Raw genomic sequence first — 57,671 nt, forward strand, 5'->3', positions numbered from 1 at the left:
ATACCATCAGCTATGCTAGAAAGTACCTGTTTGCGATAGTCTATTGAATAAGTCATCGTTTATTTCATTAAATGCAATTGTTAATAGGATTGTATCGGTTTTATTTGGATTAGACTATATATGACTGATGATTATATATTTACGCCTGAAAAGTCTCTATTTACTACTCATTAAGCCGTTATATGGTACACCTCACACGCCGATATATAGAAATTAATAAGCAGCGTTGTATAGACTGTGAGTAGTTCCATTTGCTTTTGTAATACTCACGATTTTTCATCGATTACGTGTATTCAGGCTCTAACTATTGGTGAGTGGAACCCATCTTATACCTACGCTAAAAAACCTCTTCTTTGATTCATATCATATCATTAGATTATTCCACACTATCAATAACTTATCATAAACCACCTAACTCATAATGAGTCGCATCATGAAAGCAATTCATGTTAAAATGAGCGCTTTTAAATGAGCCGTTGTTAATGAATAACAATAACGGCTATTTTTTAGTGCCACTTTTCTAATTAACAGGTCCGCTCATGTCTGCCGATACCATCGCCCGTACCGCCTTTAAACAAGGCACCAAACCACTTTACGACTACGACAAACATTGGGCGAGCTGCTATGAGCCTGCGCCTTATTTGCCAATGAGCCGCAAAGAGATGGACGATTTGGGCTGGGATGCCTGTGATGTCATCATCATCTCGGGCGATGCTTATGTCGACCATCCAAGTTTTGGCATGGCGATTATCGGCCGCTTATTAGAAGCGCAAGGCTTTCGTGTCGGCATCATTGCCCAGCCAGATTGGAAGAGCAAAGACGCCTTTATGGAGCTTGGTAAACCGGTTTACGCGTATGGTGTGACCGCCGGTAACATGGACAGCATGATTAACCGCTATACCGCTGACCGCAAAATCCGTAGTGATGATGCATATTCGCCGGGTAACGTGGCTGACAAACGTCCTGACCGCGCTGCTATCGTTTATAGCCAGCGTTGCCGTGAAGCTTATCCTGATGTGCCGATTATTTTAGGTGGTATCGAAGGCAGCTTACGCCGTATCGCCCATTATGACTATTGGTCAGATAAAGTCCGCCGCAGTATTTTGATCGACGCCCGTGCCGATGTCTTATTGTATGGTAACGCTGAGCGTGCCATCGTCGATGTGGTACATGGTCTCTCAAAAGGCTACACGTTTGAGCAAATGAGCAAACTGCGCGGTACGGCGTATTTATTGACCCCGACCCGTCGCCATTGGCAAGCAGGCATGACTGAAGTTGCCAGTAATGATGTCGATACCGTCGGTCGCGTCGATCCAATTATCAATCCATATGTGATGACCGAAGACGTTGATAGCTGCAAAATCGAACAAGAAAAGCCATCTGATTCACCCGTCGGACAAGCTATGACAGGCATATCCGCGCAGTATCAGGGCTTTGTTGCAGAACCTGTGACCAATAAAGTATTGAATGCTGAGCAAGTGGACGAAGAGACGCAAGTGGTACAAATGCGCGGCTTTAATAAACCGATGACGGCGCGTAAGCATAAAATTAAAATGCCGCCACGTGAGCAAACCGTTATTCGTCTGCCGGATTACGAGCACGTCAAATCTGACCCTGTTTTGTATGCGCATGCCAGCCGTATCTTACACCTTGAGACCAACCCCGGTAACGCGCGTGCGCTAGTGCAGCGTCATAGTAGCGGTGCCGGTAACTCACATACCTCAATTGACGTTTGGCTCAATCCGCCACCGATTCCGCTTTCAACCGAAGAGATGGATTACGTCTTTGATTTGCCGTATGCACGCCTACCGCATCCAAGCTATGGCGACGCGCGCATCCCTGCTTATGACATGATTAAATTTTCAGTCAATATCATGCGCGGCTGTTTTGGTGGTTGTACGTTCTGCTCAATTACCGAGCATGAAGGTCGTATTATTCAAAACCGCTCAGAAGAATCTATCTTGCGTGAAGTCGAAGCGATTCGTGATACTGCGCCGAACTTTACCGGTGTGATATCCGACCTTGGTGGTCCAACGGCCAATATGTATCGTCTCAACTGTAAAGATGAGACCATTGAGAAAAACTGCCGTAAGCCGTCTTGCGTCTATCCTGATGTTTGCGAAAACCTGATCACCGATCACAGTAATTTGACTCAGCTATACCGTAAAGCGCGTGATATCAAAGGCGTGAAAAAAATCCTTATCGCCTCAGGTTTGCGTTATGACTTGGCGATTAAAGACCCTGAATATGTCAAAGAATTGGTCAGTCATCATGTCGGTGGTTATCTAAAGATTGCCCCTGAGCACTCAGAAGAAAACGTTTTATCAAAAATGATGAAGCCGGGTATGGGCAATTATGATAAATTCAAAGCCATGTTTGAGCAGTACAGCCAAGAAGCAGGCAAAGAGCAGTATCTGATTCCTTACTTTATCGCCGCCCATCCCGGCACCAAAGATGAAGATATGATGAACCTTGCGCTGTGGCTAAAAAGTCACGGCTACCGCGCTGACCAAGTGCAGGCGTTTTATCCAAGCCCGATGGCGACCGCGACCACCATGTATCATACCCATAAAGACCCGCTGCATAAAATCAGCCGTGACGAAGGTGACATGGATATCGTCAAATCTGGCAAGCAACGTAAATTACATAAAGCTTTCTTACGCTATCATGATCCAAAAAACTGGGTACTATTGCGTAAAGCGCTGCAAGATATGGGACGCAGTGACTTGATTGGTAAAAACCGTGGCTGCTTAATCCCGCCATTTAATGCCAGTTTAGAAGGTCGCGATGCGGCGCAAGACAGCTATCAATCGGCGCGTAAAAAGAACAGCCGCTTGGGTAATGACTCAGTGAAACGCAGCAATAATAGTCCTAGCGCTGCAAAAAACACCTCAGGTAAAAACACTTCTGGTAAAAACAGCAAAAAAGTCAGCAAAGGGAACTTTCAAACGCAGCATACTGGTCTGCCACCGCGTAAGACCAAATAAATTAAATAGCTGTAAGTTAAATAGCTGTAAGTTAAATAGCTATTAGCGATTGCTGCTAAATAAGTTAGAAATTTTTAGTTAAGCTCAAACCAAAGCGCCTATCGGCTCAGCAGTCGATAGGCGCTTTTTTATATTCTTGATATTTTATATTTTTGATAAAAGTCGGCTGACTTCTTTGCCTATTTCCATAGCTATATATTTGCCGCTTCACTAATTTAAGCTTAGCTATTTTACAAAGGCTGTTAAGTGCAACGTTACATTAGTCAGTGTTTTAGTAACTTAGTGAACACGTAACAAACAATTTCTAACATTATGCGGAAAGCCTTTTCGATAACATATGCGCTATATGCTTAACGCATAGTGAAAAAATACATTGTTCAAAAAGCATAGTTTAAAAAAGTATAGGTAAAACGCCTAGTTAAAAATAAATATATTATAAATTATATAATTTTGGAGACAACCATGAACACCCTAACTAAATTCGCTGTTGCCCTACCTACTCTTGCTCTACTAAGCGCATGTGCGACTACCGCACCTACTACCCCAAATAAAACCCCTGCTTCAGAAAGCGTGACCGATGTCGCTTATGACCGTATGGCACCAGCACCTTATACCTGTACTGATGGCAGCAAAATCTTGGCAAAACAGTCAATCAATAAAAAACAAGTCATGCTAGACGCAACATTGCCTAAAGTGAACTGGGCAAATCAGCCAATCATCCTAAATGGTGGCGTCCAAGGTGATACCGCAAGCTATGTCAACGAATCAAACTCTGAAGTCGTCTATGCATGGCACATGAAAGGCGATAAAGGTATCTTTGCGATGAAATGGGCTGACGGTAAAGAATACCAAGTAAACTGCCAAATCTAAGCAGCTGATATAGATATTAAAACTAAAGCATAATAATTATTAAACAGTCATCAAACGGTGGCTGTTTTTTTATGGCTGTAAGCTTAAAAACATCCTTGCCAATACGTTATTTTTTATCCCAGTTGTCTTTCATTTGATAATAATAAGAAATAGCCTTTTGCTGCATTTAGCTAGAGAAGCACGCTGAAAGCTGTCAAAATAGCCCATCTATAAAAATAGCTTATGACTCATAAATAAAGAGGATAACTCAATGGTAAAGCGCTTATTAAGTATGATGATAATAGCTAGTGCAGGTATGTTGGCGCTAACGGGCTGCGATAATAGCGCTGACAACTCTAATGGTACTGATAGCGTTGATAGCTCTGATAAAACTTCTGTAACCGCAGCAACATCTGAGGCGGCGAAAGTTAATACTATCGATTGGTCATTGGTCGCAAGCGGCGAAAAAGCTGTTGACCCTGCCAATTATAAATATCCGTTTGCGCTCGATAGCCAAAATGTGCGCGATTATGCGGAGTATTTCGATGTGGATAATGCCACCGCGCAGCACAATCTGACGATAAGTATGGCAAGCAATGAAGCGCTGTCAAAGCTGCTTGATCAGCTTAGCGATAGCTATACCTCACATGAAATTATTGATAGTAAAGACATGAAACTTGTCATCCATACCACGCCTGATGTCGCTGCCAGTCGCTATGATTATGTACTGTCAGATGACTTTGCTAAAGGGTTGGTGTTACCTATTGAAATTAAGCCAGATGGTAAGAAAAGTGATGTGAAGGGGCATGGAGAGGTGCAAGAATAGTTTAATTTGTAGGGTGCGCCCAGCGCACCGATAAAATATCAAAATTCATACGGCAAATACAAATGTCACAATACATCCGCTCACACACGAAAGGCGCTACTTACTTTTTTACTTTGGTGTCATACAATCGAAGAAACATACTGTGCGAAGATGACTTCTTACAAGCATTTAAGAAAAGTATCAAACAGGTGCAACAACAATATCCTTTTGAAATTATTGCATGGGTGCAACTACCCGATCATCTACACTGTATTTGGAGAATGCCTACTAACGATGCTAATTACAGTATGCGTTGGTCGCAGATCAAACGCTTAACCACCCAAGCTTGTCCGCAATATCATTTACCAATAGATGATTTAAGCCGTTCAAAAGTTAAAAGAAACGAAAGAGGTATTTGGCAACGGCGATTTTATGAGCATCAGATAAAGGATGAAGTGGATTTTATAAGACATATGGATTATCTACATTTCAATCCTGTTAAACATGGATTGGTTGGTAAAGTGTCGGAGTGGCCATATTCAAGCTTTCATCGTTATGTGAAGCAAGGTGACTACTTAGTAGATTGGGGCAACAATGATCTTGAATTTTCATTCAGTTTTGTTGATAGGTTAGAGTGAGCTATATTTAATGGTGCGCTAGGCGCACCCTACACTAACTGCTGCGTGGGGCGAATTATAATCAGCTGTCTCGACTGTAGCCTTAATATTTTGGCTCTACCAATAATAAATCTTTCTCAGGATCGTCGAAACGTCCAAGAGTTAAAGTAGAAGATACCTTTTTCGCATATAAAAAATCTAGAATTTGTTCAGGCATTTGCATTGGTCTTTGACTTTCATATTTCCAACCCTCAGATATAAGTAAGCTCAAATCTTGTGTTATATCATGATTACTGTTTACAAGGTAATATCTGTCAGTAGATATTAAAGTGTCAATTAGATCACAATGACGCTGGAGATCAAATTTTAACCAAAAGAACCCATGTATTACATTTTTATCAAGAATATAATTCTCACCCTTATTTGGAATAGTATAATCACTGATAAGTAATTTTAATGCTTCTTCTTCCCATGTTTTATTCTTGAGTAGCCATACTTTGGATTTTCTATTTACTATTTCTGAACGTGAAAATAATAAGTAACTCTGTAATAAATCAGGAGATGCACTTAGGAAGTTTATAAGATATTGCCACAAATGCTTTCTACTATTTCTATGTAACTGATTCGCAAATAAAGTTCCTTTAAAACTTTTTTCTTCATTACAATCAAGGATGAAGTAGTGATTAGATAAACAAATATTGTTTATATGAATAGGCATATAGTCAGTCTTTTATAAATAAGATACAATTGTTTTAAAACAAGCGAAATGGTATAAGAATATATGACCTATTCAGCAGACTTCCGAGCTCAAGTGATCAAAAGTGTTAAAAGTAAAGACATGAGTATTCGTGAAGCGTGTACTTTCTACAATATTAGTAAAACCGCATTACAGCTCTGGCTGAAAAACCCAAGTATCAAACAAACTCGGAATAAACCACCCAGTAAAATACCTAATGACGTGCTATTAAAAGATGTTGAACAGTATCCAGACGATTATATGTATGAGAGAGCACAGCGTTTAAATTGTAGCAAATCAGGCATTGAGATTGCCTTAAAGCGCCTTGGTATCAGTCAAAAAAAAGACCTTAGAACATCCAAAAGCATGTCCAATCAAAAGAGCGGAATATCAGAGTAAGCTTGATCGTTTTATGAAGCAATGCTATCCCATCGTTTTCATGGATGAAAGCGGCTTTGAGGCTGAAACCATTCGCCCTTACGGCTATGCGCCCATTGGAACGCCTTGCATTGGTAGCTACAACTGGCAATCAAAAAAGCGTACTAATGTTATCGGGGCTTTGTATGAAAAGATGCTGTTTGCGCTTGATTACTTTGAGCAGAATATTAATGGTGACATATTCTACCACTGGTGCAAACACACACTCATTCCAAGCCTTAAAACCAAATGCGTAATTGTTATGGATAATGCTCAATTTCATAAAAACAAACGCATTCAAAAATTACTGAACAGACATGGCCATCGTATTCTATGGCTGCCACCCTACAGTCCTGATCTTAATCCCATAGAGAAAAAATGGGCACAGGCAAAATTTCTACGCCAAGGGTGGATGGAGAATGATCTACCTAAACTGTTTCGTGATATGGGATGTATCTCTTTTATTCTGGATTAACTATAACTTTCATTCCAGTATTAATACTATATTTCTTTTTTTGGGTTAGCTTTATCTGGTGCGCTGGATGCACCCTATTTTACTTACAACTGAATCGATGACATATCATTAAAGTTTCTTCATCAGGTTCATACTTATACGTGGTGACTATCACGTTAGGTTTGTTTAGCTTTATTTTGAAAGTATTAATATCGCTACTACCGGTAATTGATGCATTATGAACCACTATATCATTACTTTGAAATAATACTTCGACCGATGGTTGTATTTGATTTTCTAGCTGATTGCTAAGTGCTATATTTTGAATATGCTCTTCAACATAAAAGTCTACACTTGCATAAGACCATCTTATTAAATAGTGTTCATTTTCACATTCTTTAATGATCATTTGCATAGGTTCATCACCTAAAATCAATATTGGGCGATTATTGACTGATATTTTATCGATGTATTCAGTAATTTCAGAGGATTTATCATAATCTGAATCCGCTTCATCAAATTGTGACCCCTCCGTACCTAACCATTTGTTCAGATACTTTTGATCTTCAATAACAAAAATCTCTCCTATTGGTTGTAACCAAGTCATTTTTTCTCCTTACTTGATGTTTAAGTAGTTGTAGGGTGCGCCCAGCGCATCAATGCATGAATATGAAAAAGTGGATTAAATGCAATTATCTACGTAAATTATTTAACGTTCGATTACTCATCATACAATACTTTAAACTCGGAAATCCGTTTCTTAACGGTGCGCTGGGCGCACCCTACCCAAAAATGTGCAAAATGCTAATTCTTGCGCGAATGAGTAAAGCAACCGTAATTCTCTGCTAAAGCTTAAGACGAAAACTGTACGCGAGGGACGAGCGCCGAGTGAACCATTAAAGAAAGACGGCTCATGACCCGCATATTTGCCCACTATTAAAGCAAGCGATGCTGAGGCCATGCTTTTCCGTTTCTGTCTTTTTCCTCTTTTAATGGCAAGGACTTGCCCTACTCCCTAACCAACGCCAAAAACTCTTCTTCACCCACTACTTTCACACCCAATTTTTCAGCTTTAGCCATCTTCGAGCCAGCTTTATCACCTGCCAGCAGCGCAGTGGTTTTTGCTGAGATACTACCTGAGACTTTGGCACCGAGCGCTTGCAGTTTGGCTTTGGCTTCATCACGCGCCATGCTATCAAGCGCGCCCGTAATGACCCACGTTTGCCCATCGAGCGGCAATCCCTCTGACACCACTTGCTCAACCTTATCCCAGTGCACGCCCGCTTCACGTAATGCGGTGATGACTTCGATATTATGCGGCGCGCGGAAGAATTTATAAGCAAGCTCAGCGGTGATTGCGCCAACGTCAGGCGTTTGTAGGAGCTTGTCGATATCTGCTGCCATTAGGCTATCAAGGTCGCCAAATTGCTGCGCCAAATTCTGTGCTGTTGTCTCACCGACACCGCGAATACCGAGCGCATAGATAAAGCGTGCCAGCGTCGTCTGCTTACTCGCTTCAATGGCGCTGAGGATATTTTGTACCGATTTCTCCCCTAGTTTTTCAAGCGTAATCAGCTCGTCTTGATGCTTGTGCAACTGATAGATATCGGCGACGGTCTTGACCAAGCCGTGCTCAAAAAAGCTAATCAGCCAACTTGCGCCTAAGCCATCGATATCCATCGCTCGACGTGAAACAAAATGAATAAGCGCTTCTTGCTGCTGCGCAGGACAGAATAAACCACCAGTACAACGTGCCAACGCTTCACCTTCAGGCAATACCACAGGGGAGTCGCATACAGGGCAAGTCGATGGCAATTTAACAGGTTCTGAATCTTCTGGACGCTGATCTGTCCAAACGCGGGTGACTTTGGGGATGACATCGCCTGCACGGTGGACGCTGACCATATCGCCTGCGCGCACATCCAAGCGCTGAATTTCACCAAAGTTATGCAAGGTAACATTGCTGACGGTAACGCCGCCGACTTTGACTGGCTCTAACTTACCAACTGGGGTGATTTGTCCGGTGCGTCCGACTTGCCATTCGATATCGTTTAGACGCGTCATCACCGTTTCGGCAGGAAATTTATAAGCGGTTGCCCAGCGCGGCTCACGCGATAAAAAGCCAAGCTGTTGCTGCAATGCCAAGTTATTAACCTTGATGACCATGCCATCAATTTCAAACGGCAGCTTACTACGCGTTTCAATCATCGACTCATAATAGGCTTGTGCTTCGCGTGGGTTTTTTACCACTCTCACCGCGCTGACGCTAAAACCAATGTCACCAAGCCAAGCCAATGCCGCTGATTGGGTATCGATAGTCTCAGGTAGACCTTGATTGACTGAATAGCAGTAAAATGCCAGCGGACGGCTGGCAGCAATGGCGGGGTCAAGTTGACGTAAGCTACCAGCGGCGGCATTACGAGGATTGGCAAAGGTTTTATCGCCTTTTTCTTCCGCTAAGCGGTTCAGGCGCTCAAAGCCTGCTTTTGGCATCAGCACTTCACCGCGTACCTCCAGTAATGGAATATCGCTTGCAGCAGTAAGCCAAAGCGGCAGATTGCGAATGGTCTTGGCATTTTGGGTGATATCCTCGCCCGTTTGCCCATCACCGCGCGTCACTGCTTGGATAAATTTGCCATAAGCGTATTTGAGTGACACCGCCAAGCCATCAAGCTTTAGCTCCATCTCATACTCAGGATTTTTCTGCGCGTCATTAAGACGATCATTGACGCGGCGCATAAAGGTGTGCAGTTCGTCATAATCAAAGACGTTGCCCAGTGACAACATCGGAATATCATGGGTAACTTGGGTAAAGGCTGACAGTGGCATATCGCCCACCTGATTGATCGGACTGTCAGGCTGTACCAAATCTGGATATTGTTCTTCAAGCTCAAGCAAAGAGCGGCGTAATTGATCGTATTCGCTGTCTTCTAAAATCGGATTATCGAGCACATAATAAGCATAATTATGCGTCTTTAAATTATCAATAAGCGTGCGCATTTGGGTGACGATAGCAGCATCATTGCCTGCAGATTGTGCAGTGTTACTGTCTTTATTCATCTCTTTATTCATGTATTTAGAGGTAAGCGGTGCGATAGGATCAGTCATAGTCGGCGTCTTTTTTTTGCGATTCAAGATGCCGATATGATAACAAGTTTGCAGGATATGCGGATATGATTTTGTAGAAAACTAATTCTGTAGAAAACCGATTCTGTTGAAAACCAAGTTTATAGAAAATCAGGCGAATGAAACGCTCATAAACCGAAAACTAAAAAAGGCAAATAACGTCAAGCGCTATTTGCCTTTTATACTGCTACTGATATTATCAGACCGTATTAATTAGCTTATATTAATCAGTTAAAACTAGCCTTCATAATCGCGAACTTGGTTACGCAACTGCTGCTTGTATTCAGGGGTGATTGGTTCGTTCTCTTCATCGAGCATAACGGCATCCAAATCACTTGCCATCATATAGGCGATGCTCATCATACTATCGAAACTACGCAGCGCTTGTGGGTGCGGCAAGGATAAAAATACCACCACGCCATTGTAAGTATTGGTCGCCACGCTATGCGGGTCAAAAGGCGCGATACCACTATCAGTGATACCCATCATACTAAACCACAGCATGCCAGTGCCGTCTTTTTGCTCATAGCGATGGAACATATTCATCGCGCCATAGCGTAGACCGTATTTATCAATTAACGCTAATAAATCACGACCACGGATAATCGCAGCGGGGCGGTCACGGTATTGATGCGGCAAAATGGTAATATTAATGTTGTCTTTGGCGTTGATTAACGGACCGTTTTGCGCTTCATCAACCGGCTCTGAGAGATGCTGATCGAGTATCGGACTATTATTATCAAAGCTTGGCTCGTCTGCGGTATCAATTACTGGCATCAGGCTATCGGTTGCAGAGACCAAGCTTGAAAACGCATCTGGCTCTTGTTCGATATTCATCTGCTCAGCAGTAGACACAAACTCGCTATCATCGGCATGCTGCTGCTCATCTTGCCAGCGCGCATAGTCGGCGTCATCTACCACATCATTATTAGCGTCATTTATCTCGCCATGACCAGCGGTCAGCTGCGCATCGACATGGGTCTGCGTCTGGGTCAAAGGTTCTTCTTCAACGACTGCATCCAAATAACTGCGATCAGGGCCGATGCTGGTTTCACCTGCAACGGTGTCGTCTAAGTCTGGCTGATCAACGATATTGCGCTCGTGGCGCGGTATGATAGGAATGCCGTTTTTATCATAATTGACCGCGGCAGCCTCAGCAGTTTTGCGACGCTTAAAGCTGCGAATGACCATAAATAGCCCTGCAAGCACGATAAATGCGGCAATGGCGATTAATATAAACTGGATAGCGGTCATGAGAAATACATCCTAATATATGACAAAAGGGAAGATATAAGAGTGAATAAATGGCAATAGTCTAGCATGGCTGATTAATATCGTCACCATATAGTCATCGTTTATCATTAGCCCGAAATATTTGCGTGACTTTATATTCTAGCCCTAACTATACCACTAGCAATGGCTACCAGTTATCAATTATTTTATTACTGGGCTGCTCTTAATCAGAAAGGTAACGCGCGGCTTCATCGAGCGAGACGCTGACCAAGGTAGAAATACCTGCGCTTGGCATGGTAACACCTTTTAGCTCATCGGCAATCTGCATCGTCAGCTTATTATGACTGATAAAAATAAACTGCAAGTCGTCTGCCAACTCATGAATCAAGCTGGTAAAGCGAGCAACGTTGGCATCATCAAGCGGCGCATCGACTTCATCAAGCACACAAAACGGTGCTGGATGCTGCTTAAATATCGCAAAAATTAAGCTTAGCGCGGTCAAGGTTTTCTCACCACCGGAAAGTACGGCAAGGCGACTATTGCGTTTGCCCTTTGGTTGCGCCATTAAAGTCAGCCCTGCCCGCCACTGCTCTGACTTTGGCGCATTAGCAGGCATATCGTCAGTATTGAGGGTTAAGCTTGCTTGCCCGCCACCAAAGACTTTGGCAAATAAATTGGCAAGCTCGGTATTGACCGCCTCAAGCGTCTGCATAAATAGCGTCTTGGTGGTTTCATCAATCGAGGCAATCGCCTCCGTTAACGTCTCCATACTAGCAGCAATGTCCGCTGTCTGCTGCGCGAGTGGCTCTAAGCGCTCATTAACTTCCGCCAATTCTGCTACTGCAGCGAGATTGACCGCGCCAATTTTACTGAGCTGCTGCTCAAGCTTTGCGCGCTCAGAATTTAATTCTGCGATTTTATCTGGACGTACGCGGCGATCATGGGCAATAAAATCCGCCAATAAGTTTGAGACGCTCATCACTTGTTGCTGATGCTGGGGCTGGGGCTGCTGCGCTGTATCCGATTGCACTTTATAGTTATGACTGACTTTATAGTAAGCATCTAGCGCTTCTTGCGTATGAGCACTGGCATCGTCTAAACGCGCCGCACTTAAGGCCAGCTCAGTGGCGAGGCGGGCAAGCTCACTTTGCTGCGTTTGCAAGGCGTTTTGCAGTGTATCTAATTCAGTCTGCTGCTGACTATATTCCCCTTTAAGCGCCGTTAATGCTGTCTCGCGTGTCGTTAATACTACTTGCTGCTCATCACGTGCTTTCTGTGCTGTTTGCAATGCTGCTTGTAGTGCGGGCAGTTTACTTTGCTGCTGCTCATGACGCGCTTTTAGACTTTGCTCGCTTTGTAGCGATTTATCATGTTGCGCAGTTGCCCGTGCAAGACTACTCACACTATGTTCTAGACGCATCTCACTTTGTTGAATACGAAGTTGCAATGCTTGCCAAGCGTCATCATCCTTTTGACGCGCACGATTTAGCTCACTACGCTCGGATTGTAATTGCTGACTTAATGCACGAGCGTCGTCTATTTGCGGCGTCAGCGCTGCTATCTCGCTTTGGATCTGCTGCTGCTCATGATGAAGCGTTTTTTGCTCTTGCTCTAATTCTTGTTGCTCTTGCTCAAGGGCAACTTTATCAGCATTTAGACGCTGGCTGTCCGCTTGTAGACGTTCAACGTTGGCGCGCTCGGTGGTAAGCTGCTGCTGGTATTGATGCTTATCGCGGGTTAATTGTTCAGCTTGCGCACGCGTTTCTTCTAAGCTGACCGTTAACGCATCATAGTTGCGCTGGTTATTAGAAATCGCCTTTTGCTGATTTTGGATTTTGACCTCAAACTCATCAAGCAAACCTTCTAACGCTTGCAAACGGCTGCGCTGCTGTAAACGCTGGCTTAAGAATTGGCTATTGCTATCGTTTTGACCATTTTGCGCGCCAGCAAACTTGCTTAGATTAATCGTACCCTGACGACTGATAAGCCAACCGTCCGAGGTTAGTAAAATGGCTGATGGCGGCAATGCCTTTAAAATCTCAGCAAGCGTATCAAGAGTCTGCTGATTATTAATTTCAGATTGCGCGATATATAAATAACATTGCTGCCAAAGCGCTAAGTTAGGGGCAGTAATCAGCTCTGATAAAGGCAGTATTTTATCAATTAAAGTATCTGGCAGTTCGCTAATAAATAAATGGTCTTTAATCTCGCTTTGCTTAGCAGATAGCCACAAGCTATGACCAGTTTCTACTAGAGGCTTATCTTTCGTACTACTATGCGCATTTTGCGCAGTCTGATAAGTAAACAAATCCGTTAAGTCATGCTCAAGCGCTTGCCATAAGCTATTTGCTTTTTGAGAGTCATCATTAATCTTTTCACTGCTTGTTTGGTTAGAAACCAACACATGACTATCCAACCATAATGCCAATACGCTATCGAGTAACTCGGCATGCTGTTGCCCTTTTGCGCTTAGCTCAATCTGCTCACGCAAGGTGGTAATAGTTAAGTCTTTATAATTATTTACTGAATTACTTTCTAAATCAGTTTTTGCATCAGCAGTTTTTACGTTAGCAGACTGTTGCGATTTTGGGATGGGTTTAGGATGCAATATTTGATGCAGAGTATCGTATTCCCCTGCCAAGACCGCATGACGTTTTTCATCCTCGCTTAATTCGCGCTGCTGCTTGTTTAAGCTCCGCTGCAACTCATGGGCTTGCGGTTGTAACTCTGACAGACGTTCATCCACGCTATCTTGCTGGCGCTCAATCTGCTGCAACTGTTTATTGAGATCAGCAACTTGCGTCTCTAATGTGCGCTGTAAATTATTCGCATCAGCCTGCTCTTGCCCATCACTATCAGCCCTTTCAGTATTGGCAGCTGGTGATAGAGACTGTTGTAATTGCTGCCATAAATCCTGCCAATTTTGCTGGCGACGCTGCCATTTATCATGGTTTTGCTGCTGGCGTTTTTGCGCTTGGCTATTAATGGCTTGCTGCTGCTCAAGCGTACGCGCATTATCTTGCAGGCGTGACAGCTTATTTTGCGCATCATGGTAGGCGCGCTGCAACGGTTGCTCGTTGCGTTTATGCGAATCGCGTTTATTGGTTAGCTCACTAAGCTGTGGGCGCAAGCCTTCTAGCACATTATGCTGCTCAACCTGCTCGGTTTTTAAGCGCCCAATTTCATCGACTGCTTGCTGACGCTGCTGCTCCAAGCTGGTAAGTTGCTGTGCGATAACGTTTAATTGTGATTTGGCATCGCTAAGCTTATGCTCAGCTTGTTGATAGCTTAGCTGCTGCTGATAATGGCTGCTTTGCGCATCGTCTTTTAGCCACTGCTCTTGATTGATATGGGCAGCAAGCTTATCTTGCTTAGCTTTTAGAGTCTCATAGCTGGCTTGTAGTGTGGCAACCTCATTAGCGCTACATTCATGGGCGATTTTTTGCTGCTGCTGGTTATGCTTTGCTTGATATAACTGCTGAATGGCAAGTTGTTGTTTAATATCAGCAAGCGCTAACGCTAACTCTTCGTAACGCTCAGCACTGGCGGCTTGCTTAGATAAGCGCTTTTGTTGGCTCACCAGCTCGCTTTGCATATCGTGCAGACGTGCCAAATTGTCTTTAGTTTTTTCTAACTTCTTTTGCGTCTCTTCACGGCGCGCTTGATAGCGCGAAACCCCTGCCGCCTCTTCGATGAATTCACGTAGCTGCAGTGGGCTAGATTCCACAATACGCCCAATCATACCCTGCTCGATGACTGCATAACTGCGCGCGCCAAGCCCCGTGCCCAAGAATACGTCGACCACATCACGGCGACGACAGCGCGTACCATTGATGAAATAGTCCGAGCGCCCCTCCAAATTCACCTGACGACGGACGGACAGCTCTTGATAGAGATTAAACTCATGGCGAATACCAGTCTGCTCATCTTGCGTATGCTCAAAGGTCAGCTCAACGCTGGCGACACTTTTGGCCGCTTTATCCTGCGTACCAGCAAAGATAACGTCACTCATCGCCCCGCCGCGTAGCTGCTTGGCGGAAGTTTCGCCCAGCACCCAGCGAATGGCATCGATGACGTTGGATTTGCCGCAGCCATTTGGCCCGACGATGGCGGTGATGCCATGACGGAAGGTAAAAGTCGTTGGATTGGCAAAGGATTTAAAGCCTGCCAGCTTTAGAGATTTTAGACGCATGAAGGATCAATAAACTTAGCAAAAACAGGCGGCTATTCTACCTCAAATTGTGCTAAATTTTTAGGGTTTGTGACAGATGCTATAATATGGCTTAAAATCAATATCATTAATCTAAACACTAAAAATTAAGAGAATTAAAATGACTAACTATAATCCGCAAGAACTACAACAAAAATATGAAGAATGGTGTGAGCTACATCGTAAACAACTTGAGGCGCAGCAGCAGTTTTTGCAAGCTGAAACCTTGCTAAACGAGCTGAAAGATTACTATCTAAATCCGCAATGGATGGCGGATCGTGAAGCGGATCTGCCAATTGAGCACTCAGGTAAAGAGCACTCCATCTTTAGCGAAGATGCGCTATGGAATATGCTCACTGACCGTGACGAGCTGGCACGACAGTGGATGCGTTTAGGGCTAGATGCGATTGATAAGAAATAAGCAGCTATTTCATCTAAAGTCGTGGTGAGCTTTAGAATTAGAGTCATAAGTGCATAAACGATTTTGATTGAAGGCTTTGATTGAAACCCTTGAGTAGTTTTTGCTCGACTTGGCAAACCTCATTGTCATTCAAATAATGATTATTAAACTCAATCAGCGACTGCCAAGAGATACTAGTAACTTCTAAATTAGCCGCTAATTTCAATAACTCAGGCTGTAATAAGTGTTGGTATTTCTCTGGCTTGCTTTGACACATAGCTATTTCTTGATTAATCATACTTTGCTTATCTTCCTTTACCACACTGCCGCCGATAAACAGTAGTAAAAACTTTGCACCTTTATCAATAAAGCCTATTTCTAATAAATACTTATACATTAAGCAGTACTTTAATATTTGGTCACGGTTTTTCTTGCCATCAAGCTTCAATTCATTGGCAATCAATATATTCGCCTGATGATTGTAAGATAGGTTATCCATGGACATAGATTTTAATTCGGTACTAAATTCAAAAATACCACTATTGCCGTGTGTTGACCATGAGCCACATTGTTCAAATTTAATGAATTGCCCATAAAATGAGTTTAGATAAATATCACTACATAAACTTAGAAAAATATCGAACTCTTTATTTAGATAATCCTCAGAAAAGAACTTTACGCGGCGCACCGCTTCCCTAGCATTGCAAATACCTATCGTTTGCATTGAATAAGTTTCCAATTGCTCAGACTCACTCATTTTTTGATTCAACTTTTTACTCACAGCTTGCTTGATTTCTTGCAGACTCTTGTCTTTCATCTCTGGAACTGTTGCCCATTCAATAATTTGGTTAACATATTGCTTTTTGCTAATACCAAGAACACGCTGTGGTTGCCATACTAGAAACTCTACCATATTGGACAAACCAGTCGTCCATGGTATTTCATCTTTTAAATGGCTGATTGAGCCAAATACACGGCGATACTTTTCTGCAGCTTTCATTCAATAGTATTCCTAAATTAGTGTTCTAATTTTTATTTAAATTTGAGAGTATTAAATCACCCCAATTCCACTTAACAATAACTGCCCGCCAGCAAATAATAACAATATGCCAAAAGCACGCTTAAGCGTGAGCGCAGGTAATACATGAGCAAGCTTGGCACCAACTTTTGCCATCGCGAAACTAACGACGGAAATGCATAAAAATCCTGTGATATGGACAAAGCCTATCGTACCCTCAGGTAAATTGACCACGTCTTGACCGAACCATGCAAAGCCTGCCGCGCCAGCCAACGCAATCGGCAAACCACAAGCAGCTGAAGTGCCGACTGCTTGCTTCATCGGCAGTCCTGCCCAGTTTAAAAACGGTACGGTCAAACTGCCACCACCAATGCCAAAAATAGATGACGCCATACCAATGCCCGTGCCCGCGCCAAACTGCACACCAGCTGACGGTAACGGCTTACCTAACTGCTCTTTGTTAGAGAAGAACAGCATTTTTAACGCGACCAATAACGCCCCGACACCGATGATGGCTTGCAGCACTTTACCGTCAATCATATCGGCAATGCCTGCCCCAACTAGACTGCCGATAACCAAGCCGAGTGCCATTTTGCGCCATACTTCCCAGCGTACACCGCCGCGCTTATTATGCGCAGTCAATGAGCTAATCGAAGTCACAACGATGGTCGCCAAGGAAGTGCCAATCGCCAAATGAGTCACCACTTCAGGAGGGAAATGATACGCAGTAAAAATCCATACCAATGCTGGCACGATAATCATGCCGCCGCCGACGCCAAACAAACCTGCGCTGACGCCAGCAAACGCTCCTGCAATGACAAACCACACATACAACATCATAGTACTACCTTTTATAATGGTTATTTTTAGATGATAATAACCAGCGCCTTCTCGTCATTAGTATTCAAGTCGTGACAATTCTGCCGATGGCTGTCATTTTTAAAATTGCCTTAGTATATCAAATGATATCTTAAAGACTCGATTAAACCTTATATGAACTACAGCGACTAAATTTATGCCGTTATCTATATCTATGCCGTCACCAGCCAATTATTCCGTCCATTTACCCGAACTTACCCATCGTCATGTGACCAGCAGCGCCTCTACCAATAGTGAGCTGATAGACGCTGTGCAAGATGCTACGCTTGACGCTACTGAGTTGCATCTATTAACGGCTGAGACCCAAAGCGCAGGGCGTGGACAGCGTGGTCGTTCATGGCAATCACCGCGCGGCAATGTCTATCTGTCGTTATACCATCCAGTACACATGCCTATTAGCGGTTTATTATCGTTAATTATCGGCGTCGAGTTGGCAAAAACGCCTATTATTCAAATGGTAAATAAACAATTACGCGCGCAAGGTTTAACCCTTATCGGCGTGAAATGGGCCAATGATTTGGGCTTTTATCAAAATTCATCTGAAGCAGATAAAGCTGAACCAGACACGCAAATTATTCAATTTAATAAGCTTGCTGGTATTTTAATTGAACCCGTTTGGAAGGCAGGAAAATTGGTTGGTGTGGTCATGGGCGTTGGGTTGAATGTACAAGCCACGCCAAAGCTAACCGCACAAACTTGTGAAGGCATGAGCTATCAAGCGATTAGCTTACAAGATATTTATGGAATGCTGGAGTCAGATAATGCGAACAGTCTACCAACCTTACAAACGCTTTATCAGCAAATTAGTGAAGCGTTACTGGCGGCTATGACACGCTTTGAGCATTTTGATATAGAAAGACCCACTGGGCATACCTACTATCTGGATAGCTTTTTGCAAGAGTTTGCGACGATGGATGCACTGGCAGGTCTGCGATTACGTGTCAGCCAAGACCATGATGATAATTTGCATGTCATCACTGGTGACGCCTGCAGTATTGATACAAACGGCTGTTTGCAATTGCGTGAAGATGACGGTAAGATTTCTGCGCTTTTTACCGGTCGTATTGATGTGATTCGTGAGGCTTAAACCACATACTTAACGAGCACTATATAAAGGGATTTTTATGCTCTGGTTAGATCTTGGCAATACCCGTCTTAAATACTGGCTCACCGATGATATCGGGCAAATAGTCGCGCACGATGCTAAGCAGCATTTGCAAGCGCCGGCCGAATTACTCATGGGTCTGACCGATCGTTTTGAGCGTTATGCGCCCGACTTTATCGGTATATCGTCTGTACTGGGTGACGAGCTCAACGTAAAAGTATCAGAAACGTTAAGTCGCCTTAACATCCCGTTTGAGTTTGTCCATGTTGATGCTGAACACCCATTGATGCGTAGCGCCTACAATGACGAGCAGCTCGGCTGCGATCGTTGGCTACAGATGCTGGGCGCAGTTGATAAGAAAAAGCGTCAATGCGTGATTGGTTGCGGTACAGCGGTGACGATTGATTTGATTGATCACGCTGAGCACTTAGGGGGTTATATTTTCCCAAGCATCTATCTGCAACGTGAATCACTATTTTCAGGCACCAAGCAAATCACCATCTCTAACGGTACGTTTGATAGCGTCAGTCAGGGAGTTACCACGCAAGATGCGGTCCATCGCGGGATATTATTGTCCATCGTTGGTGCGATCAATGAGATCAGTAACCGTCATCCCAACTTTGAAGTCATTATGACGGGTGGTGATGCAGCCATCATCGCGCAACACGTCAACCGCCCAGTGCGCCTGCGTGATGATTTACTATTAAATGGTCTTGCGCGCTATTTTGATCATAGTAAACAGGCATGATGACTGAAAAATTTTTATAAGTTAGAAATTAAAAAAGCAGGACGCTTAAAACGTCCTACTTTTTTGTTATAACTAATACCTAAATACTTTTACCTAAACATTTGCTATTTCGTCTCGTTAAACAGTTCGCGACCAACCAACATCCGGCGAATTTCACTGGTACCTGCGCCGATTTCATAGAGCTTAGCATCACGCCAGTAACGACCAAGCGGATACTCATTGGTATAGCCATTACCGCCAAAAATCTGGATACCCTCGCCTGCCATCCAAGTGGCTTTTTCGGCACACCATAAAATCACACTGGCGCAATCTTTACGCACTTCTCGACTGTGACCAGCGCCGCGTTGATCGAGCATATCCAAATTCTTGCCAACGGTATATAAGAAGCTACGCCCCGCTTGCAGGATGGTATACATATCTGCAACTTTACCTTGGATGAGTTGGAACTCACCAATCGCTTGACCAAACTGCTTACGATCATGGATATAAGGAACGACGTTATCCATCACGGCTTGCATAATACCGATAGGACCAGCTGCTAATACCGCGCGCTCATAATCAAGACCGCTCATCAGTACCTTAACGCCTTCATTGAGACCGCCCAAGATATTTTCGCTTGGTACGGTCACATTGTTAAAGGTCATCTCGCCAGTATGGCTACCACGCATGCCAAGCTTATCGAGCTTTTGCGCCGTACCAAAACCTTCCATACCTTTTTCAACGATAAAGGCTGTCATGCCTTTGCCGCCTAGCTCTGGATTGGTCTTAGCATAAACCACCATCACATCCGCATCGGGACCATTGGTAATCCACATCTTGCTGCCATTCAGCACATAGCTGCCGTCTTTCTCTTCGGCTTTTAGCTTCATACTAACGACATCTGAGCCAGCACCGGTTTCACTCATTGCCAATGCACCGATGAACTCGCCGCTGACCAGCTTTGGTAAGTACTTTTGTTTTTGTGCTTCACTGCCATTACGTTTAATTTGGTTGATACACAGATTAGAGTGCGCACCATAGCTCAGCGCTACAGAGGCAGAAGCACGGCTAATCTCTTCCATCGCGACCATATGAGCAACGTAACCCATGTTAGAGCCGCCGTACTCTTCAGGAACAGTGATACCATGCAAACCTAAATCACCCATTTTTTGCCATAAATCCATTGGGAACTCATCGCTGCTGTCAATCTCAGCCGCACGCGGGGCAATTTCTTTCGCTGCAAACTGCTGTACCACATCACGTAATGCATCAATATCTTCGCCAAGCTGAAAATTCAATCCAGGTAAACTCATAACTATTCCTTGTATTTTGATGTTTTAAATATTAAATATTAAATGTTAATTTGTCTTTAAAGCCATTATATTTTCAGCGCATTTAGGGCGTGTTGAACATTCATAAATGAACACTGCTTATCGCTAAAATTGTTCCAGACACGGCGCAAGTCGAAGATTATGTTGATACCTTAGCTAGACTTGCAACACAGTATGGGGCAATTTTAGCATCAGCCTAAAAGGACAGGACTATTTTTTGCCGTTCCTTTGATAAAAAGAGACGCTTAGAATGACTAAACTTACTATTTTTATCTTTGAATCGCCTAAAAAATAGTCTCTGTCAGTGCCATGATCGAATGTTCAACACGCCCTAATTAGGACTGACGCTTATTAATAATGGCTCGCGCTACGCTTGACCCATTGCGGCGACCGAGAAAGTCACTAATACGCTCACCAGCCACAACCAACTTGTCTAAATCAATGCCAGTGCTGATACCCATACCATGCAGCATATAAACTACGTCTTCAGTTGCGACATTACCCGTTGCGCCTTTGGCATACGGGCAGCCGCCAAGTCCAGCCACTGAGGTATCAAATTCACTGACGCCCATTTGTAAAGCGGCTAAAGTATTACTGACAGCTTGACCATAAGTATCATGAAAATGACCTGATAGCATAGCGATGTCGGCATATTCTAATGCGGCTTGTAGCGCGCGCTGCACTTTCAGCGGCGTACCAACACCAATCGTATCGGCAATACCAATTTGCTCTGAGCCAATCTCAAGCAAGCGCTTAGTGACATACGCCACTTGGCTTGGGTCAATCTCGCCTTCATAAGGACAGCCGACGGTACAAGAGATAACGCCGCGGACTTTGATGCCCTGCGCTTTTGCCGCAGCGGCAACGGGTGCAAAACGCTCGATACTCTCGTCAATACTGCAATTGATGTTTTTTTGACTAAAGGTCTCACTGGCTGAGCCGAAGATAACGATTTCATCAGGACGATGCACAATAGCATTTTCAAAACCGCGCATATTGGGCACGAGTACCGAATAACAAACATCGGCATGGCGTGTGGGCTCTAAAGCTTCGAGCAGTGCGCTATTGTCGCCCATTTGTGGCACCCACTTTGGCGAGACAAAGCTGGTCGCTTCGAGTTTTTTGACGCCTGCTGCGATTAAATCGTTGATCAGCCTTTGTTTAACCGCAGTCGGTACCGTCATTGCTTCGTTTTGCAAGCCATCACGTGGACTGACATCAACGATGGTGACGTGCTCTGGATACGAATGGCTCATGGTTATTATCCTTTCATTGTTCTTAAACTTCAGTTCTTAAGCTTCGCTAGCTTCAGTATCGATACGCAGTAACTCATCACCATCAGCAACCGAGTCGCCCGCCGCAAATAATAACTCTGCTACCACACCATCAGTCGGCGCGGTAATGGTATGTTCAATTTTCATCGCTTCGATAACGGCGAGTGGCTCGCCTTTTTTCACGCTATCGCCGACAGCCACTTTGAAGGCAACGACCTGCCCTGGCATTGGTGACTTCAAACTACCGACCGCTGCAGACTCTTCGCCCACATGTGCCATAATATCAATTAGCGTAATCTCGTCCCGACCGCTATCTGTGAACACATAAACGGTCTCATTATGTACCCAACTTTGAGCACTAATACGTGCGCCTTCTAACCATAAAGTATGATTGTGTGCGTCACTGCTGGCGTAGCTGACTTCACTTTCATAAACACTCTCTGTCTGAGCGGCTACATTGACATTATCTTGAGTGTCGTTACTCGCGATCTCTTTTTCAATGACCAACGTAAAGCTGCTGGTATTTTCAGCACCCTTTTTACTATCAGAATAATGGGCATTGTGCCAATTGCTAATACGTGCTTGGTACGCTTGCTTATCATAAACCAAGCTAAACGATCTCGCATAAGCGTTATAAGCACGGAAACCAGTAGGCTTACTAAACGGATCTGCATCTGCGTCTGGTGCAATCCCTTCACTGGCAAGCTGCTGGGCGATAGCAGTCACAACAAGCGTCGATAACTCAAGCGGATGCTGGTTAAATAGCTTATCACTCTCACGTTCTATCAAAGCTGTATCTAGATTGGCTTGACTAAATGACTCGGTATTAAGAATGTAGCGCAAAAATGCCACGTTAGTTGGCAAGCCAACGATGCGCGTTTGTCCCAATGCGCGATCAAGTTTCGCCAATGCTTGCTCGCGAGTGGGCGCATGAACGATAAGCTTAGCAATCATAGAGTCGTAGAACGGGCTAATCACATCGCCCTCGCGTACCCCGTCATCGATACGTACATTAGTAATGTTAAAGGTACTATGTTCAGGTTTTTGATAAGTAAATAAAGTACCTGTCGCTGGCAAAAAGCCATTGTCAGGGTTTTCAGCACAAATACGCGCTTCAATCGCATGACCATTAATCGCCAGCTCATCTTGCTGCTTAGGTAATGGCTTGCCCGCTGCGACCAAGAGTTGCCACTCGACCAAATCGACACCCGTAATGGCTTCACTAACCGGATGCTCAACTTGCAGACGGGTATTCATCTCCATGAAATAAAAATTCATAGAGCCTTCGCGCTGCTCAACGATAAATTCAACCGTGCCTGCACCGAAATAATTAACCGCACGCGCCGCTTCGATTGCCGCTGTTCCCATCGCTTCACGCATGGCAGCGTCAACGCCGGGAGCTGGCGCTTCTTCTAACACCTTTTGATGGCGGCGTTGTACCGAGCAATCACGCTCAAACAGATGCACGTAGTTGCCATGCGTATCACCAAATACTTGGATTTCGATATGGCGTGGTTTTAGGGCGTACTTTTCAATCAATACTTGGTCATTGCCAAAACTGGTGATGGCTTCGCGGCGACATGAGTCCAACAGGTCAATAAAATCGCTGCTCTGCTCAACGATACGCATGCCTTTACCGCCGCCACCCGCACTGGCTTTAATCAGCACAGGATAGCCAATGCTATCCGCTTGCTGTTTTAAAAACTCGGCATCTTGATTGTCACCATGATAACCCGGTATCAGTGGCACGCCAGCGGCTTCCATCAAACGCTTGGATTCAGACTTGCCGCCCATCGCGCGAATCGCATTAGCTGATGGTCCGATAAAGACCAAACCTGCATCCTGACAGGCTTGCGCAAAATCCGCATTTTCACTTAAAAAGCCATAGCCTGGGTGGATTGCTTGTGCGCCAGTCTCTTTAGCAATCGCAATGATAGCATCGCCTTTAAGATAGCTGTCTTTGGGCGCGGAACCACCCAAATAAACCGCTTCATCACAGACGGCGACATGCTTAGCTTCACGGTCAGCATCAGAATAAACAGCGACGGTGTTTACACCCAGGCGCTTGGCAGTCGCTGCAACACGGCAGGCAATTTCACCACGGTTGGCGATTAGAATTTTAGAAAACATAACTATCCCTGTGTCTTGTCGTTTTTAACATTCGTTTGTGACATTAATAAATAATAAAATATAGGTTGATGTTGACGTGTGACTGTTTTAAAAAATGGCATCTGCTGTTAATTTATCGTCAATTGACTGAAAATCTTTTCTATTATTAATCTGTTGTCAGCCAATCAGGCTTGCGCTTCTGTAAAAAAGCTTGCACCCCTTCCTTACCTTGCTCTGATGAACGAATATCAGCAATGCCTTTGACGGTATCGGCAATCAACTCATCGGTAATAGGTGCGCCCGCGACTTCGTGCAATAAGCGTTTGCAGGTCTTAACCGCGTCGGGGCTGTTTTTAACCACTTTATCGCAAAACGCAGCAACGGCATCGTCAAGCGATTCTTCGCTGACGCGTTCATGGATAAAGCCCAACTGACGCGCCTTTTTAGCATCGAATACTTCCGCACTTAAAAAATAGCGCTGCGAAGCTCGTGCGCCCAATGCCTTTATCACATAAGGGCTAATCGTTGCAGGCGCTAATCCCAAACGCACTTCACTCAAGCAGAAATTGGCAATCTTAACGGCGATAGCTACATCACAAACGGCGACTAGACCCATACCGCCTGCATAAACGTCACCTTGGATAGCAGCAACCGTCGGCTTAGGACATTCATAAATGGTCTTAAGCATTTGTGCTAATTTGTCCGCGTCCGCTAGATTTTCCTCATAGCTATAATCCGCCATGGCGCGCATCCAGTTCAGATCCGCGCCAGCACAGAAGGCTTTACCAGCAGCCGCTAAAACGATAACGCGTACTTGCTCATCATTACCAAGCGTCTTGAAAGCATCGGTCAACTCAGCAATCATTTCGTCATTAAAAGCATTACGTATCTCAGGGCGATTTAAAGTTACCGTCGCGACGTGCTGCTCAATATTGACCAATAGGCTTTTATAATTATTCATATAGGATTTTCTCAATGTTTTGTGATAACTTTTGCATGTCTTTTTTTACAGATAGTTTTGCGTAATGTTCTTTTTTACTTCTAACACCGTCATTCTATCTTCGAAAAGAAATGGGTGACTGGTAGAAATTTTCGTAGCATCGAGCGGCATAGGCACAGCACGCAAGAAAATTTTTTACCAGTCACGTACTGACCTTAGTAACACAGCTTTCATTTTAAACTAAAGCATTCTCTCATCGAAAATATAATACTAATCTACATTCTAAAGACACCAAAACTTGTTTCTTCAATCGGTGCATTGTGAGCCACACTAAGTGCCAATGCCAACACGTTACGCGTATCGGCAGGATCAATAACCCCATCATCCCAGAGACGTGCCGTTGCATAATATGGATGACCTTGCTTTTCATACATATCGAGAATTGGGGCTTTAAATGCTGCTTCGTCCTCGCTACTCCATTCCTCGCCTTTACGGTCGAAATTATCACGCTTGACGGTCGCCAGTACTGAGGCTGCTTGCTCACCGCCCATGACAGAGATACGCGCATTTGGCCACATCCATAAGAAACGTGGGCTATAAGCACGGCCGCACATGCCGTAGTTACCGGCACCGAATGAGCCACCGACGATGACGGTAAATTTCGGCACTTTCGCGTTGGCTACTGCCATGACCATTTTAGCGCCATGACGGGCAATCCCTTCGTTTTCGTATTTTCGCCCAACCATAAAGCCGGTTATGTTTTGCAGGAATATCAATGGGATTTTACGTTTACAGCACAGCTCAATGAAATGCGTGCCTTTTTGCGCCGACTCACTAAACAAGATGCCGTTGTTAGCGATGATGCCAACTGGCATACCTTCAATATGCGCAAACCCACAAACCAGCGTCGTACCAAAGCGCGCTTTAAACTCATCGAAAGCACTGTCATCGACGATACGAGCGATGATTTCTTTGATATCAAATGGCTTACGCTTATCCGTTGGAATAACGCCGTATAACTCTTTGGCATCATAGCGTGGTGGACGTGGTTTGATTTGATTCGGAATTTTCTTAGCAGGACGATTGAGATGACTGACGATATTACGCGCAATCGATAATGCATGAGTATCGTTTTGCGCTAAGTGATCGACCACCCCTGACAGACGCGTATGCACATCGCCACCGCCCAAGTCTTCAGCGGTGACCTCTTCGCCCGTTGCTGCCTTTACCAATGGCGGACCACCCAAGAAGATGGTGCCTTGGTCTTTAACAATAATAGACTCGTCACTCATCGCTGGTACGTATGCACCGCCCGCAGTACAGCTACCCATAACCACAGCAATCTGTGGAATGCCTGCAGCACTCATGTTGGCTTGATTAAAAAAGATGCGCCCGAAGTGCTCTTTATCAGGAAACACGTCATCTTGGTTGGGTAAGTTAGCGCCGCCTGAATCCACCAAATATACACAAGGCAAGTTGTTTTCTTGCGCAATTTCTTGCGCACGTAGGTGTTTTTTGACCGTCATTGGGTAGTAAGTGCCGCCTTTTACCGTGGCATCATTACAGACAATCATACACTCAGTGCCGTTAATACGGCCGATACCCGCAATCACGCCAGCAGCAGGAATATCTTCGCCATACATATCGTGCGCCGCCATCGGAGCCACTTCTAAAAATGGCGTACCGACATCAAGCAAACGCTCGACACGCTCGCGAGGCAGTAGCTTGCCACGTGCTAGATGCTTAGCTCGCGCACGCTCTGAACCGCCTTGGACGACTTTACGCAAGTGCACATATAGGTCATCGACTACCGCTTGCATGGCGGCACTGTTTTGCTGAAATTCAGCAGCGTTTGGACTCAGTTTACTGGTTATGATAGCGCTCATGATATCCCTTTTCTTTTATACGTAAATGCGAGTAGCTTTTTATGTTATGCGAGTTATTTTAACTGTTGTTTATTTTAAGCGTTACTCACATGATTAATCCGTGATTTTCAGGTCTGGTTATTTCATACCTGACAAGCAAGCTTACTATAAGCCTAGCTCTTCTTTCATTTTTTCGATAATTTTATATTTTTGAATTTTGCCAGTGATGGTCATCGGGTATTCGGTCACGAAGCGATAATAGGTCGGCACTTTATAATGAGCGATATGCTCGCTACAGAACTGGCGCACTTCTTCTTCAGTCAGACAATCTGGCTCTTTAGGAATAATCCATGCAGCCAGTACTTCACCATAACGCTCATCTGGGATGCCAACGATTTGCACATCACGAATTTTTGGATGGCGATATAAATAGTTTTCAATCTCAACTGGATAAATATTTTCACCGCCACGAATGACCATGTCTTTACTACGACCAACGATTTTGACATAGCCATCTTCGTCCATAGTGGCCAAATCACCGGTATGCATCCAACCATCTTGAATGGCTTCGCGGGTTTTAAAGCGGCTGCCCCAATAGCCTTTCATCACTGAATAACCACGGGTCAGTAGCTCGCCAGTTTCCCCTAAGGGTACAATCTCGCCCGTTTCGGTATCGACGACTTTAACTTCAAGCGCAGGTTGTACCAAACCAACGGTCGATACTTGCTTCTCAAGTGGCGTATGCTCATTGGTCTGGCAGGAAACGGGACTGGTCTCGGTCATGCCATAAGCAATGGTGACCTCACTCATATGCATCTTATCAATGACACGGCGCATGACTTCAATCGGACAGCTAGAGCCGGCCATAATGCCAGTACGCAAAGTCGATAAATCAAAATTTTCAAATTCAGGATGGTCGAGCTCGGCAATAAACATCGTCGGTACGCCATGCAGACCAGTACATTTCTCTTCTTCGACTGCTTGCAGGACTGACAATGGCTCAAAACCATCATTCGGATAGACGATACAGCCGCCATGCGTCAGAATCGCTAAGTTGCCGAGCACCATACCGAAGCAATGGTATAGCGGTACTGGAATACACAGTCTGTCTTCCTCGGTGAGATTCATGGCCTCACCGATAAAGTAGCCGTTATTTAAGATATTGCGATGGCTTAAGGTTGCGCCTTTTGGCGTCCCTGTCGTGCCACTGGTAAATTGGACGTTAATAGCATCGGTGTTTTTAAGCTGCGCTTGACGCTCAGCAACCCGTGGATCGTTGGCATCGCCTTCCGCCATCCAAGCAGAGAACTTCTGCATAAAACCAAACTCTTCATCAGAGTCTGGCTCATCAATCCAAATGATGCGCTCAATGGTTGGAATCTCGACCAAATCAAGCTGAGTATAATCTTTATGATAAATTTCAGGACACAGCTCACGGATTAGACTGGCATAATCACTGCTTTTGAAATGGCGCATGAGCACGAGTGCTGAGCAGCCGAGTTTATTTAACGCATATTGCAGCTCAAAGGTACGATAGGCAGGATTGATATTGACGAGGATAACGCCAACTTTCGCGGTTGCTAGTTGCATTAAAAGCCATTCAGCATTGTTGTGCGACCAGATACCGATGCGATCACCAATCTCGAGTCCCATCTCAATCATGCTACTAGCCAACTGATTGACATGCTGTTGTAGCTCACGATATGTCCAGCGGATATTTTGATGGCGCACGACCAGTGCTTCGCGCTCAGGATATTTGGAGACGATAGCATCAAAAAAATCACCAATGGTCGCTTCAATCAGCGGCACATCAGGACCTTTATCATAGCTTTGGGTAAGTGGCGCATTTGCTGAGCGCGCGCCCATATTGATGCTGGGGATATTATTTAGAATGGTATCGAAGTCAGAAACTTGAGTCATAACGAGTCCTTTCGTTTTACTTTTTATGGTGCTAATGAGTCGCCTGTCACCCATTCATTGTTCCTTGAACAGGTCTTGACGAGCGTTAGCTACTATACCGCCTTAAATCGAAGGCTGTCAATAATAGTAATACAATATGTATCATTTAATTAGTTACTAAAAATAATTACTCAGTAAAAGATAGCATAAAAGCATGACAAATATTTGACCCAAAAAAGCCAGTTATGCATTTGCTGCATAACTGGTTTTTTGATGAGAGTTAATCTTTGAACCTATTATTAGAATTAGACAACAAATTCTAGATTTAGATAATATTTAGCCCGCTAACGATTAGGCTTTAACCATTGGCGGCGCTTTAATCGTCACCGTCGCGCTGACTGCATTATTCTCATCAAGCAATTCCATAATAAGCTCATCCTCAGTTTCAGTGATTACTTGCCAATTACCAACAGCTTGCGGTACGCCAGTTACCATCACCGATATCGCTTTGTTTTTTAAGCGAATCATCGGCGGCTTATGCTCATAGCCGCCGTGTTCGTGACCTAAGATATCATCAGCAATCGTTGCCGCCTGCGCGCGCAGTGGCGCGACATAACGGCAGGCAACGCCATTGATAGACATACAGTCACCAATCGCATAGATATTATCAGTATTGGTACGCAGCGTTGGCGCATCGACTACGATACCGGTGCGGCGATTGAACTCAACCCCAGCAGCGGTTGGCAATTTATCATCAACGGTCAAGCCCGTACTGGCAATCACATGGTCAACGATTAGTGGTTTAAGAGTCTGAGCTGTATCATTGTCGGTTGCTGCTGCGACCGGCTCATAGCTGACTTGCAATTTACCGTCATTACTACGCATGACATTAGATACTTGATAACCGCCTAAAAAATTAATGCCCTGCGACTGCACTGCTTTGGCAATACGAGCAGTCGCTTGTGGTGGCAGCATTTGCGATAGCGGCGCGTCATTTAAATCAATCAAGGTAACCTTATGACCGGCTTTTAATAAATCTTCGGCAATTTCCGTTCCAACCATACCAGCACCAACGATGGCAACATGCTGACTGCCAGCTGCGAGCTTCTCTTGTAGCTGACCAAAGCGCTCGATATGGTTGACATGCCAAACCAAATCCTCCGGTAAGCTCGATGGAAAGATAGGATGCGCACCCATCGCCAGTACCAATTTCTCATAGCTGATACTGGCGTAATTGGTATAAACAGGGTCTGAGCGCAGCGCCGAGATAAGCTGTATGGTTTGAGCAGTAGCGTCAATATCCGTCACTTGCGTATTGGCAAGTAAGGTAATATTCGCCGCCTCTGCAGCCTCGCTACCCGTTGCCCGCACCAAATCGGCGGCGCTTTTCTGTTGGCTGATTGCCATCGTTAGCATAGGTTTATGATAACGATCGCCATTATCAGAGGTGATTAAGGTAATTGGAATGTCTTTATCCTTTGCACGAATAGCATCAATCACGTGCCATCCTGCCAAGCCTGCACCAATAATCACAATACCTTTAGATGCGTTGCTTGCCGCTACTGTTGGATTTTCTACACTCATATTAGCTCCAATATTATGAATTATTTTAATTTTTAACATATTGACCGTTATTGTATCAGTAAACAGCCATTCACTCACCTATTCCAGTATGTAGCTAGGTAGCCGCTAATGTAGTCATTTGCATCAACATCATCATCGAATATATCAATATAAGATATGCTACAGGCATAAAAAAGCGCCTATAAATAGACGCTTTGGATGATATAAATCTGAATGATATTTTTAATAATACCTTTAATGATTGAGAATTTTAGATAAGAACATTTGCGCGCGGTCACTTTTTGCGCCTTCAAAAAACTCATCTTTACTACAGTTTTCAACAATATGCCCTTCATCCATAAAGATAATCCGATTGGCAACCTGACTGGCAAAGCCCATTTCATGGGTCACGCACATCATGGTCATACCATCACGGGTCAGCTCAACCATCACGTCAAGCACTTCTTGAATCATCTCTGGGTCAAGCGCGGAGGTTGGCTCGTCAAACAGCATGGCTACTGGATCCATCGCCAAAGCACGGGCAATCGCCACACGCTGCTGCTGACCACCGGACAGCTCAGCCGGATATTTTGCCGCTTGTACCGTCAGCCCCACGCGGTCGAGATACGCCATGGCTTTTTTCTTAGCTTCGTCTTCTTTACGACCCAATACCTTGATTTGTGCCACCATCAGGTTATCAATAATGGTCAGATGTGGAAACAATTCAAAATGCTGGAATACCATCCCGACACTGCTGCGCAGTTTGGGTAAATTGGTCTTTGATGCGCCAACCGAGATACCGTTGACCATGATATTGCCTTTTTGAAACGGCTCGAGTCCATTAACGGTTTTTATCAAGGTCGATTTACCACTACCCGATGGGCCACAGACCACCACCACATCACCTTTATGCACATGAGCGCTACAGTCAGTCAGCACCTGAAAGTCGCCATACCATTTACTGACATTAGACATCTCAATGACTATCTCATCACTCGCATGCCCATTATCGGTGACCAGTCCGCCAAATTTATTCATATACGTATCAGCATTATTTACCACTGGCTCATTCATCACTGGCTCCTAACCACATTACTTTCGATAATATTTATTAAATTAAAGTCTTAATCTTAATCTTAAAATACTGCGTTAAATTCACCTTAAAATCTGAGGCGTTTTTGCAGTTGCTGCACGCCGATAGAGGCACTTAAGCTAATGATAAAATAAATAGCCCCTGCACCCAAAATATAAGGCGTTAATAGCCCCATCAGCTCACCACGGACATAAGCGGCGCGGAAGAAATCGGTCAGACCAATGGCAAATACCAACGTCGTATCTTGGAATAAAATAATACATTGCTGCAAAATCAGCGGTAGCATTTTACGAAAGGCTTGCGGCAAGATAACCAAACGCATCGTTTGCCCATAAGTCATACCAAGGGCTTTTCCCGCATTAACCTGCCCGCTACCAATCGATTGAATACCAGCCCGCACCACCTCTGAGAAGTACGCTGCTTCAAACATCATAAAGGCGACGACACACGAGGTAAACGCGGTATCGAGTTGCAGATATTTACCCGCTATCCAAAAATAAATCATCGGTACGGCAAAATAAAACCATAGCAGCACCAATAGTAACGGTACTGAGCGAAAATAATTAACGTATAGTTTGGCAGGAATTTCTAGCGCTTTGATACCCGATAAGCGCATTAAGGCTAGAACCGTTCCTAAGCTGATGCCACCTAAGATAGCGAGAAACAATACCTTTAAAGTGGTCAGCATCCCGCCCATCAAACCGGGATAAGCGGTAGCAAGTTCGGTCATCATATTCATTTTTGACCTCCTGCAATCAGCCCGGGCACACGTAATTTACGTTCTATTAAGCCCATAATAGCAATCAAGGATAGATTAAAGACCAGATAAATAATGGTCGCATAAGTATAAATCTCGAGGCTGTTTTGGGTATATTCACTGATGGTTTTGGTTTGGCTAATCAGCTCCATTACCCCAACGAGGGATGCTACTGAGGCATTTTTAAAACAGTTGGTCAGCTCCGAGCTCAGCGGTGGCAGGATAATTCGAAACGCTTGCGGTAATAGCACTTCTTTATAAGCCTGCGGAATCGTAAAGCCAAGCGCATAAGCCGCATTGACTTGCCCTTCAGGAAGCGATTCGATGCCAGTACGCACTTGTTCGACGATACGCGCCGCGGTAAATAAACCTAGACCTATACTTGCTGACAGCATGGCTGAGGTATTGGGAGATAAGTCTTTATACCACCAGTCCTGTATCGCGGGCGTCAGCCAACCGGGGGCAATATAAAACCAAAAGAATAATTGTACGAGAAGTGGAATATTACGAAAAAACGTCACATAGGCGGTGCCGATGCTACGGGCAGCCTTATTCGGCAAGGTGCGCATGATGCCAAAAATAGTACCAACGACCATGGCTATGGCCCAAGCAATACTGCCAATCAATAACAGCCAGCCTAGACCTGTAATCATCCAATGGATATAAAGCTCGTTACCGATACCGGTCTGCTCAAAGAGCACACCCCAGTTCCAGCTATAATTCATGATTGTCTCTCCAAGCAGCGATTGAAAAGCCGACGCGCCCGATTGACATTGCTATCAATCTGAGCGCGTAAGCAAGCTATGTTGAGGGACAATAATTACTGTGCTGTCGCGACTTTTGGCTGAGCGCTATCATGTGGATTGGCAATCAAGGCTTTTAGATTATCTGACATCTCAAAGTTTAGATTGACATTTTTTGGTGGGATTGGGTTTAAGAACCATTTGTCATAAATGCTATTAATCTCGCCTGAGCTAAAGACATTGGCAAGCGCTTCATCGACCACCGCTTTAAATTCAGGGTCGTCTTTACGCATCATACAGCCATAAATCTCAAATGATTGCGGCGTACCAACGATAACCCAGTCATCAGGATTTTTGGCTTTGGCTTTTTCGCCCGCAAGCAACACATCATCCATCATAAAGGCATCAGCGCGACCATTCTCTAACATCAAGAAGCCTTCGCCATGGTCTTTTGCTGAGATGATATTGGTATTCATTTTCTTATCATCGTTGTACTGACGGATGTAACGCTCTGAAGTCGTACCGGCGGTAGTGACCAAGGTTTTACCTTTTAGGTCTTCAAAATCTTGGATACCTGAGTCTTTTTTGGTCAATAAACGCGTGCCAATTTCAAAGAAACCGTTTGAGAAGGCCACTTGTTTTTGGCGCTCTTCGTTATTGGTCGTTGAGCCACACTCAAAGTCGACCGTGCCGTTTTGTACCAAAGGAATACGAGTTTGCGAGGTGATCAGGTTATAACGAATTTTTAGATCAGGCATATTTAGCTTTTCTTTAACCGCTTCGACCACTTTCATCTCTAAATCATGGGCATAGCCAATCGGCTGATTTGGGTCATCAGCGATATAAGAGAACGGAATAGAAGAATCACGGTGACCGACCACGATAGTGCCTGAATCTTTGATTTTTTGTAGCGTGCCGTTGGCATTTGCTGCCGCTTCTGTCGTGGTCGCCCCATCTGCTGGCGGCGCTTCAGTATTGGTTTGATTGCTATTATTACAGCCCGCCAAACCAAGTGCCACAAAGGCAGCCAGAGTTAAAGGTTTAGAGATTAAGTAGGTCATGAGATACATCCTTTTATCACATTATCACAAAATTAAGAGGGGACTTTGGCGTTGTGTAAGCCATTGCTCGACTTTATGTTGGTCATTAAATAACTTTTCCGCCATGCATCCATGCTGTTGCTGTTATTTATCACTATGCAACTTAATGTTACTGTACAACAATTTGAGCGGTGGGGGTAAACTTTTTTTAATAAGGGCGACTTGCAAAATACTTAAGCTTATCTATCTTAATAGATAGCCAACAAAACCACCACAAGCGTAGAAAATACTACAGGCTATTTAAGCGCTGAATACGAGCCTTTATTTTTAATAAATAACTTAAAATCAGCAAGCAATCTAAGCGCTGTGATTGATAAATCATGATCAATCCCCATAAAGCTAACAACTTCTTAATACTACCTATGACCTATGACACAAGATACTCAAGCCCCAAATACTGAAAGCCAAGCGGTTGTTCAGCACCATGATAACGACGTACGCCAACGCTTTTTTATCGAAGATTCACCGGTGCGCGGCGATGTGGTGCGCCTATCACGCAGTTATGCGACGACGATTGCGCAAAAGCCTTACCCTGAAGCGATTAAGCGCTTATTGGGCGAAATGCTAACGGCAGCAAGTTTGCTAATCAGTACCGTTAAAATAAATGGTCGTTTATCGATTCAGTTGCAGTCATCAGACAGCGACAGCTTACTGAATTGGGCAATGGCTGAATGCGACCAAGACGGTATCATCCGTGCCCTTGCCAGCTGGAAGGGTGATACTGACGAGCAAGTGCAAGCATGGGAAAATATGCTGCATGCCAAAGAAGCGTTTGCGGAATTGGGTGCTGCTGGTCAAGGCGTATTGTTTATCAATATCCAACCTGATGGCGGCGAGCCGTATCAAGGTATCGTTGAGCGTAGCCATGATAATTTGGCGGACTGCTTGGCGCATTACCAAAAGCAATCGGCACAGATTCCAACGCTGATTAACTTAGCCTCTGATGGTTTGCAAGCGGGCGGTATCTTGGTGCAAATGCTGCCTCGTACGGCTGAAGAAACTTATGAAGTCGAGCAAAACCAAGACGCTGGTATCGATGATGATTTATGGACGCGCTTAAGTGTGCTCACGCGTACAGTGAAAGCAGAAGAGCTGACCACGCTTGATACCAACGAGATTCTTTACCGCTTATATAATGAAGAAAAAGTCGTCGCCCCTGACCCTGTGTCTTTATCGTTTGGCTGCACCTGCTCACGCGAGAAGTGTGAAATGGCCATCGAGCAAATCGGCGAAACTGAAGTTTTAGATATCGTTGAAGAGCAAGGTGGAACTTTTGAGATGGATTGCGGGTTTTGCGGTGAAGTCTATAAATTTAATAAAGACGATGTGGCGGCGATTTTCGCTGAGTAGTCTTTAATTTTATTTATTTGATTGTGCGTATTTGATTTTGTTTAATTCAAAAAAACCCTCAAGTGTCATGCTTGAGGGTTTTTGTTTTTTACTATTCCACATTTACGGCTCTAGGCTGATTGAAAGTGATATTAATAATTTAAAAAATGCTTAATCCGCAACTTCATCTATTTCTGGATAAGAGTAAATACGGTCCTCAAGCGCATATTTCGCTTCATGTGCATCGCCTTGGCAGTTAGCTACTAACCAAGCAATGATTTGCTGATGTACCCTATCGTTATAGATTAGATTCATATGATTGACACCATAAAAAATCGCCTTATGACCCTCGGGCACATTCAACGTATGCTCTTCGGTATACTCGCCAAGCGCCGATTCTACCGAAACCAGCCCATCACCGAGTAAGCTTGTGGTCTTAGATTTATAATGCACCTCAACCATAGCTGCCGCGACCAGATAGGTATTTACATGCAAAGGTAAGCGCGTCGGGTGGCGAAATTCTGCGGGCAGCACACTGCGCCCTTCGGCAGATTTCCAGTCCGCATCGCGAATACTGCCATAACGCAAATCAATAATACCTGCACTACGCAAGTCGCCTAACTTGGCTAATGAGCCTGCAAAAGGCAATTTAGCGATTTTATCTTGAACAAAATGACCAATCTGCTCCAAGCTTGCGCCATGATGTGGCGAGCCTAAGGTGATAAGATTGCCAACGCGTTCGACCCAGCTAAAACCTTGTTCTTTACCATAAAATAGCGCGCTACGACTCAGCAAACCGCCCATGCTATGCCCGATTAAATCAAGCTGGGTGATATCGGGATTATTCTCCACCAAATCTTGCAAAACTTTTGCAAAGCTACGCCCGTTACTGGAGATACGTCGACCGGTATTATAGTTCAAATACAAAACCGTCGTGTTTGGCAGCTTGCTACTCAGCGTTTCCGCCAGATTGCCCTCGTCAGCTACTTGCCAGCTTAAGTGACTCATACAAAGCCCGTGACATAAAACAATCACCCGCCCTGACAGTGCATCGCTTTGCACGCGATTGTATTTATCGTATAGCACCATCGATACGGCCAATGGATTATGATGGGTGACAAGGTGATCGCCCATGACGCCGTTTAAAATATTAACCACGCGGCGTAAGTTTTTCGGCAACGGCTGTATTTTTTTGGGCGTTAAAACCGTGTTATAAAGCCGCATCCCTGTGGCGATATTATTGCCGACCATTTGCATCGCCTGACGTACCGTGCCATAAATGCGACCGGTGATACCGCGCTGCCAATGCTCAAGATTGCCTTTATTAAAGCGCCCTAAAGGACGCAATAAAATCTCACGGTGGATAGCTTCTACAATATCCGTGACTTCAACCACGCCCATCGTAGCTAGCTGCGCCAAGCCTTCAAAGAAATCTACCAAAGATATGGGCTGATGCGGTTTGCTATAGCTGTTATCGACCGTTTCTGCGCTTAGCTCATCGACATAAATATATTCAAGTTTCGCCAACTCTTCATAGACATCGCCTTGAAAACCTTCGTCAGTATCCAATTCATCAGGGGGACGCCGAGTGGTAGCAAATAAATCATGAATGCTTTCTAAGGGTCTTGGTTTAAGCATAGTTTTGATACATCGAGCAATTAAGGAGATTTGCCATACTAGCTTGTAAATGCCATAAACAGAAGATAATGATTGAACTATCCCGTATCTTTATTGTCATAGCGGTTACAAGAGTATGAGTATAGATGGTATTTATCGTGTTTTATTTAGCATTTTTTAGGTTGTTACTAAGCAAAATATATCATCATTATGCTCAGTTTTTAACATAAAAAAACCCCAAATAGTATTTGGAGTTTTGATAGTGATTAGCAGTTTTGGCATTAAGAGCTTTGTCATTTAGAGCTTTGTCATTGAAAGCATGGTCATTAATAAATTAACCATTAACCGCTAACTGATATAGCTTACTTCACTTCTACCTGCCATTCATGAGCGCCCAGTTTTAAGCTCAATTGGTCGCCTGCTTGTAAGGCACCAACGCCGCTTGGCGTGCCAGTCATAATCACATCACCTGCTTGCAAGCTAAAAGCGTGACTGATATTTACCAATAACTCATAAACAGGAAATAGCATCAAATCACTATCACCGTCTTGCGTGAGCGCATCATTAATAGTCAGCTGATAATGAATATCTGTGAAATCGCCAAATACTTGCGGGTCAAGCCAATCGCCAAGCACGCAAGCACCATCGAAGCATTTAGCTCGCTCCCAAGGATGACCTTTTTCCTTTAGCTCGGCTTGTAGCTCACGCAAGGTCAAATCTAAACCCAATGTCACACCACCAATCGCTTGCTTGGCTTCTTCAATCGTTGCCGATGATAAGTCTGCGGCTAATTGCACGCACAGCTCAGCCTCGTAATGCGTTTCACCATATAGCGCCGGATTTGGACGTACAACGCCTTGACGGATAGACACCACCGAAGAGGCAGGCTTCATAAACAATATCGGTGCTTTAGGTACTTCATTGCCCAATTCTTCAGCATGCGCCGCATAGTTGCGACCGACGCAGACCACTTTACCGATAGACGCACGTAAACGCTCATTGGCATCGTTAGCACTATTATCATTAACGCCCGCAGCAATCGCATCGGCTAAAGACATATGTGGTGATTGGCTCATATTAGATTCTCACGGCAATTTATAAACATTTAGGAGTAGATTTTTATCTTATATTTACTATTATTAAGGAATCGTATTGGTAACCACATCGGGTGGTACGTAGCTGGCGTGACGATTCATACGCTTTTCAAACAATCTAAAGCTAAATAAGATAACCCACGACAGCAACAGGTAAACCACACCGGCGGCAAAGAACAATTCCATCAAGGTATAAGTCCGCGCACTAATCGTACGAGCAACGCCCGTGATATCCATCAAAGCAATGGTTGATGCCAATGCACTACCTTTTAGCATAAAGATAACTTCATTACTGTAGGCTGGAATCACAATACCAAAGGCACGCGGTAAGGTAATACGCGTCAGCTTCTGCCATTTTGACATGCCAATCGCATCGGCGGCTTCAAGCTCGCCCACAGGAATATTTTGGATAGCACCGCGAATAATTTCTGCCAAATAGGCACTGGTATTGAGGGTAAAGGCAATAATCGCACACCAGTAAGCTTGGCTAAGTACCGGCTCCCATAAAAACGAATTGCGTACCGCTTCAAACTGCCCAAGACCATAATAAATCAGGAATATCTGTACCAGTAGCGGCGTGCCACGGAAAAAGAAGATATATAAAAACGGTAAGACTTGCACTAGCCAATTTTTAGACAGTCGTAATAACGCCAAAATCAAACCAAAAAACAAGCCGATAATACCTGAGAACACGACTAGCTGTACGGTCAATACCGCGCCGTTGAGTAAATCAGGGATATGGTCAAAAATGACCTGCCAATTCCAATCCATAGTATCTCTCCTCTACCCTATGGTCGATTGACTTTGAGTGGTTTGATGGGGGCTAGTTTGACGGCTGAGCTTTTTGGCATAACGCGCCGCCGGATTGGCGCGCCATTCAAGCCACATCATAAAGCCGGTAATCAACATGGTCAGACCCAAATAAATAATCGCCGCTGCCATATAAAAAGTAAACGGCTGCTGTGTCGACTGCGCCGCACGCGAGGACTGATACATGATGTCTTTAAGACCGACAACCGAGACCAAGGCCGTATCTTTAAGCAATACCAAAAACAAATTGCCCAAACCCGGCAGCGCAATTTGCCATACTTGTGGCAAGGTAATACGATAAAAGGTCTGAAAAGGACGCATCCCAATCGCTTGCGCTGCTTCGCGTTGCCCTATTGGAATCTCTTGAATCGACATGCGAAAAATTTCAGTCGCATAAGCACCAAAAGCAATAGACAATGCCATCACCCCGCCCCAAAAAGCGCTAATCTCGACATAGTCATTATAGCCGAACTTTTTGAGGATGCTCATCAGCACGATAGAGCCACCATAATAGATAAACAGCACCAATAGCAGCTCAGGAATCCCGCGCATCGTGGCGGTATAGACCGTCGCAAGCTTACGCAGCAGCCAGATATTAGATAGCTTTGCTGTGGCACCGAGCAAGCCTAAGAACATGCCGATGATCAGACTGGTCATGGCAAGTTTTATGGTGACGGTAGCGCCGCTTAGTAATAGCGCGCCAAATCCTTGTAAATCAAACACAATTATCCACTCAGTCTCTTTATATTAGCAATTTGCAAAATATGAGTTAAAAGAATCAGCATCAATAGCTGAGCGCTGCTGATAATCGTCTGCCAGATCAAATAGACCTTGGCCTTTTGCGTCATAGAGTGACGTCAGATAAATACGATTATTGCGGCGGTAATTGACACAGTAGAAATGAGCGCTGATTTTATCATATTCGCTGCCAGCTATGTTAATACTGACGCGTAAAAGCACGGTCTAAATAGGTGCTTATCAGCATAAATATCAAATAAATCAGTAAGATTTGATAAAACCCGACTGTCAATCACGCTTAAAACGCAATGATTTGCTATAAAAAGCAAAAAAGACATCGCCATCATGGCAATGTCTTTCGCTTAAATGTCTTTATGCTTATTAATACAGCATTCATTCAAGATACTAATAGTATCGAACCATATAGTATCAAATCATTATTGTGCGGCGCTATCTACCGTTGTTGGTGCTGCTGTTGATGCTGGTGTTGGCGTTGCACTTACTGGTACAGCAAAATACTTTTGATTGATTTTATCATAAGTACCATTAGACTTTATATTGGCCAATGATTGATTGATTTTTGCTTGCAGGGCTTCATCATTAGGACGCACGGCAATAGCAAAGTTATCATTAATATCAATCTCATCGCCTTTTAGCACATAATCACTACCTGATGCTGAACCGAGCCACTCTAACGCTGGGAGTTTGTCAGATATCATGGCATCGACACGACCGGAACCCAAATCTAAAAAGGCATTACTCAAGGTATCATAAAGCTTCATATTGGCTTTTGGATAAGTATTTTCTAACCACTGTGAAGAGATAGTCGAGCGCTGCGCAGCAATAGAATGCGCATTGATATCGCTACTATTAGCTGGATCAAAGCTGCTGTCTTTTTTGGCTAAAAATACCAACGCATTGCTAAAGTACGGATCGGTAAAAGCAACTTGCTTTGCGCGCTCAGGCGTTACCGACATTGCCGCGACGATGGCATCGTATTTACCAGCTTTAAGGCCAGGAATAATACCGTCCCAATCTTGCGCCATAATCTCACAGGTCATCTGCATATCGTCGCAGATAGCATTGGCAATCTCAACATCGAAGCCGCCAAGCGTCCCATCAGCATTGGTATAGTTAAAGGGTGCATAAGCGCCTTCGGTACCGATACGCAGCACATTGTCATCTGCCGCAGCGCTGTTGTTTTCCGTCGCTTCTGTTGTCTTCGTTGCCTCTGAGCTAGCGGTTTCGTTAGTCTCATTTTGACCATTACTGCAACCCGCCAACGCCAATAATGCCATTAGGGCTAGCATCGGCTTTGCCTTTAAGAAAGGTTTACTGGTGGATGAAGAAGTAGCAGACGTACTAAATATGCTGGCTGAGAGAAGATGGTTGCTCATAATCATCCTTGATGTTGTTACTGGGTATTATTAATTAGTATTATTACTTAGACTTAGCATTATCACTTGGCAAAATATTATAAATGGCATAAAGCACGCTTTAGTCAAAACGTGCTTTATTAAAACCAGCGCTTATCTAATAGCATATTATAGAAAACTCTATTAATTAGTCGCCGTTTCTGCTTGTTCTTCTTTAGCAATCACAGCATTGGCATCGACATTACCATCATCAACCACCACCACTTCTTTAACACCCTCAGTTGCTACTGCTTTTTGTGCCGCCGCTGTTGAGCTGGTACCAAAATAGCTACCGGTGATTTGGTCATAAGTGCCGTTGTCTTTTAGTTCAGCCAGTGCTTTATTAAATTTAGCAACTAATGGATCACCTTTACGGAAGGCAATACCCATCGCATCATCACTGGTGCTGATTTCTTGACCTTTAACTTCATAGTCTTTACCGGCTTCGGTTTTTAGCCAATCAATACCGGTGACTTTATCAGACATCATGGCACGGACACGACCTGAGGTTAGGTCTAAGTAAGCATTGTCTTGGGTATCATAAAGTTTGATATCAGAGTCAGCATGTTTTTCTTGCAGATACTGTGACGCAACTGTTGAGCGCTGTGAGGCAATCGGCTGACCTTTAAGACCTTCTACGCTAATATCATCGCCTTTTTTACCGATTAGGATGATGCCAGTATGAAAGTATGGGTCGCTGAATTCTACGACTTCTTTACGCTCAGGCGTGATTGACATACCAGCGATGGCTGCATCAAATTTCTGTGCATTGAGCCCCGGAATTAAGCCATCCCAATCTTGCGAGATAACTTCACACTCGGCTTTCATTTGCGCACATAGAGCGTCGACCAGCTCAATCTCATAGCCGATTAATTTGCCATCAGCGTCGGTATAGCTAAAAGGCTTATAGCTTGATTCTGTAGCGATTTTGATGTTTAGAGGCGCATCAGTAGCGGCATCTGTCTCAGTGCTTTCAGTCGGTGCTGAGCTGTTATTACAAGCCGTAAGCATAAGCATCGCCGCACTAAGTGGTGCAAGCCACAAGGCTTTTTTGCTTATTGATGATGTCATTGAAGTAATCATAGGGTTTATTCCTTAATATATTGACCAGCCGTTTGTTAATCCGCAATGGGTCAGTCATTCGTTAATCAACGCTTCTCAAAACAGTCTATTGATTGAAGACTTTTCTCAAAGCGTAGCAAGCAAATTATTGACCGAAGTTTTCCTGTTCAAGACGAGCAAGCTCACCGTTACTACGGATTTCGCTCAGCGCTTTATTAAAGTCGTCTTTGATTGAATCACCTTTACGAACAGCAATGGCAATATTATCGTCGTTATCAATCTCATCACCCACGATACCGAAACCTTCTGGGTTGTCCGCTAACCATGATTTGGCAGAGACTTTTTCAGCCAGTACGGCATCACTACGACCGGACTTTAGGTCTAAATAGGCATTGTCATAATTATCATAAAGCTTAACGGTATTACCGTCTTTGCCTTCATAATTGTCTTGTAAGTACGCGCCCGGTGTCGTTGAGCGTTGGCCACCAAGGGTCAAGCTCTTAATTGCTTTAGGGTCAAAACCACCTTTGGTATCGGTGAGCCAAACCATAGTATTAGCAAAGTACGGCTCACTGAAATCGACCTTTTCTTGACGCTCAGCGGTGATAGACATCCCAGCGATGACGGCGTCATATTTCTGCGCCAATAAACCTGGAATAATACCGTCCCAATCTTGGGCAACGATTTCACATTTGGCTTGCATTTGCGCACATAACGCATTGGCAACATCGATATCGAAACCCGCCAAGCTGCCATCGGCATTGGTATAGTTAAAAGGAGGGTAAGCGCCCTCGGTGGCGATACGAATGGTCTTGCCAGCCGTTTCTGCGGCAGGGGCATCAGCATTGGTATCAGTAGCTTCGTTAGCAGGCTGACTACAAGCACTTAGCATGAGCGCGGCGGTAACGGTCATCGATGACCACAATAGGCGAGAATTCGACATCATACATTCCTTAAATTCTGATGGATTTTTTAATATAGGGTTCTGATATTTTGTTCTCTGACGTCCCTGCCAGAAAAGCAATTCAATGCACAGAAGACACAGGCAGGCATTATGAGCAACTGCCTGTAAACCTTTTGATAATACCTGACTCAAATATCAAAAACAAACGTTTTGCATACCGACTGTGATTATTGAGTAATAAACACCCTAAGAAAATTACCAATGAGTAATTTTGGCGTTTTAATCGCTTTAAACATTTAAAAACTTAAAGCAGCGTCTAAATCAAAGCAGTTAAAATCAAAGCAGTTAAAATTAAAGCCGTTAAAGTTAAAGTCAATAAAATTGAAACGACTAAAATTATAACAAATGAAAACGCCCTGTTAGTTTTTGCGATGCGAGGCCATAAAGTCTTTAACGCGCTCAGATTTCGGGTTATCAAAGACTTGCTCAGGCGTACCAATTTCTTCAATCACACCTTGATGGAGGAATACCACCTTGCTTGATACTTCACGGGCAAAGCGCATCTCATGGGTGACAATTAACATCGTACGCCCTTCTTCGGCCAGCTCGCGCATGACGGCGAGCACTTCATTGACCAGTTCAGGGTCGAGTGCCGAGGTTGGTTCATCAAATAATAACACCTGCGGCTGCATCGCAAGCGCACGCGCAATCGCCACACGCTGACGTTGACCGCCCGATAAATTTGCGGGATACGCATCTTTTTTATCAAGCAAACCGACTTTATCAAGCAGCTTTTCAGCATCACTAATCGCTTGGGCTTTTTTGATTTTTAGGACTTGCGTTGGACCTTCGATGATATTTTGCAAAATGGTCTTGTGCGGCCACAAGTTAAAGTTCTGGAAGACGAATCCCACGCGCGCACGTAAGCTCTCTAGCTGCTTGATGTCTGCCGCTTGCAATTCGCCCGACTTAGTAGGTTTGAGCATCAGCTCATCGTTACCGATGATGATACGACCTTGATTGGGCTTTTCAAGCAGATTAATACAGCGCAGCAAGGTCGACTTACCGGAGCCAGACGAGCCTAAAATAGAGATGACGTCGCCATCATAGGCGGTGAGTGACACCCCTTTTAGCACGTCTAATGAGCCATAGCTTTTATGGACGTCTTGTAAATCTAAGGCGATAGGCCGAGTCGGATTCTTTGCAGTATCAAGCATGGTTTAGCAGACTTCCAATAAATATGAGTGAAAACATGAATAAAAAATGCGCTATCAAACAGCTCTATAATAAGTAACTCTATTAATAGCTGCTTTATCAGTATGAGTAATACAAAGGCTAAAGCGAGCAGTATTTTAGTAGTGCTGTGTTAGTCGCATTATTTCGATAACGTTATGATGGGTTCAATAAAGGCGCGATATTGTCGCCTATAATGCAATAAAAAGGCAAACCTTGTCGCTTTTACCTATGAGCTTTTGACGAAGCAATACCCTTTATAAAATGAGGCCCATAACGCACAGTCAGTTATGGGCCTCATTTTATCATCTTAACGCCGTTAGCGCTGTTTTATCTGCGGCATTAGTACGTCGAAACATGCTCTTCGCTTTCAGTACCGTCGAGTACCTCTGCCTCATCGGCCGTTGCGACTGCCACATCATCATTTTCGCCGACTACCATACTTTCGTTAGTGTTGGCAGCACTGTCATTTGCGCTAGCTACCGCAACATCATCATTGCTGCCTGCTGTAGCAACGCCAGTCGCTTCATCTTCTACCGCTGTTTGAGCATCGGCTGTTGGTTCGACGTCCATCGGCGCTTCATCTTTTTTACCGCAAGCACTGATACTTAATGCCGCTGCCACCAAACCAACTGTTAACCAGTTTTTATAGGTTTTATTTTCAATCGCCATTTTATTCTCCATCATAAGTATTTATCATATTAGCGCCCACTATACTCACGATTTATCAGTACTACCTTAGCAGTTACAGCGCAGTTCTGTTAAAAATACGTAACAGCGTCCTGACTTTTAACCGCTTATCTTTTTATTTCTAAATGCTATTTATAATGGATAAAATTTAAATACGAGTAAAAATATCCATTCAAACATTTAGTAAATAACCCTAAAAACAAGGTTAAAGAAAACTCTGCAGTGCTTGATAAACGGTCTTTGTTCACAAAATCGACTTTACTATCGTCCTCATCTCCTCTATGTTAAATAGCAGAGTGCCTTTAGTTTCTAGAAAGCCATCAGTTTCTAGAAAGCCATCAGTTTCTAAAAAGCCATTAGTTTCTAAAAAACAGACAGGCGCTAAAAAATAAACAAGTGCTAAAAACATATTTTTGTAGATTAGTGATGATAATTAGCAGATTTACTGCTTTTAGGCGGCTTTAGCTGCTTTTCTTTATGCCTCAACCTATATATGAGCATGTTATAAAATCTAGGATTCATTATTTAGGATTCATCATTACTAATCTGCAAACCCTCTATTGATAACTATAAGGAAGTTAATTTATGAGTCAATCGAATACCACAGATGTTACCGCTTATATGCAAAGCGTTGGTCAGCAAGCACGTGCCGCGTCACGAGCGCTAGCGGCGGCCAATACCGGCGATAAAAATTCCGCCTTGATGGCAATCTATGACGAATTAAAAAGCGCCAAAGCCGATATTTTAGCGGCCAATAAAGTCGATATGGATAAGGGTGCAAAAAACAACTTAGACGCCGCTCTACTAGATCGCCTAGAGCTAAACGACGCGCGCTTTGATGGTATGTTGCAAGGTTTAAAAGACGTCTCCGCGCTGCCCGACCCTATTGGCGCAGTCACGGATATGACCTATCAGCCATCAGGTATTCATTTGGGTAAAATGCGCGTGCCACTTGGTGTGGTTGGTATGATTTATGAGTCGCGTCCCAATGTCACCTTAGAAGCGGCTTCGCTTGCGCTAAAATCCGGTAACGCCATTATCTTACGCGGTGGCTCTGAAGCCTTTGAATCCAATCAAGCGATTGCCAAATGTATTTTAAAAGGTTTAAACAAGGTTGGTTTATCTGAGCATAGCGTGCAAGTGTTAGAAACCACTGACCGCGCTGCGGTTGGCGAGCTGATTACCATGACAGAATATGTCGATGTTATCGTGCCACGCGGTGGTAAGGGTTTGATTGAGCGTATCAGCCGTGATGCCCGCGTCCCTGTCATTAAACATCTAGATGGTAACTGTCATACCTTTATCGATAGCGACGCCGATGCCGACATTGCCATCAAGGTCAGCGTCAATGCCAAAACCCATCGCTATGGTACTTGTAATACTATGGAGACGCTGTTGGTCGATGAATCAGTTGCCAATGAGTTATTACCAAAAATTGCTGAAGCTATCGTAAAAGCTGATGATGCCATGCAACTGCGCCTTGATGATAAAGCACAGGCTATCTTAAATGACAATGCTACCCTTCAAGGTCATCTGTCAGCGGCGACTAGCGCAGACTGGGATACCGAATATCTTGCACCTATTTTAGCGGTTAAGGTGGTATCGGGTATCGATGAAGCGATTGAGCATATCAATACCCACGGCAGCCAGCATACCGACGTTATCATTACCGACAATTACACCAAGTCGCAACGCTTTATCCGTGAAGTCGATTCGGCAAGCGTTATGATTAACGCCTCTAGCCGTTTTGCCGATGGATTTGAATACGGGCTTGGGGCGGAAATCGGTATCTCAACCGATAAAATCCATGCGCGTGGACCGGTTGGACTCGAAGGCTTAACCTCGCAAAAATGGATCGTTTACGGTCACGGCGAAACACGCGCCTAGCGCATTACTTCTTCACTACAATTTATCGTCTTACCTCAAGTATAATCCATAAAAAACGTCAGCTTAATTGCTGGCGTTTTTTTATTATTGATAAATATGTTATATATGGCACATAAAAATTATTTTGCTAAATAAAAACCGTCGATAGGATAGCGCGCCCATGCAAAGTGGCAAGATTAAACACTGGAATGCTGATAAAGGCTACGGCTTTATTGAGGTAGACAATCAAAGTGAAGATGTCTTCTTTCATATCAGCACCGTACGCTTGTCGCAACCTGTAAGCGAAGGTCAACACGTCTATTTTAACAGTCAGCGTAATGAAAAAAACCAATTACGCGCAACTGAAGTCACCTCTAATGAATTGAGTATTTTAGAAACATCAGTATCAAATTCAGCATCGAATGCAACATCAAATTCAGCGCATCGCAACCTAGATAATGCGCAGCAGAAAAACAATCGATATAAAAATACTCGTGGTAGCCAAAACAACAAAAGTGGCTTCTCTACCCTATTGAGTGTCATCGCCCTTATTGCCGTTGCGGTTTACTTTTTTGGGGATTTAAAATCCAGTTTATTTACAGATAGCACGCCAGCAACTTCTATATCGCAGACGGCCTCTAAAACCAGCAGTTCAGGTGTCGAAGCTATCACAGGTGATGCGCAAATCGACCAGACACTGGCACTTATTAAGCAAGGCGGTCCTTTTCCTTATCCTAACAAAGATGGCACAACCTTTTATAATCGCGAAGGCAAGCTACCCGCCCAGTCGCAAGGCTACTATCGCGAATATACCGTGCCTACGCCGGGGGTTTCCCATCGCGGTGCACGGCGCATTGTCACCGGCGGTCATCCACCGACCATTTATTATTTGACCGTCGACCATTATGATAGCTTCCGACAATTGCAGGTGAACTGATATGAGCCAAGCTATTTACTATATTAATAAAAACAACATTAATCAAAACAGCATTAATCAAAACAGCATTAATCAAAACGGCGTTGACCAAAACAGTATCAAGCAAAATAACATCAATCAAAGCGATTCTGCCCTCATTAACAGCATTCCTGAGCAAGCGCTTAACATTCCCATTGGCAATGTCTTGGATAAAGAAACACTACTAAATAGCTTAGCGAAAGTAGCCAATTTTCCGAGCTATTTTGCCCATAATTGGGACAGCGCTTGGGACTGTTTGACCGATAGTGATATCACTCACCTCACACTTTACTTAAATGGGGTAGAGAAAATTAACACTGAGGACTTTAATGTCTTTAAGCGTCTCATTGAGGACGCCTATAAAGATTTTGGTAAACCGCAATTATGGATTGTTGCGGCGTCAGATGATGCATGTGAATAGCGAGATGACCAGAACCTAAATTCGAGATAAAACCAGCTTTATCCCGAATTTAGGTTAATTTATATTTATAGAAAGGATTAACCTATGGAAATCACCCTCAACGGCTACTACACCTTGATATTGGCCACCTTAGTGCTCTTGCTTGGACGCTTTTTAGTCAAACGGATCAAATTTCTAGAAGACTTTAATATTCCAGAACCAGTGGCCGGTGGTTTGGTTGCAGCGATTATCGTTTACATTCTTAATATCTTTTGGGGTTATAGCTTTAACTTCCAGCAAGGGCTGCAAACCGCAACCATGCTGATGTTTTTTGCCTCTATCGGACTCAGCGCTGATTTTAGTAGGCTAAAGGCAGGCGGCTCGCCACTATTGATTTTCACCATCGTGGTATCGGTGTTTATCATCTTACAAGATGTCGTGGGCGTGGCGATGGCAAGTGTGCTTGGACTTGACCCACTCCTCGGCTTGGTAACAGGTTCAATTGCCCTAACAGGTGGACACGGTACAGCAGGCGCTTGGGGCATTACTCTAGAAGAGCAGTATGGTGTGGTTGGTGCTACGACACTTGGAATCGCGGTCGCCACTTATGGTTTGGTTGCAGGTGGCGTCATCGGCGGTCCGGTTGCCCGTCATTTGATTAAAAAACTTGGTTTAAAACCAGCGGCGGCTAATCCAAATCCGAGTGAGGTTGAACGACTTGCCGGCGAGCAATCACTCTATAGCACCAAGCATAACGAAGAGGAAGTACATGGTAATAAGGAGATGTTTGAGAAGCCTGATAACATTCGTCTTATAACCGCCTCCTCTACCATTGAATCCTTGGCACTATTTGCCGCGGCATTGGCTTTCGCTGACATCATGACTTTGTTGGCGCAAGATACGTGGTTTGAGCTACCTACCTTCGTATGGGCGCTGGCTGGCGGTGTGATTCTACGTAATACCTTAACCATGGTATTTAATTTTGATATGTTTGACCGTGCTATCGACGTCATTGGTAACGCCTCTTTAAGCTTGTTCTTAGCGATGGCGCTATTGTCATTGAAACTTTGGCAGTTGACTGACCTCGCAGGACCGGTATTAATTATCTTACTGGTGCAGACGCTACTGATGATTGGTTATGCTTACTTTATTACCTTTAAGGTTATGGGTAAAGATTATGATGCTGCCGTACTATCAGCGGGACATTGTGGTTTTGGTATGGGCGCAACCCCGACGGCGATTGCCAATATGCAAGCGGTCACCGATCGCTACTTGCCATCACATAAGGCATTTTTGATTGTGCCGATGGTTGGTGCATTCTTTGTCGATATCGTTAACGCCACTATCTTGCAGATATTTACCAAATTGCCGTTTATGTGATTTGATAAAGTTAAACCCTGATTTAAATAGCTGTGAAACAAAAAAACCGCCTAGCAAAAGCTAAGCGGTTTTTTTATCTCTAAATTATAAAACTAATGAACCAGAAATTACTGATTTTTAGCATAAACAGGAAGCTCTTTACAGATAGCTTCAACTTTACCGCGTACTTCAGCAGCGACTTTTTCATCGCCACGGCTATCTAATACATCACAAATCCAACCTGCCAAATCACTTGCTTGCGCTTCGTTAAAACCGCGAGTAGTAATCGCTGGCGTACCGATACGGATACCAGAAGTCACAAATGGAGATTTTGGATCGTTTGGCACGGCGTTTTTATTGACAGTGATATGCGCATCACCCAACCATTTATCTGCTTCTTTACCGGTCATGTCTTGCTTGACTAGGCTGATCAGCATGAGATGGTTTTCAGTACCACCAGAGATGATTTCATAACCACGCTCTTGGATGACTTTTGCCATCGCTTGGGCGTTTTTAACCACTTGCTGCTGATAGGTTTTGAAGTTATCTTCTAACGCTTCTTTAAAGCAAACCGCTTTTGCCGCGATGACGTGCATCAACGGACCGCCTTGGTTACCTGGGAATACCGCAGAGTTTAACTTTTTAGCAAGCTTCTCATCACGAGCCAAAATCATACCTGAGCGTGGGCCACGTAGGGTTTTGTGCGTTGTAGTCGTGACCACATCCGCAAATGGTACTGGGCTTGGGTAAACACCGCCAGCAACCAAACCAGCAACGTGTGCCATATCAACCAGCAAGTACGCGCCAACTTCATCAGCGATGTCACGGAAACGCTGCCAATCAACCACTTGTGAATATGCTGAGAAACCAGCAATAATCATCTTTGGCTTGTGCTCACGCGCAAGAGCATCAACTTGGTCATAATCGATAAGGCCAGTTTCTTCAACCAAACCATACTGTACGGCGTTGTAGTTTAGACCTGAGAAGTTGATATGCGCGCCATGCGTCAAGTGACCACCTGCGTCTAAGCTCATGCCTAGTACCGTGTCATTGGCGTCTAATAATGCTAAGAAAACAGCAGAGTTCGCTTGGCTACCTGAGTGTGGCTGGACGTTGACGTACTCAGCACCAAACAACTCTTTTGCACGATCAATGGCCAATTGCTCAACCACATCGACGTGCTCACAACCACCATAATAGCGCTTACCAGGATAGCCTTCAGCGTATTTATTGGTTAGGTCAGTGCCTTGTGCTTCCATCACTGCTTGTGAGCAGTAGTTTTCTGAAGCGATAAGCTCGATGTGGTTTTCTTGACGAACGCTTTCAGCGGCCATGGCTTCAGCAAGTACTGGATCAAACTCTTTGATAGAAATATCTTTAAACATAGTGATGTCCTAGGTAGTGGCTATCGTTAATGGTGGTGCTCATTAAAAAGAGGCGAGTAATAAAAGGAGGTGAAAATGGGCAAGCAAAGGCAATTAACCTGTTATTAACTTGTCCAGATTGGCAATAAAATCGAACGATAAAGGCATCGATATCATCGCTAAAGATTAAGTGTAACATGAAAATTTGTACTGTGAGCGCAAAAAAACCTCACGGAAAGCTGAAGGATTTAAATGACGCCGTAATGAGGTTATCAAGCAAATAAATGCGCAATAAAATCATTGTTTTATATTTCTTATTTCTAGGTCTTGCTTGATTTGTTAGTCAAATAATTATTTGTCGCCCATAAAAAACAGCCACTCGTAAGGTAACTGTTTTATTTATTGATACATCAGTTAATGCATGCATCGACATCAAGCATCACTAGACAAAAACGCTGCTAAAAAAGTCTCACTAATAAGTATCTTACGCCCATACCAATCATACAGCGTCTGCCGTTGCCAGCCCTCTGCCGTTTTTTCGATAGAACGTTGATTGGGCAAGGTACGACTGCGCTTAAATAATACATAGCCAATCGGTGTGCTTTTCAATTGCTGTAAACGGCGGGCGCGCCCTTTTAAACTTGGTAAAGGGAAAATACTTTGTGCTTGCACCCATGGCTGCTCATTATTGCCATATAACTGCGCCTCGCGTACCCACGCTAGTAATGGACGGCTCAGCGCCGCACCTTTTACACCCAATTGCTTTTTTTGCGCCAAGGATAATAGCCGATAGCCCTCAAAGCTACGCTCGACACGTAACGGCTGCCCCGCTTTTACCTCAAGCATGGCAGTGAGCGAACCTTCCGTATTGAGAAAATCTAATAGCTCACAGGGAGGCGAGAACGGGTCAGAACAACAGAGATTAGGGGTCATAGTTTACGGCTGATAGGAGAGTATTAGATAGAAAGTTATTGAGTAAAGATTACCAAAGAATATTTATCGAGCATTAATTAGTGTTATCAAGAATCATTGTCATTAAACGTCGGCATATTATCAATATTAAAGGGCAATGCTGCAAAGGCTTGCTGCCGATATTGCCCCATATGCAGTCGGTCTTTGGCACAAAAATCGCTAATCGCTGGGACAAAACGCGCATCGTAAATGCGATGCAAAGAATAAGTCTTGGTCGGAATAAAACCACGAATTAATTTATGCTCACCTTGGGTGCCTGGGTCAAAATAGGTCAAACCTTGCTCGATAGCGAACTCGATACCTTGATAATAACACAGCTCAAAGTGCAGGCTATCATACTCACCAAGCGCGCCCCAATAACGACCATACAGCGTTGCATTTTTACTATCAGGCTTATCGTATAAAAATAAACTGCTGGCGATAATATCAGCATTGGCATCAAGCGCTTGCGCGAGCATCAAATGCTCAGGCATGGTTGCTGCCAATCTCTTGAAAAAGTCTAGTGTGAGATAAGGCTGCTGCCCGCGCACGGCATAGGTCATTACATAACAATGATAAAACGTCTGCCAATCTGCCTCAGTGATAGCATCACCGCATTTACGCTTGCATATAATACCTTGCTCAGCGACTTTGCGCCTTTCCGCACGAATGGTTTTACGTTTTTTGGCTCTTAGCGTCGCCAAAAACGCCTCGAAGTCGGTAAATGGCTGACTACCTTCACTTAAATGCTTATTTTGCCATAAAAACTGGCAGCCTTGGCGCTCCAGTATCGGTAACTCAATCGGTTTTGCCGCTACCCCATTTGCTTGACTGTTAAGCGCCATTTCTATATCAACATCAGTCGGCAGCGCTGCATGAGCGATAGCCGCCATCTCAGGCGTAACAAACAAGCCATGCCAGCCAGACGCTTCCACTTGCTGAGCGATATCGTCAACCCCTGCGATAGCTGCCTTTAAAATATCAGCATCTAGCACCTCACCCGCTGCTAGCCACATACGTTGCCCAGTAATGGGTGTATAAGGTGCGCTGGTCACCAAACGCGGATAATAATCGAGGCCATACTGTGCATAGGCTTGTGCCCACGCATGGTCAAAGACAAACTCGCCTTGATGGTGACCTTTAATAAAAACCGGCATGACCGCAATCGGTTGGCCTATTTGTTCTGAAGATAGCTTTGATGAGGATAGCTTGGTCGAAGATAATGCTTCCTCAATTGCATCACCATCTATATCGTTTGGGCGATGAATTAAGATATAAATCGGCAACCAGCCGGCTTTTTCGCCGATTGCGCCCGTATCACTAAGCGCCTGCCAAAACTCAAACGACATAAAAGGCGTATCTGGCGTCTGCCAGTTAGTCAATTGCTGCCAGCTGCTATCGCTGAGTAACGCATATTGCAAATTCATCATCACCACACTCTCACCCTGCTATTTCTTAGACCATTTTTCTTTAGCGTTTAGCCTATCAAACTACCATGCTTTTGCTGTCACAATTTGCAAAAACTTAGCAATTTATCCAATACTCACTATCTAATCCTCAAAAAAAGAGCACTTTGTTTATATTTAAAACGTCCTCTTAAAACACTCTTGTCGAAACACCTTTATCGAAAAGTTTTAAAAAAAACAGCACAAAAAAAGCCATCGTCAGCAAAGCAGCTGACCAAATGGCTTATTTGTTAATGACTGTTTTATTTTTATGGCTGAAAATTAAGCTTAAGTACAGATTTGGTTTGGGCTGCAATAAACGCTAAAAAATGGCTATTTGAAAGAACCGCTTTATTGGATAATAATCACTATAGCAAGCACATTGTTGCAGAAATAAGCTCATGTGTGCAGAAAATAGTATTAAAAGCGTGCAAATTGTCTGCAAAAGATGATATCGACGCTGATGACTGGTAGAATAAGGCTATTACTAGCTTAATATAATTCAGATACATAGGATATGAGCGAAAATAGTATACTTAGTTCAATGTACAAGATTGACATCATATCGAATTTATAGTGGATCGACTATAATATGGCGTCAGTCATACATTTTCAGACCATTTTAGTCTGAGAGCTTTGAAGTAAATGGTCAAGATGACCTTTGAATAATGACCTTTAATAAAATAAGTGCTTGCTACAGCGATTTTTTAACAAAGGCCAACCTAAGAAAGGTCAGTCACTGCTTATGAAAGATTTTTCTAGCAGTCTTGACACTCTAGAATGGCAATAAACGACGACACTTGATGTATTTGAACCAACCCGTAGCCCATTATTGTATGCAGGCTGTATAGAGCTGTTAAATAATACCTCAGCTTTATTGGCCTCATTAATGACAACAAGGAATACTCTACTAACATGTCAAAAATTATTTATACAAAAACTGACGAAGCCCCAGCGCTTGCAACCTTATCATTCTTGCCTATTGTAAAAGCATTTACCCAAACAGCAGGCATCGAAGTCGAAACCAGTGATATCTCTGTTGCAGCGCGTGTGTTGGCTGAATTTCCAGAATATTTAACGGAAGAGCAGCGCGTTCCTAATAACTTAGCTGCGCTTGGTCAATTAACCCAAGATCCAAACGCCAATATCATCAAATTGCCAAATATCAGTGCCTCTGTGGGGCAATTAAAAGCAGCAATTAAAGAGATACAAAGCAAAGGCTACGCGATTCCTAACTTTCCAGATGAGCCGCAAACGGAAGAAGAAGAAGAAATCCGTCGTCGCTATGGTAAAAGCCTAGGCAGCTCTGTAAACCCTGTCATACGTGAAGGTAACTCAGACCGCCGTGCGCCAAAAGCAGTGAAAAACTACGCCCGTAAGCACCCGCATTCTATGGGTGAGTGGAAGCAATGGTCACAAACGCACGTTTCACACATGCACAGTGGCGACTTCTATGACGGCGAGCAATCGATTACCTTAGATAAAGCCCGCACCGTACGTATGGAGCGCGTGGCTGAAGACGGCACGGTTAATGTTTTCAAATCAGGTATTGCTTTGCTCGATAAAGAAGTCATCGACTTGATGTTTATGAGCAAAAAAGCGCTGCTTGAATTTTATGAGCGTGAAATGGAAGATTGCCGTGAAGCTGGTATCTTATTTTCACTACACGTAAAAGCCACTATGATGAAGGTCTCGCACCCTATCGTCTTTGGACACGCGGTTAAAACCTATTATAAAGATGCCTTTAATAAGCATGGCGCGTTATTTGACCAGTTAGGTATTAACGTCAATAACGGCATGGCAAGTTTGTACGAAAAAATTGCCGAATTACCAGCCAGCTTACGCGAAGAGATTGAGCGCGATTTACATGCTTGCCAAGTACATCGTCCACGTTTAGCGATGGTTGATTCATCAAAAGGTATCACCAACTTCCATTCACCAAGTGATGTGATTGTCGATGCTTCTATGCCTGCTATGATCCGCTCAGGCGGTAAAATGTGGGGCGCTGATGGCAAAATGTATGACTGTAAAGCAGTCATGCCTGAGTCTACTTTTGCGCGTATTTACCAAGAAATGATTAATTTCTGTAAATGGCATGGCAACTTTGACCCAACCACGATGGGTACCGTACCTAACGTTGGCTTGATGGCGCAAAAAGCAGAAGAGTATGGTTCGCACGATAAAACCTTCGAAGCAAGTGATTCGGGCATAGCTCGTATCGTTGACGAAGAAACTAATGAAGTATTGCTTGAGCAGCGTGTTGAGAAAGGTGATATCTGGCGCATGTGTCAGGTCAAAGACGAGCCAATTCAAGATTGGGTGAAGCTTGCCGTACGCCGCGCTCGCGAATCAGATACGCCAGTTATCTTTTGGTTAGACCCTTACCGTCCACATGAGAACGAGCTGATCAAAAAAGTACAAACCTACTTAAAAGATCATGACACTGACGGTCTACATATCGAAATCATGTCTCAAGTTCGTGCGATGCGTTATACCTTAGAGCGCGTTGCTCGCGGTCTAGATACCATTTCTGCTACCGGTAATATTTTACGTGATTACCTAACTGACTTGTTCCCGATTTTAGAATTGGGTACCAGTGCTAAAATGCTATCAGTTGTCCCACTAATGAAGGGCGGCGGTTTGTTTGAAACAGGCGCAGGTGGTTCAGCACCGAAGCACGTGCAACAATTGCTTGAAGAAAACCATCTACGTTGGGATTCTCTCGGTGAGTTCTTAGCCTTGACTGAGTCGTTAGAGCATTTAGCTAAAAACGACGGCAATGCCAAAGCTAAAGTATTGGCCGATACGCTTGATAGAGCCACTGAAACGCTGCTGTTAAATGACAAATCGCCTTCACGTAAAACTGGTGAGCTAGATAACCGTGGTAGCCATTTCTATCTGGCTATGTACTGGGCTCAAGAGCTGGCAGCACAAGATGAGAATAGCGAGCTAAAAGCACAATTTGCGCCATTGGCACAAAAGCTTGAAAGCAATGAAGCGGCTATCATTGAACAGATGAATGCGGTTCAGGGCAAGCCTATGGATCTAAAAGGCTACTACTTGGCAGATGAAGCTTTAGCTGAAAAAGCCATGCGTCCAAGTGCCTTATTCAACGAGACTATTGCTTCGTTGTAACTGGCTCTAAACTGAATAAATGGCTCTAAACTGACTTAGTAAACGTTGCTAAGTCAGCATGAATCAAACACCCCAAAGGTCTAGACTTTTGGGGTGTTTTTTATGGCTAAATAAATAAGCAACCATAAAAAAGCCACCTACGTCGCAGTAGATGGCTTTTTAAAATATAACTGGGTAAAACTCAGCTAACCAAAGTTTCTTAACTTATTAGCCAGTTAAGCATCCATATGTTTAATAATGGCTTGACCGAACTCAGAGCTGCTGAGCAAAACAGCATCTGGCATCAAACGCTCAAAGTCATAAGTCACGGTTTTATTTTTAATCGCCCCTTTGATACCATCAATCACAAGGTCGGCAGCTTCTGTCCAACCCATATCACGTAGCATCATTTCAGCAGATAAAATCAATGAACCGGGATTGACCTTATCTTGACCGGCATATTTAGGCGCTGTACCATGAGTTGCTTCATAGACAGAGATTGACCCGCCTTTATTGGCACCCGGTGCGATACCGATACCACCCACTTCTGCGGCCAGCGCATCAGAAATATAATCACCGTTTAAGTTTAACGTTGCGATAACCGAATAATCAGCAGGACGCATTAAGATTTGCTGTAAAAAAGCATCAGCGATGACGTCTTTAATGATAATTTCATTACCCGTTTTTGGATTTTTTATCGTCATCCAAGGACCGCCATCGAGCAATTCAGCACCGAAACGCTCAGCGGCAAGCTCATAGCCCCATTCTTTAAACGCGCCTTCTGTAAATTTCATGATATTACCTTTGTGCACGAGGGTGACACTCGGTAAGTCATTATCGATAGCATGTTGAATAGCTTTACGCACCAAACGCTGCGAGCCCTCTTTTGATACAGGCTTAATACCGATACCACAGTCATCGGAAAAACGGATTTTGGTCACGCCCATCTCTTCTTTCAAAAACTTGATGACTTTTTTGGCATCATCACTGCCCGCTTTCCACTCGATACCCGCATAGATATCTTCTGAGTTTTCACGGAAAATCACCATATCTGTCAATTCTGGGCTATGCACAGGGCTTGGCACACC

The 57,671-nt window shown here is 44.0% G+C and carries 46 protein-coding genes (1 of these 46 running past the window's edge); 15 read left to right on the forward strand and 31 right to left on the reverse strand.

The features are described 5' to 3' along the window. The first annotated feature begins 539 nt into the window (after positions 1-539). The 4 genes from ACP7AA_RS06365 (at position 540) to ACP7AA_RS06380 (ending at position 5,279) form a co-directional block, all read left to right on the forward strand. Positions 540-2,987, forward strand: coding sequence for a YgiQ family radical SAM protein (locus ACP7AA_RS06365; protein ID WP_426222986.1), 2,448 nt, complete (start codon positions 540-542; stop codon positions 2,985-2,987). Positions 2,988-3,449: 462 nt separating this feature from the next. Next, positions 3,450-3,857: a hypothetical protein gene (locus tag ACP7AA_RS06370; RefSeq protein ID WP_201562257.1), complete on the forward strand. Its 408-nt coding sequence runs from the start codon at positions 3,450-3,452 to the stop codon at positions 3,855-3,857. Positions 3,858-4,107: 250 nt separating this feature from the next. Continuing rightward, the gene (locus ACP7AA_RS06375; RefSeq protein ID WP_426222987.1) at positions 4,108-4,662 is read left to right on the forward strand and encodes a hypothetical protein; all 555 of its coding nucleotides are present in this window, start codon (positions 4,108-4,110) and stop codon (positions 4,660-4,662) included. 62 nt (positions 4,663-4,724) lie between these two features. Beyond that, positions 4,725-5,279 carry an REP-associated tyrosine transposase gene (locus ACP7AA_RS06380; protein ID WP_426222988.1) on the forward strand — a complete coding sequence of 185 codons (555 nt, stop codon included), beginning with the start codon at positions 4,725-4,727 and terminating at the stop codon, positions 5,277-5,279. Positions 5,280-5,361: 82 nt separating this feature from the next. Here ACP7AA_RS06380 and ACP7AA_RS06385 read toward each other — a convergent pair whose 3' ends face one another. Further along, entirely contained in the window at positions 5,362-5,976 is a 615-nt protein-coding gene (locus ACP7AA_RS06385) for a hypothetical protein (RefSeq protein ID WP_426222989.1), read from the reverse strand. A gap of 63 nt (positions 5,977-6,039) precedes the next feature. Here ACP7AA_RS06385 and ACP7AA_RS06390 point away from each other — a divergent pair, with 63 nt between their 5' ends. Both ACP7AA_RS06390 and ACP7AA_RS06395 read left to right on the forward strand, forming a co-directional pair. Continuing rightward, positions 6,040-6,393, forward strand: a complete 354-nt coding sequence (locus tag ACP7AA_RS06390) for an IS630 transposase-related protein (protein ID WP_426222990.1) — start codon at positions 6,040-6,042, stop codon at positions 6,391-6,393. After that, positions 6,320-6,886, forward strand: a complete 567-nt coding sequence (locus ACP7AA_RS06395; protein ID WP_426222991.1) for an IS630 family transposase — start codon at positions 6,320-6,322, stop codon at positions 6,884-6,886. The genes ACP7AA_RS06390 and ACP7AA_RS06395 overlap by 74 nt, the downstream gene beginning before the upstream one ends. Positions 6,887-6,965: 79 nt before the next feature. Here ACP7AA_RS06395 and ACP7AA_RS06400 read toward each other — a convergent pair whose 3' ends face one another. The 4 genes from ACP7AA_RS06400 to ACP7AA_RS06415 form a co-directional block, all read right to left on the reverse strand. Beyond that, positions 6,966-7,472 (reverse strand): Imm21 family immunity protein, encoded by a 507-nt coding sequence (locus ACP7AA_RS06400; protein ID WP_426222992.1) that lies wholly within the window; start codon positions 7,470-7,472, stop codon positions 6,966-6,968. Between the two features lie 401 nt (positions 7,473-7,873). Beyond that, complete coding sequence (gene ligA, locus ACP7AA_RS06405) at positions 7,874-9,973, reverse strand: NAD-dependent DNA ligase LigA (protein ID WP_426222993.1); 2,100 nt, start codon at positions 9,971-9,973, stop codon at positions 7,874-7,876. Positions 9,974-10,228: 255 nt separating this feature from the next. Beyond that, a complete protein-coding gene (locus ACP7AA_RS06410) occupies positions 10,229-11,245 on the reverse strand; it encodes a cell division protein ZipA C-terminal FtsZ-binding domain-containing protein (RefSeq protein WP_426222994.1) in 1,017 nt (338 codons plus the stop codon). A 202-nt stretch (positions 11,246-11,447) separates the two neighbouring features. Continuing rightward, entirely contained in the window at positions 11,448-15,416 is a 3,969-nt protein-coding gene (locus ACP7AA_RS06415) for an AAA family ATPase (protein ID WP_426222995.1), read from the reverse strand. 139 nt (positions 15,417-15,555) lie between these two features. On the opposite strand from ACP7AA_RS06415, the gene ACP7AA_RS06420 reads away from it, so the two are divergent. After that, positions 15,556-15,855 carry a DUF4298 domain-containing protein gene (locus ACP7AA_RS06420; protein WP_281490409.1) on the forward strand — a complete coding sequence of 100 codons (300 nt, stop codon included), beginning with the start codon at positions 15,556-15,558 and terminating at the stop codon, positions 15,853-15,855. Positions 15,856-15,898: 43 nt separating this feature from the next. Here the strand turns inward: ACP7AA_RS06420 and ACP7AA_RS06425 are convergent, their stop codons facing one another. Next, positions 15,899-16,834 carry a hypothetical protein gene (locus tag ACP7AA_RS06425; protein ID WP_426222996.1) on the reverse strand — a complete coding sequence of 312 codons (936 nt, stop codon included), beginning with the start codon at positions 16,832-16,834 and terminating at the stop codon, positions 15,899-15,901. Between the two features lie 51 nt (positions 16,835-16,885). Beyond that, entirely contained in the window at positions 16,886-17,689 is an 804-nt protein-coding gene (locus ACP7AA_RS06430) for a sulfite exporter TauE/SafE family protein (protein WP_426223270.1), read from the reverse strand. A 178-nt stretch (positions 17,690-17,867) separates the two neighbouring features. On the opposite strand from ACP7AA_RS06430, the gene ACP7AA_RS06435 reads away from it, so the two are divergent. Together ACP7AA_RS06435 and ACP7AA_RS06440 are read left to right on the forward strand one after the other, a co-directional pair. Next, the gene (locus ACP7AA_RS06435) at positions 17,868-18,818 is read left to right on the forward strand and encodes a biotin--[acetyl-CoA-carboxylase] ligase (protein WP_426222997.1); all 951 of its coding nucleotides are present in this window, start codon (positions 17,868-17,870) and stop codon (positions 18,816-18,818) included. A 37-nt stretch (positions 18,819-18,855) separates the two neighbouring features. Beyond that, on the forward strand, positions 18,856-19,584 hold the full coding sequence (locus ACP7AA_RS06440; protein ID WP_426222998.1) for a pantothenate kinase: 729 nt from the start codon (positions 18,856-18,858) through the stop codon (positions 19,582-19,584). Positions 19,585-19,688: 104 nt separating this feature from the next. On the opposite strand, the gene ACP7AA_RS06445 is transcribed toward ACP7AA_RS06440, so the two are convergent. The 11 genes from ACP7AA_RS06445 to ACP7AA_RS06495 form a co-directional block, all read right to left on the reverse strand. Next, positions 19,689-20,876, reverse strand: coding sequence for an isovaleryl-CoA dehydrogenase (locus ACP7AA_RS06445; RefSeq protein WP_426222999.1), 1,188 nt, complete (start codon positions 20,874-20,876; stop codon positions 19,689-19,691). A gap of 353 nt (positions 20,877-21,229) precedes the next feature. Beyond that, on the reverse strand, positions 21,230-22,150 hold the full coding sequence (locus tag ACP7AA_RS06450) for a hydroxymethylglutaryl-CoA lyase (protein ID WP_426223000.1): 921 nt from the start codon (positions 22,148-22,150) through the stop codon (positions 21,230-21,232). 36 nt (positions 22,151-22,186) lie between these two features. Continuing rightward, a complete protein-coding gene (locus ACP7AA_RS06455; protein WP_426223001.1) occupies positions 22,187-24,298 on the reverse strand; it encodes an acetyl/propionyl/methylcrotonyl-CoA carboxylase subunit alpha in 2,112 nt (703 codons plus the stop codon). Positions 24,299-24,443: 145 nt separating this feature from the next. Continuing rightward, positions 24,444-25,238 (reverse strand): enoyl-CoA hydratase/isomerase family protein, encoded by a 795-nt coding sequence (locus ACP7AA_RS06460; RefSeq protein ID WP_426223002.1) that lies wholly within the window; start codon positions 25,236-25,238, stop codon positions 24,444-24,446. A gap of 254 nt (positions 25,239-25,492) precedes the next feature. Next, the gene (locus tag ACP7AA_RS06465) at positions 25,493-27,103 is read right to left on the reverse strand and encodes a carboxyl transferase domain-containing protein (RefSeq protein WP_426223003.1); all 1,611 of its coding nucleotides are present in this window, start codon (positions 27,101-27,103) and stop codon (positions 25,493-25,495) included. Positions 27,104-27,247: 144 nt separating this feature from the next. Further along, complete coding sequence (locus tag ACP7AA_RS06470) at positions 27,248-29,002, reverse strand: AMP-binding protein (RefSeq protein ID WP_426223004.1); 1,755 nt, start codon at positions 29,000-29,002, stop codon at positions 27,248-27,250. Positions 29,003-29,332: 330 nt separating this feature from the next. After that, on the reverse strand, positions 29,333-30,565 hold the full coding sequence (locus tag ACP7AA_RS06475) for an FAD-dependent oxidoreductase (protein WP_426223005.1): 1,233 nt from the start codon (positions 30,563-30,565) through the stop codon (positions 29,333-29,335). Between the two features lie 234 nt (positions 30,566-30,799). After that, a complete protein-coding gene (locus tag ACP7AA_RS06480; RefSeq protein WP_201562444.1) occupies positions 30,800-31,582 on the reverse strand; it encodes an amino acid ABC transporter ATP-binding protein in 783 nt (260 codons plus the stop codon). A gap of 122 nt (positions 31,583-31,704) precedes the next feature. Next, a complete protein-coding gene (locus ACP7AA_RS06485) occupies positions 31,705-32,376 on the reverse strand; it encodes an ABC transporter permease subunit (RefSeq protein WP_426223006.1) in 672 nt (223 codons plus the stop codon). Next, complete coding sequence (locus ACP7AA_RS06490) at positions 32,373-33,119, reverse strand: amino acid ABC transporter permease (protein WP_183619867.1); 747 nt, start codon at positions 33,117-33,119, stop codon at positions 32,373-32,375. The genes ACP7AA_RS06485 and ACP7AA_RS06490 overlap by 4 nt, the downstream gene beginning before the upstream one ends. 95 nt (positions 33,120-33,214) lie before the next feature. Beyond that, entirely contained in the window at positions 33,215-34,198 is a 984-nt protein-coding gene (locus ACP7AA_RS06495) for a glutamate/aspartate ABC transporter substrate-binding protein (protein ID WP_426223007.1), read from the reverse strand. A 408-nt stretch (positions 34,199-34,606) separates the two neighbouring features. On the opposite strand from ACP7AA_RS06495, the gene ACP7AA_RS06500 reads away from it, so the two are divergent. After that, positions 34,607-35,587 carry an Hsp33 family molecular chaperone HslO gene (locus ACP7AA_RS06500; protein ID WP_201624731.1) on the forward strand — a complete coding sequence of 327 codons (981 nt, stop codon included), beginning with the start codon at positions 34,607-34,609 and terminating at the stop codon, positions 35,585-35,587. Between the two features lie 150 nt (positions 35,588-35,737). On the opposite strand, the gene ACP7AA_RS06505 is transcribed toward ACP7AA_RS06500, so the two are convergent. The 9 genes from ACP7AA_RS06505 to ACP7AA_RS06545 all read right to left on the reverse strand — a co-directional run bounded on the left by ACP7AA_RS06505 (position 35,738) and on the right by ACP7AA_RS06545 (position 45,126). Beyond that, positions 35,738-37,204: an alpha/beta fold hydrolase gene (locus ACP7AA_RS06505; protein WP_426223008.1), complete on the reverse strand. Its 1,467-nt coding sequence runs from the start codon at positions 37,202-37,204 to the stop codon at positions 35,738-35,740. Positions 37,205-37,545: 341 nt separating this feature from the next. Beyond that, complete coding sequence (locus ACP7AA_RS06510; protein WP_426223009.1) at positions 37,546-38,259, reverse strand: fumarylacetoacetate hydrolase family protein; 714 nt, start codon at positions 38,257-38,259, stop codon at positions 37,546-37,548. Positions 38,260-38,322: 63 nt separating this feature from the next. After that, positions 38,323-39,048 (reverse strand): ABC transporter permease, encoded by a 726-nt coding sequence (locus ACP7AA_RS06515; RefSeq protein ID WP_149490594.1) that lies wholly within the window; start codon positions 39,046-39,048, stop codon positions 38,323-38,325. A gap of 12 nt (positions 39,049-39,060) precedes the next feature. Beyond that, positions 39,061-39,810, reverse strand: coding sequence for an ABC transporter permease (locus tag ACP7AA_RS06520; RefSeq protein ID WP_201562301.1), 750 nt, complete (start codon positions 39,808-39,810; stop codon positions 39,061-39,063). 452 nt (positions 39,811-40,262) lie between these two features. Next, the gene (locus ACP7AA_RS06525) at positions 40,263-41,222 is read right to left on the reverse strand and encodes an ABC transporter substrate-binding protein (protein WP_426223010.1); all 960 of its coding nucleotides are present in this window, start codon (positions 41,220-41,222) and stop codon (positions 40,263-40,265) included. A gap of 162 nt (positions 41,223-41,384) precedes the next feature. Continuing rightward, entirely contained in the window at positions 41,385-42,323 is a 939-nt protein-coding gene (locus ACP7AA_RS06530; protein ID WP_426223011.1) for a transporter substrate-binding domain-containing protein, read from the reverse strand. 124 nt (positions 42,324-42,447) lie between these two features. After that, a complete protein-coding gene (locus ACP7AA_RS06535; RefSeq protein WP_201619827.1) occupies positions 42,448-43,248 on the reverse strand; it encodes a transporter substrate-binding domain-containing protein in 801 nt (266 codons plus the stop codon). A 377-nt stretch (positions 43,249-43,625) separates the two neighbouring features. Next, a complete protein-coding gene (locus ACP7AA_RS06540) occupies positions 43,626-44,423 on the reverse strand; it encodes an ABC transporter ATP-binding protein (protein ID WP_426223012.1) in 798 nt (265 codons plus the stop codon). Positions 44,424-44,781: 358 nt separating this feature from the next. Next, positions 44,782-45,126 (reverse strand): hypothetical protein, encoded by a 345-nt coding sequence (locus ACP7AA_RS06545; protein ID WP_227670488.1) that lies wholly within the window; start codon positions 45,124-45,126, stop codon positions 44,782-44,784. Positions 45,127-45,714: 588 nt separating this feature from the next. Between ACP7AA_RS06545 and ACP7AA_RS06550 the strand changes: the two genes are divergently transcribed. From ACP7AA_RS06550 to gltS, 4 genes are all read left to right on the forward strand, one after another. Beyond that, positions 45,715-47,016, forward strand: coding sequence for a glutamate-5-semialdehyde dehydrogenase (locus ACP7AA_RS06550; RefSeq protein WP_201629700.1), 1,302 nt, complete (start codon positions 45,715-45,717; stop codon positions 47,014-47,016). 160 nt (positions 47,017-47,176) lie between these two features. Then, entirely contained in the window at positions 47,177-47,932 is a 756-nt protein-coding gene (locus tag ACP7AA_RS06555) for a ribonuclease domain-containing protein (protein ID WP_426223013.1), read from the forward strand. A gap of 1 nt (position 47,933) precedes the next feature. Continuing rightward, positions 47,934-48,371 carry a barstar family protein gene (locus ACP7AA_RS06560; protein ID WP_426223014.1) on the forward strand — a complete coding sequence of 146 codons (438 nt, stop codon included), beginning with the start codon at positions 47,934-47,936 and terminating at the stop codon, positions 48,369-48,371. Positions 48,372-48,455: 84 nt separating this feature from the next. After that, positions 48,456-49,730, forward strand: a complete 1,275-nt coding sequence (gene gltS / locus ACP7AA_RS06565; RefSeq protein WP_426223015.1) for a sodium/glutamate symporter — start codon at positions 48,456-48,458, stop codon at positions 49,728-49,730. Positions 49,731-49,837: 107 nt separating this feature from the next. Here the strand turns inward: gltS and glyA are convergent, their stop codons facing one another. From glyA to ACP7AA_RS06580, 3 genes are all read right to left on the reverse strand, one after another. Continuing rightward, entirely contained in the window at positions 49,838-51,094 is a 1,257-nt protein-coding gene (gene glyA, locus ACP7AA_RS06570) for a serine hydroxymethyltransferase (RefSeq protein ID WP_426223016.1), read from the reverse strand. Between the two features lie 411 nt (positions 51,095-51,505). Then, positions 51,506-52,006: a chorismate--pyruvate lyase family protein gene (locus tag ACP7AA_RS06575; RefSeq protein WP_426223017.1), complete on the reverse strand. Its 501-nt coding sequence runs from the start codon at positions 52,004-52,006 to the stop codon at positions 51,506-51,508. A gap of 86 nt (positions 52,007-52,092) precedes the next feature. After that, positions 52,093-53,451, reverse strand: a complete 1,359-nt coding sequence (locus ACP7AA_RS06580) for a GNAT family N-acetyltransferase (RefSeq protein ID WP_426223271.1) — start codon at positions 53,449-53,451, stop codon at positions 52,093-52,095. Between the two features lie 933 nt (positions 53,452-54,384). Here ACP7AA_RS06580 and ACP7AA_RS06585 point away from each other — a divergent pair. Further along, entirely contained in the window at positions 54,385-56,604 is a 2,220-nt protein-coding gene (locus ACP7AA_RS06585) for an NADP-dependent isocitrate dehydrogenase (protein WP_426223018.1), read from the forward strand. Between the two features lie 215 nt (positions 56,605-56,819). Here ACP7AA_RS06585 and icd read toward each other — a convergent pair whose 3' ends face one another. After that, positions 56,820-57,671, reverse strand: the 3' portion of a protein-coding gene (gene icd, locus ACP7AA_RS06590) for an NADP-dependent isocitrate dehydrogenase (RefSeq protein ID WP_426223019.1). The gene runs 408 nt beyond the window's last position; only the last 852 of its 1,260 coding nucleotides appear in the window; its start codon lies beyond the right edge, outside the window — the gene reads right to left on this strand; it ends in the stop codon at positions 56,820-56,822.

The organism is Psychrobacter sp. DWR1-2-3 (assembly GCF_049896465.1).
Lineage (GTDB): Bacteria > Pseudomonadota > Gammaproteobacteria > Pseudomonadales > Moraxellaceae > Psychrobacter > Psychrobacter maritimus.

What these genes read in the sequence shown, in the direction of transcription:
- ACP7AA_RS06490 (WP_183619867.1), bottom strand. Translation starts at nt 33,119, where the DNA reads ATGAATTATAGCTGGAACTGGGGTGTGCTCTTTGAGCAGACCGGTATC.
- ACP7AA_RS06385 (WP_426222989.1), bottom strand. Translation starts at nt 5,976, where the DNA reads ATGCCTATTCATATAAACAATATTTGTTTATCTAATCACTACTTCATC.
- ACP7AA_RS06535 (WP_201619827.1), bottom strand. Translation starts at nt 43,248, where the DNA reads ATGATGTCGAATTCTCGCCTATTGTGGTCATCGATGACCGTTACCGCC.
- ACP7AA_RS06365 (WP_426222986.1), top strand. Translation starts at nt 540, where the DNA reads ATGTCTGCCGATACCATCGCCCGTACCGCCTTTAAACAAGGCACCAAA.
- ACP7AA_RS06430 (WP_426223270.1), bottom strand. Translation starts at nt 17,689, where the DNA reads ATGTTGTATGTGTGGTTTGTCATTGCAGGAGCGTTTGCTGGCGTCAGC.
- ligA (WP_426222993.1), bottom strand. Translation starts at nt 9,973, where the DNA reads ATGACTGATCCTATCGCACCGCTTACCTCTAAATACATGAATAAAGAG.
- ACP7AA_RS06455 (WP_426223001.1), bottom strand. Translation starts at nt 24,298, where the DNA reads ATGTTTTCTAAAATTCTAATCGCCAACCGTGGTGAAATTGCCTGCCGT.
- ACP7AA_RS06460 (WP_426223002.1), bottom strand. Translation starts at nt 25,238, where the DNA reads ATGAATAATTATAAAAGCCTATTGGTCAATATTGAGCAGCACGTCGCG.
- ACP7AA_RS06375 (WP_426222987.1), top strand. Translation starts at nt 4,108, where the DNA reads ATGGTAAAGCGCTTATTAAGTATGATGATAATAGCTAGTGCAGGTATG.
- gltS (WP_426223015.1), top strand. Translation starts at nt 48,456, where the DNA reads ATGGAAATCACCCTCAACGGCTACTACACCTTGATATTGGCCACCTTA.
- ACP7AA_RS06390 (WP_426222990.1), top strand. Translation starts at nt 6,040, where the DNA reads ATGACCTATTCAGCAGACTTCCGAGCTCAAGTGATCAAAAGTGTTAAA.
- ACP7AA_RS06380 (WP_426222988.1), top strand. Translation starts at nt 4,725, where the DNA reads ATGTCACAATACATCCGCTCACACACGAAAGGCGCTACTTACTTTTTT.
- ACP7AA_RS06400 (WP_426222992.1), bottom strand. Translation starts at nt 7,472, where the DNA reads ATGACTTGGTTACAACCAATAGGAGAGATTTTTGTTATTGAAGATCAA.
- ACP7AA_RS06580 (WP_426223271.1), bottom strand. Translation starts at nt 53,451, where the DNA reads ATGAATTTGCAATATGCGTTACTCAGCGATAGCAGCTGGCAGCAATTG.
- ACP7AA_RS06550 (WP_201629700.1), top strand. Translation starts at nt 45,715, where the DNA reads ATGAGTCAATCGAATACCACAGATGTTACCGCTTATATGCAAAGCGTT.
- ACP7AA_RS06445 (WP_426222999.1), bottom strand. Translation starts at nt 20,876, where the DNA reads ATGAGTTTACCTGGATTGAATTTTCAGCTTGGCGAAGATATTGATGCA.
- ACP7AA_RS06545 (WP_227670488.1), bottom strand. Translation starts at nt 45,126, where the DNA reads ATGATGGAGAATAAAATGGCGATTGAAAATAAAACCTATAAAAACTGG.
- ACP7AA_RS06470 (WP_426223004.1), bottom strand. Translation starts at nt 29,002, where the DNA reads ATGACTCAAGTTTCTGACTTCGATACCATTCTAAATAATATCCCCAGC.
- ACP7AA_RS06480 (WP_201562444.1), bottom strand. Translation starts at nt 31,582, where the DNA reads ATGAATAAATTTGGCGGACTGGTCACCGATAATGGGCATGCGAGTGAT.
- ACP7AA_RS06450 (WP_426223000.1), bottom strand. Translation starts at nt 22,150, where the DNA reads ATGAGCCATTCGTATCCAGAGCACGTCACCATCGTTGATGTCAGTCCA.
- ACP7AA_RS06435 (WP_426222997.1), top strand. Translation starts at nt 17,868, where the DNA reads ATGCCGTTATCTATATCTATGCCGTCACCAGCCAATTATTCCGTCCAT.
- ACP7AA_RS06485 (WP_426223006.1), bottom strand. Translation starts at nt 32,376, where the DNA reads ATGAATATGATGACCGAACTTGCTACCGCTTATCCCGGTTTGATGGGC.
- ACP7AA_RS06525 (WP_426223010.1), bottom strand. Translation starts at nt 41,222, where the DNA reads ATGAGCAACCATCTTCTCTCAGCCAGCATATTTAGTACGTCTGCTACT.
- ACP7AA_RS06465 (WP_426223003.1), bottom strand. Translation starts at nt 27,103, where the DNA reads ATGAGCGCTATCATAACCAGTAAACTGAGTCCAAACGCTGCTGAATTT.
- ACP7AA_RS06415 (WP_426222995.1), bottom strand. Translation starts at nt 15,416, where the DNA reads ATGCGTCTAAAATCTCTAAAGCTGGCAGGCTTTAAATCCTTTGCCAAT.
- ACP7AA_RS06575 (WP_426223017.1), bottom strand. Translation starts at nt 52,006, where the DNA reads ATGACCCCTAATCTCTGTTGTTCTGACCCGTTCTCGCCTCCCTGTGAG.
- ACP7AA_RS06585 (WP_426223018.1), top strand. Translation starts at nt 54,385, where the DNA reads ATGTCAAAAATTATTTATACAAAAACTGACGAAGCCCCAGCGCTTGCA.
- ACP7AA_RS06425 (WP_426222996.1), bottom strand. Translation starts at nt 16,834, where the DNA reads ATGAAAGCTGCAGAAAAGTATCGCCGTGTATTTGGCTCAATCAGCCAT.
- ACP7AA_RS06500 (WP_201624731.1), top strand. Translation starts at nt 34,607, where the DNA reads ATGACACAAGATACTCAAGCCCCAAATACTGAAAGCCAAGCGGTTGTT.
- ACP7AA_RS06495 (WP_426223007.1), bottom strand. Translation starts at nt 34,198, where the DNA reads ATGACCTACTTAATCTCTAAACCTTTAACTCTGGCTGCCTTTGTGGCA.
- ACP7AA_RS06410 (WP_426222994.1), bottom strand. Translation starts at nt 11,245, where the DNA reads ATGACCGCTATCCAGTTTATATTAATCGCCATTGCCGCATTTATCGTG.
- glyA (WP_426223016.1), bottom strand. Translation starts at nt 51,094, where the DNA reads ATGTTTAAAGATATTTCTATCAAAGAGTTTGATCCAGTACTTGCTGAA.
- ACP7AA_RS06420 (WP_281490409.1), top strand. Translation starts at nt 15,556, where the DNA reads ATGACTAACTATAATCCGCAAGAACTACAACAAAAATATGAAGAATGG.
- ACP7AA_RS06370 (WP_201562257.1), top strand. Translation starts at nt 3,450, where the DNA reads ATGAACACCCTAACTAAATTCGCTGTTGCCCTACCTACTCTTGCTCTA.
- ACP7AA_RS06530 (WP_426223011.1), bottom strand. Translation starts at nt 42,323, where the DNA reads ATGATTACTTCAATGACATCATCAATAAGCAAAAAAGCCTTGTGGCTT.
- ACP7AA_RS06560 (WP_426223014.1), top strand. Translation starts at nt 47,934, where the DNA reads ATGAGCCAAGCTATTTACTATATTAATAAAAACAACATTAATCAAAAC.
- ACP7AA_RS06540 (WP_426223012.1), bottom strand. Translation starts at nt 44,423, where the DNA reads ATGCTTGATACTGCAAAGAATCCGACTCGGCCTATCGCCTTAGATTTA.
- ACP7AA_RS06440 (WP_426222998.1), top strand. Translation starts at nt 18,856, where the DNA reads ATGCTCTGGTTAGATCTTGGCAATACCCGTCTTAAATACTGGCTCACC.
- ACP7AA_RS06505 (WP_426223008.1), bottom strand. Translation starts at nt 37,204, where the DNA reads ATGCTTAAACCAAGACCCTTAGAAAGCATTCATGATTTATTTGCTACC.
- ACP7AA_RS06555 (WP_426223013.1), top strand. Translation starts at nt 47,177, where the DNA reads ATGCAAAGTGGCAAGATTAAACACTGGAATGCTGATAAAGGCTACGGC.
- ACP7AA_RS06515 (WP_149490594.1), bottom strand. Translation starts at nt 39,048, where the DNA reads ATGGATTGGAATTGGCAGGTCATTTTTGACCATATCCCTGATTTACTC.
- ACP7AA_RS06510 (WP_426223009.1), bottom strand. Translation starts at nt 38,259, where the DNA reads ATGAGCCAATCACCACATATGTCTTTAGCCGATGCGATTGCTGCGGGC.
- ACP7AA_RS06475 (WP_426223005.1), bottom strand. Translation starts at nt 30,565, where the DNA reads ATGAGTGTAGAAAATCCAACAGTAGCGGCAAGCAACGCATCTAAAGGT.